Genomic DNA, 57,671 nt, shown 5'->3' with positions numbered 1-57,671 from the left:
ACTTCGAGAAGCTGGAGACGATCATGACTTCCCGATCGGTCTCCAACGCGGTACGCGCTGGGCGGCCGCCGGCGTCGGGGTCGGCCAGCGACAGGTAGATCTCATCGACGATCCGCCATGCCCCGCGCGCTCGGGCCTCCCGGCAGATGCGGACGAGCTCGTCGAAGGGGATCGTCGTGCCGGTCGGGTTCGACGGTGTGGCGAGCACGATCGCGTTCGTGCTCGAGGTCCATACCTGCGTCATCGTCCGGACGTCGAGCTGGTAGCGACTGGCCGCGTTCGTTGGTGCGAGCACGACTCGGCCGCCGAAGGCCTCGACGAGCTCGCGGTTGCACGGGTAGCAGGGATCGGCCATGACGACGTCGTCGCCGCTCTCGGTCGTCAGGGCGATGGCCAGCAGCAGGCCGGCAGAAGCGCCGGCCGTTATGAGGATGTTGCGCGGGTCCACGTCGACGCCGTGCCGTGAGGCGTACAGGTTCGCCACCGCCTGACGCAGGGCCGGCAGTCCTGCAGCGGGCGTGTAGGGCAGGGGCCGGCCGTCCATGGTGGCGCGCATGGCCTCGTGGACGCCGGGCGGGGCGCCGAAGTCGGGCTCGCCCAGGCTGAGCTTGGCTACGTCGCCACCCTCCGCCTCGATCTCGCGGGCGCGCGCGTTGAGGGACATCGCGTGGAAGGGCTGCGCGCTGCGAGCGCGCCGGGCGAGCTTCATGGGCACTCCTGCGGGACGGAACCGGGATGCGGAACGAACCAACCAACGCGCCAAGCGTAGGCCGACTGTGCGCGACGTGCCCGGTGGGTCCGTACCGCGACTGCGACCTGGGGTAAGGTGCCGACGTCGGGGCAGGGCGAGCAGCCCCGCGTCGGCAGGCCCCCATAGCTCAGTGGTTAGAGCAGCGAGCTTATACCTCGTCCGTGCCTGATAAGCACAAGGTCCTGGGTTCGAATCCCAGTGGGGGTACCGGTGCCCGGAGAGCGCTCGAAGAGCTCCGGCTCCGGATTCCTCCGGGAGTGCCCGGCCCCCGTGGTGGAACTGGTAGACACCGCGACCTTAAAAGTCGTTGCCTGCGGGCGTGCGGGTTCGAACCCCGCCGGGGGCACCACGACGCTCCTATACGAACACGCACTATGGGAGATCGTGTCGGGGGCCGTCTCAGACGACGAAGCGCGCTCACCCGTCAGGGTGGGCGTTCTTCGTTGGGATGGGGCGGTGTAGAGGCTGTGAGGACTCCCGGGGCCGCCTGCGGCGTCGTAGCTCGAGCCATCATCGCTAGTAACAGCCTGGGTGTATTGCTGGGCGGCGTGGTGCAGGCCGTGGCTGGTCAGTTGGTCGAAGGGCCAGGCCAGGTAGCTGGCGGCGCTGGTTCGGCTGCTGGAGTCGCGGATCAGGAGGGGTGGTCGGGCCGGTGGTTCGGTCTGGGGCTCATCATCCACAGCAGCGGCTGGAGCCTCAGAACGGTCCCCATCCCCACTGCTCACACGCCCAGCGGTCCCTGCGACTTCTCCCTTGGCCCGATCCGTGGACTCTTGGGCTGTACTGCCCCTGGGGTCCTGCTCGGCGCTGTCCTCCGTAGGATTCTGTCCGCCTGGCAGGATGACTCGTCCGTCCTCATCTACTGCTGGGTTGATGAGGATGTGTTCGAAGAAGACGGTGTTGAGGAGTTTCTTGAGGTGGTTGGGGGCTGCTTGGTAGAGGCGGTGGCAGTCCTCGAGCAGGTCGAGGGCTTGGGTCAGGTGCTGGCGGACCTGGTGGGCGTCAGCGTGGTAGCCGTTCAGGTGGTGCTGGATGGCGGTGAGTTCGCGGGTGAGGCGGTCCTGTTCTTCTTTGAGTAGTTCCAGGGGGATGGCGCCTTCGTAGTGGGCTTGGAGGAGTCGGCGGCGCTGGTCCTCCAGGTTGGTGCGTCGGGTGGTCAGGGAGCGGATGTCGTGGGCGCTGTTCTTCTCGATGTGCTCCAGCTCGGCCAGCAGGTGGCGTTCGATGTCCTTGCGGTCCTCGTGAGAGAGGTGGATCTGCTGGTAGAGCTCGGCGACCTGTTCTTCCACCTTCTCGATGAGGACGGCCCGGAAGGTGCAGTCGTGGGTGCGGTGGCGGCGGGAACAGACGAAGTAGGGGTAGATGACTCCGCGGCCGTTCTTGGCGTTCTGGACCAGGAGGCGGGCGCCGCACAGGCCGCAGGCGATGGTGGTCTTGAGGTGGTGGTTGTGGAGGCGTTGTCTTTCGCCGTTGCGGTGGGAGTCCATGATGTCCTGCACCGTCTGCCAGGTGGCGGCGTCCACCAGCGCCTGGTGGCGTCCGGGGTACTCCACGTCCTGGAAGGTGACAATGCCCTTGTAGTAGGGGTGGCGCAGCAGGGTGTGCAGTCGTCCTTTGGTGATGGGCTTGGCCGGCTTGGTGGGGGTTGGTGGCAGGTCCAGTCCCAGGCCCGCCAGGTGTGTCGCCAGCTGCGATACCGTCCAGTTGCCGGTCGCGTACTCTGTGAAGGCCAGGCGGATCAGGGGTGCGCGCTCCTCGTCGAGGGCGACGGTGCGGATCTCGCGGCCGTTCTCATCCCTGGCGCGGACATTGACATACCCCAGCGGTGCCTTGCCCAGCGTGCCGCCGTTTCTGGCTTTCTCGCCCATCCCCTTGAGGACCTCATTGGCCAGGTTGCGGCTGTAGAACTCGGCGATAGAGCTCATGATGCCGTGCAGCAGCATGCCGCCGGGGGTCTGGTCGATGTTCTCGGAAGTGGAGACCAGCCGGACGCCGGCTTGCTCGAAGGCCCGGTTGATCTCCACGTCATCGGCGCGGTTTCTGGCGAGTCGGTCGAGCTTGTGGACGATGACGTAGTCGATGCCGCCGTCCTGTTTGAGGTAGGTCAGCATCTTCTGCAGCTCAGGGCGGTTGGCGGATCGGGCGGACTCACCGCGGTCGGCGAACTCCTTGACCACCAGCGCACCCATGGACTGGGCCTTGCGCTTGTTGGCCTCCCGTTGAGCAGGCAAGGAGAAGCCCTCCTCGCTGCCGCCGCGCTGGGCCTGCTCACGAGTGGAGACACGGATGTATGACACCGCCCGCTTGGGAGTGAGCTGGGCGGCCATGGCGGCCAGAGGATCTGGAGATGGCGGTATGGCAGGGCTGGCGTCATACGACGCCCCTGAGTGCGTGGCGGGTGCGGTGCGGTAGCTCATGACTGCCTCCGGCCGTCGTCTGTGCTGCCGTCCGGCTGCTCTTGTGGCGGTTGGCTGTCAACGGTGACGAGCCTGGTGTGGTAGTGATCCAGGATCTCGCTGACGGACAGGGCGTCCTCGGCGTCGAGGGCGGTTGGCGGCCAGGTGGTGGTGAGCAGGTAGCGGACGCAGGAGTCCTCGGCGGCGCGTAGCGCCATGTCCAGACCGTTGGTGCGTTGGCCCAGGTCGTGGAACTCGGTGACGACCTCCAGGCCGGCAGCCTGGCAGTAGCGCCGCAGCGCGGCGTTCTGCTGGGTGATCTCGGCCGGGTGCTGGCCGTGGGTGTAGATGATGACGCCATCTTCGATGGCGGGCTTGGTTGGTGTGGTTCTGGGCATGGGTTGCTCCTCCCCTCGGTGTTTCTTAGTTAATGGCACAAGGACTGGGTGTTGTCCTGCCTCTGTTTCTATTGACGCTCAGTTGGTGCGAAGAGTCAAGTCAAAATATTGATCGGTATAGATGAGTCTTTCCTTTCGTTTCCTTTCTGGCGGTCTGGCCTCACGGCCCTTGCTGGATCAATCTGGCCAGCTCTTCAGCGCTGGTAATGATCTTGAACAGTCCCGGGGTCAAGTACTGGTCGGCGGCGATCTGCTCCGTCAGACGGGCAGCGCGTCGCAAGCTGTTCATGATCCAAATGACTTGGGGGTAGTAGCCGGTGCTGGCTTGTTCGGTATCGGCGTTCAGGTGGTCTTGGTAGTCGTGGCACTTGGTTAGCAATCTGGCGGGGTTCTCGGTGTTCAGGTCGATTTCGCAAAACCAGTGGTCTTCTTCGTTGGTGGCGGTGGTGGTGATAGCTTCGAGGTCGGGTTTGAGCCAGCGTTTCCCGCCGCCGGGCAGTAGCCAGTGGCGCCAGCAGTCCGGTTCGGTGCGTAGCAGGCTGAGGTATCCGCCGGTGTCGTGGGCGGCTCTCTCGATGACCAAGCGCGCTTCGGTGATGGCCAGGGTGTGGGCCAGGAAGGCATGTGAGGGCTCAGTGGTGCGGTGCCGGGTGGTGCGCTCTGGGGCTACCAGGCGGTGGCCGGGCTCACGTAGGTGCCAGATGTAGCCGGTGGAGCCGGCCCTGACCCCGCCGATACGACGTTCAAGGTGGTCCACCAGTCCCAGGTGGCGGTGGCGGTTCAGGCGGCGGGTGGTCTGCCGCAGGGCTGAGCGTGCGCTGGCGTAGGCAGTAGCAAGCCGACTGAGGTAGCTGAGTTGGCGGGTGGTAGCGTAACGGTGCATTCTCAGCAGACTCAGCAGCCGGTGGTCGATGCGGTCGAGTTGGTCGGCGATCATCTCCAGCTGGCGGCGTCCGAGGCGATGCGGACTACCAGTCGTGCTGATCTGGTTGGTGATCATGGGCGTTTCTCCTTCCTTTGGTTGCGATGGGCTTGTGTCAGCCGGATACGGCTGGTAGTCATCTCCGGTAATCGCTGGCGAGCGGTGTGGTAGCGCCGGAAGGTTGGGGTTGCTGGCTGCGGCGGTGCGTCGGGCGGTTCGTCTAGCGATACGATGTCAGCAGCTGCCCTATTCCGGCTTCGGTCTGGTGGTTCATCTGCTCTCGGTTCCCCGCTTTGTCTTGGGTCGGCGACCGATCGTCACGCTGCCAGTAGTGTTTGACGAGGCTGTCGTTCTAATTGCTGGAGCACTGTCGTTAGTACCGGTCGGTACTGTGGTGTCTGTAGTGGTCGCGGGAGTCGAGGCCAGTCCGAGGCGCTTGAGTAGTTGCTCTTCGACTTGGCGGGCGTCTTGGCCGTAGCGAGCGGCGCTAGCAGCGCGCAGGGACGCTGGGTCGCCGGTGGCTGGCGACATGGGCAGAGTTCGAGCCTGGCACCAGGGGTTGGTGTGTCCGTGGTGGATGGTGCGGGCGTAGATGCTGTAGCGCGGCAGCAATTGGAAGTCGATGGCCTCCAGTTCAGGCGCTAGGCGGGCGATCTCGAAGGCATCGGCGGCCGATGATCCGAAGATGATCTTGTTATGGGCGTTGGTGTCGATGGCGGCCTTGAGCCGGGATGGCAGTTGGGCACGGTACTGGTGGGCCAGGTGGAAGGCCACTCCCAGGGAGCGGGATTGCGTCAGGGCGTCAGCCAAGTCGGTGGGTAGCGCTAGGTAGTCCTGGACTTCGTTGATGAACACGCTGATGATGTGGCGTCGCTCCGGTGGTAGAGCGGCCCGGGACAGGATCAGCGGCCACAGCTGCCCAACGATCAGGCTGCCCAGTAGTCTGGCGGACTCTGATCCAAGGATACCCTTGTTCAAGGAGACCAGAACGATACGGCGCTTGGTCAAAAGATCGGCCAGATCGAAGGATGGGTTTGTCTGGCCGAGAGTGGCGCGTAAGTGAGGCCGGATGAGGAACGGCTGGAGCTTGTTGAGTACTGGTGCGATCCATTGCAGCCGTTGGGCCTCGGAGAGCGACTGATATTTGCTCCAGAACTGTCCGGTCCCCAGCGGATCTGGCGCGTTGGCGATGATGCGGCAGCGGAAGGCCGGATTGGTCAGTAATAGCGGCAAGTCCACCAGGGTGGCGCCGGGCGTGCGGGCCAGTGTCAGCAGGCTGGCGGTGAGGATCTCCTCAGTGCGCACGCCCCAGGCGTCAGCGAACAGGTTCTTGAAGGTCGCCAGTACAGTGTCGGCGATCATTTCCGGCACTTGCTCTCTGCTACGCGGGCTGGTGGCTAGCGGATTGAGTCCGATGGGTGTTGGACTGGTTGGGTCGATGACCACTACGTCGCCGGTCCGCTGCTCGGGTATGCGCGCTAGCAGATCATTGACCAGGTCGGTCTTGGGATCGATGAGCAGCACTCCGCGGCCAGCGTCGATATCGTTCAAGGCCAAGCGGCCCAGAACAGTGGACTTGCCCGCCCCAGTGGGACCGAGTAGCACTGTGTGCAGTAGCGCATCGCGTATCGAGATGCCAAGCCGCTGGTCTGCTTGGTCGCCCAGGCCACGGGCGAAGACACGCTGTCGGTCTCGCTGTTCAGGCAGCGGAAGACATCTGGGGTGAGCGTTCGGCATAGCCGGAAGTCTTGCCTGCCCGATTGGCCAGCCGCTCAAACAGAGGACTTCAGTGGCATCCAGGGTCAGCGGGTAGTGCCAGGGACGGCGCGCCTGGTTGAGCTTGCTGGGATTGTCGGGACGGGCATGCAACCGTACCCCAGCGCTCTCGGCTACTCGCAGCCCACCGAGCAAGCCCTGAAGCAACAGCCGGCATCGCGCAGGTGTGACGGCCTTGACTCCCAAGCGCAGGCAGACCCCAGACCGATGTTTACCAGCGTGAGATCGGGCTCGCCGTTGGTGCTCGCGACTAGCTGCAGAGGTCGAGGTGATACCGAGGAGCTCCAGCCAACCTTCGGGCTGCGGTTTGCTATTCAGCGTGGGTTGGTAGCGGGAGCCGATGTGAAGCTGAACGACCAGTTCCTCCTCATCCTCGGTGGCGGCCATCGCGGCCAGTACTGCCCTGGCGACAGACTCTAATCGCTCCACCGATAACGGCAGGCCAGCTCGGCGTACACTCAGGCGCAAGGATTGAGTTACCGACTTTCGCTCAATGGCGGTTGCTACGACACGAGTGCCAGGAAGTAGTTCACGGACGATGCCAAGGTGCCTCAGGTTGGTCGCGCCCAGCAGGTAGCGCACTCGCCCTGAAGTGGCACGAGCTTCCAGTATCAGGCGTCCCAGAGAGGCATCCACGACGATCCGTTCCAATAGGCCAGTAGCGGCCGCCACGTCTAGCGGCAGAGCAAACCGCAGCCGCTGCCACATCAGTGGGTACTTGCTGCTATAGTTCATGGCTCCTCACTTTCTACCTGGATCTGTGGGTTTGTTCTCTTGGCCGGAATCTCGGTCGGCGTGAATGTCGCGGAGTCGTTCGCCGCGACGTCCGTGGCGATGTCTTGAGATAGGATGGCCAGCAGCACTCTGGCCAACGCCTGGTGATCCAGCATGCTGCGGTGTATCGGCATCACTCGCACCCGCCGTGAGGCTGATGGGCGTCCGCCCGGATGGCGACGCCGCCGGCGGCTCATGGCCGACCTCGCTTGCGTCTCACCAGGAGTTGCGACTGCGCCACCAGACAAACGCGCCGGCGATGATTGCGACCACGACGAGCCCGCCGCCGAGCCACATCCACGCATTTTGCAGCACGCAAGCGATCCACTTCAGTCCGATCCCGGCCAAGGCGAGCCCGCCGCCGGCGCGAAGCAGGCTCGTAGACGGGGAGCGTCTCGAATTGGTCATAGTCGTCGACTCCTCTCGTAAGATGCCCATTCATGATTGTTCTCCTTGAAAATCATGCGATCGCGCCGGATCGATGATTGTGGCGGAGGCCTTACCATCGGCGGGCGCCTCGGTGATTGGTATTACCCACTGGCTATAGCGCGGCACCGAGTACCCGGGAATGCGAATGTCCGACTCGACCTCATCACCCCATACCGCCCACCGACGATTGGATTCCGGACGACGACGAGCGAATAGTTCCAAGTACGGCCCACTGCTCACCCGCTCAATAATGGCGAACTGCTCGGCTGGCTTGCGGGAATGCTCCGCTACCGGCGCATTGAACCACGTCGGTTGTGAACGCGAATTCAACGGTGCGTTACCCCGTGTACAGAACAGCAACTGCTCGGTGGCGTTGCGTAGCTGGTAGCGACCGGAGACACCCAGACGGAACTTCACCCACGTCAAGGGGCTGCGTACCGTAAAGCCCCAGGCTGCCGCCGTCTCATACGCCCGCGGCAGCAGGGCGTTGGTCGTCCACAGCCACAGATGGGAGTCTGACGCCGCCAACGACCCCACAGGCAAGGCCTGAATCCGATCCAGGTTCATGGTGCGGTAGTGGTGCTCGCCACCCTGAGCCGGCCAGGGCGGATCCGCCAGGATGGTGCGGAAGCCGCCAGCGGGTACACCGGCCAATCGGTTCGTGTTGCGCGTTTCTGAGATGCTCATTTCTCTACTCCTTTCGCGTTAGGTGCTTTGCCCTATATGTTGCACACCACTACGTCTTCAGCAAGGTCTCGAAGGACGCAATCCTGAGCGACGCGTCAGGTAAAACTAAGACGCCAACAGTTTCACCATCGGAAAGCCAAGGATAGTCGTCTATAAGTCCTGTTTAGTGGTCACGAGAATGCCTGCTGTCTTTTTAACAACGACCAAAGCCATGGCGAGAGCCGTCTGGGCCGTTATCACTCTCCATACCATCGTGCTGCCTGCTGTATGGCGCGGGCGGCCTGCAGAGCGGCGTGGTCCTGCTGCCATTTGAGGTAGGCGGCCCGGCGAGCGATGCGCTGGCACTCCTGCATTCGATCGGCGTGGATAGTGGGCAGATGGAGCGGCTGCGCCGGCCGGGTCGGTGGTCTGCCGTTTCTTTTCTGCCGGATTGATCTTCGCTGGGCCCGCAGCAGCAGAGTCAAGGCGGCCAGACTCAGTACCGTAATGGTGACCAGGGCGATGAGGACGATGATGTTGGCGCTGGCATTCATAATGGTGCTAGCCCTTCAGAACTCAGCGATGTCTTCGGCAGTGCTCAGGGCGTAAGCCCTGATAACGGCCTGGTAGTAGGGGTCCCCGGCCGGGGCGATCTGGTGAGCCTGCTCGGCCAGGCCGACCAGAGCAGCGGTGTTGTTCAGGACGCTGGCAGCCAGGACGGCGCGGGCCTGGTCTTTGATGTGAGTCACCTCGGCCCGGCCGAGGACAGCGTCGGCGTGGCGGCGGGCGGCGCGGGCCACCGCCCGGGAGGAAGGGCCGAAGGACGCCAGGCCGGTGGCGTAGGAGTCGGGCTCGGGATCCGGGGTTTGGGGGATGAGGTTGATGGGCATGAGGGCGGGTTCCTTTCAGTTGGCGCTGCCCGTTTGTTAGGTGCGGCGGTTGGTCCTGGCGACCAGGTACCCTTCTCTGTCTGCCTGTGGCGGTGGGAGGAGGGCCTGGCCGGGGCGGCCGGGGTTGTCGGTCTCGTAGTGATAGGAGACCAGGAGACGGCGGAGCGTGTCGTGACACAGGAATGACACCGTGCACCCAGGCGTCCGTGTATCGCGATGCGCTTCTCGTGACCGCAGCTAACGTCCTGGGCTACAGTGAACCCGTGGCCAGAGCGACAGCGTCGACGGATCGCTACCGCGCCGCCTCGCAGCAGGCGGCGACATCGGAGGCAGCGGTGCGAAGTGAGCTTCTGGCAGTCCGGAAGCGGCCGGAGGGCCTGTCGCCGCACTCAATGGCGACTTGTCCGGCCATAGTGGCTCTTCTGGGCGATGGCGATCCATTACTGGCCTTTACTCGACTCGAGACGAGGATCCTGGCCCGACTGGAGCTCGACGATGACGTCACTCCCTTGAACGCAGTGGCTTACTCGCTGGGTCTGGCTTCCAAAGGCAGGACGCACCTGGAACGACTCAACGAGTTCGGAGCCGACTACGGCTACGAGGCGCGTCAGGCGCGACGTCATTCGGACCTCGGCATACAGCAGCTGGTGTCGTTGATCTGCTCTAACTGGATCGTCGATGCTGTGCCGGTCTGCGATGTCGTGCTGGTCGGCAACCCGGGCGGCGGCAGTACCGAGGTGATGGTTACTACCAAGCGGCCGCGCTTTGTAGACATGCGCTCTGTGCAGATCCAGTGGTACTGCCCAGACGACGAGATTGACATGAAGGTGCAGGATCTTGTGCCACCACCCCGCTTCGAGCCTGTCGCTCCACCATCATCCGTTGGGCGCTGCGAAGATTTGCCAGGCGAACTTCACGTACATCAACGTCTGGCGGAACCTCTGATGCTGTCTCCACCAGACAGCGGTAGAACTCGAGGCCTACGTATCGCCTGGCCGGGGGAGGTGTGGCCGTGCTTCCAGTGGCAGATGATCGGGCCGCTGTTGCCAAACGCCACTATTTCCAGCCAGATTATAGGGAACAGCATCATAGTGATGTATTTACCTAACTGAAGATCTCAGAAAAGATGCTTGTCAGACATTGAAGTTGAAGTGGTATAGATGGACGCGTGAATCTCGTTTCTCAACCCCTACGGTCAATCTCATCGACCCTGAACAGTAGAAGCCTCAACCTCGTCTCGGCGGTAGATCTCACCCACTGGGTCAACCGGACATTGCTTTTCCGGAGTTGACGCGACGTTTGCTTGCTCAAACACCCGGTATCACTAATATTGAGGCGCGCCCACGAGGGAACGTCTGCAGGGTCCAGATCCTGCGAGGTCCTACGTATGATCGACTCCGACGAAAGAGCCTGCCCAACAGGTAAGCTCAAGACCTTCAGGTCGGCGGCGGTCAGGTCGGTGGTGTGCTCTCTCCCATATCGCCGTCAGGCTCCGGCAACCGGCCAGCACCCCGGTCACTGGCAGGGACAGGACCGCGGGCAGGTCATGGCGCACGGTCCGCCGGTCGCGCGGATCGGTGGTGTTCTTTAAAGAACCTGAGCCAGGGGTCAGCGCGACAGGACGGTCGTGTGGAAGATGACATCAGCGCGGGTTCCTGGGGACAAGGGATTGATTAAGCACCACACTCATCGTCCCCACGGGACCCGCACCCCCATCTCAGCGACACACCATCTCTGTCAAACCAGCTCAGACACTCTTCGCCGGACGTAACCGATTTGTTACAGCTGGGGATGTCCATAACACTTGCGCGCTTCAGTACCGGGCTGGTGGTCATTTCTTCCGTCTTGAGGCGCTGGCCTGCCCGCTTCCTACAACAGCATCCCAACGTCGCAGCCTTGGCGGTACGCTCCCTATAGGCATCCACGGCACAGAGTGCTACCCTCCCAAGTGTCCAGAACGATCTGCGGGCATCACCAGCCCAGCGCGACGATGGAGACGGGCATGCGCTACCAGGCAGACATAGACGCTCTCAGGCGGCAACAACACCGGCAGTTGTCGCCGCCTGGCAGTCCACCTGGGCTCACCTGCCGACGATGGCGCCTGTCTGCTGCACACCAGATGCGTCCACCTTGCAACGGACAGCTAGGGCGACGTTGCCGAATGTCTGCGAGTTAAGGAACTCGACGTTCGCAATCACAATAGACGCAACCAATAAACCAGTCAGCAGAAACAGCAAGACCCCAATCTATCAATTGAAATATTGCACTAATAGGTCGACTGTGATTAAATGGTAGCAGCCATGAGTGAAACGCTGCCCCATCACCAGAACTCACCGAACCAGCCCGAAAATGATCTGCTGGTTTGGAATACTTCTGCGGAAAGCGGCGTTGAAACTCAATCGAACAGCCAGTCGACACGCAAAGGTATTGGACGTCTTGCGATAAGTGAAACGGAACTCAGCGAGATGTCATCTAGGCAGGATAAGTGGGATAGTAGATAAGTTAAAGTCCTTTTACAGAGACTTTAGGGAACTTAGCCGACCTAAAAAAAGGGTCGTGAGTGCTTACTGTGTTTTTGTTGACCCCACTGTGCCTTCGCCAGGATGTCTATATCCCCCATCAGCGGATCGCAAGCAATCATAAGCAATTCTCGTTAGGCCTCCACTTCTAAAGCCACCCCAGTCTCCGACCTCACGGAATTATGGCGAATACTTGTCTATTTCAAGGCTACATACCTCCTACTCTAGAAGAAGTTAAAAAGTACGCTGATTTATACTATGCGCATTGGGAAGACCGGTCAACATGGTTAATCAGAAGGGTAAAGCAGTTCGAGCCAATAAGTCCCGTCGCAAATAAAATTAAGATGTCGTACGATGTCATGTTTTCAGAACTTAGCGAACTTGAACATCGTGATGGCGTTTTAACACTACCGCTCGACTGGATGTATAAGCAGCCTTTTGTCTCCATTGATATTTCCGGCCCCTGGGAGTCAGCAGTTTGCTTAGCAAGTCGTTCAGAATCCGCTCGCATCGCTACGTACTATGTATTTGGCTGGCTCAATCGCTTTGCAGGATTTTCACTACATGAATTAACAGAGGAGCAGATTTCGACAGTATATAGGCTTCTCCGGGGGCGGGACACTTCAGCTCACACCAGGTTAAGTGGTTGGCTTTATATCGTTGAGAAGTACGATTTGAACTGGCCTATAGGAAGTAGTAATAACTGGCATGCATGGATCGCCAATCGAGAGTTTAGGTGTTTTTTTATACGCTTGTGCGAGACATTTGCCATGTCCGTAACCCTACCGTATAGACAACTCGAAACATGCGCTCGAGGGCTAATTAAAGTGTCCTGGAACGATTCCTTCATGTATCAGCATGAGGACTATTTCGGAGAGTACAAAAGACAGTTCAGGCAAAGGGTAAGTAATCGAATAAAAGCGTCGCTCACACCAGTTCAATTTTTGCTTGTTCGCGCGATCGTCACATTGTCTCGTGGAATTGTTCTTTTGACTAACTGGTTCAGAAGTCAGATGCGTCGCTACGGAGTTGTTCCTCCTAATTTTGTAATCTCATTAGTGAGCGAGTCAAAGTTAGGCTTCTATGGTCAACTCATACTTCCAGAAGCCATGCGCATCGACAATGTCAGGTGCGAAGCGCTAAAAATTGATGGAGAAGCGCAAAGAATCACCGTCAGACCTAATGGTTATATGCACAAAGATGACGGAATGAAGGCCGGCGATTTACATTATGTAGGAAATAAGGCTCGACTGTATATTACTCGAGGAGAAGGGGCAAGCCTTTCTGCTGATTTTCGTATTCAGGCCCACATAAAGAGAGGCCAGTTCGTTTTGCCTGCACTCTTTGCCTCACTTGCTGGCCTAGCAGTGTCCGTAGCTCTTCTCCTGATGTTCATTAAATTCGAGAGCTTTGCATTTCCTGAAGATATATCTAGCATGGTGGCAGTCGTAGCTATCTTGCCGTCTGCCATGGCTGGTTATATTCTGTTCGATCGCGAGCACGAGTATGTAAGCGTGGTGCTCGGTTCCCGTCGAGTCCTGCTAGTTGTCTCGATGATCGTTACACTTACCGCAGTGTTCACGGTTAATCTTGCGTTGGTGATCCGCAGTGGAATCCCGGATAAAAATAAACCAACAGCGCAGACATTAGCTTACATTGATCGACTCAGCGACACCGCCGAAGTCGCAGCATTTGTGACATTTGCAACACACTTAATCGCGTTCCTGGTATTCGCTTTAGATTTCCTGGTGACGGAGAACTGGCGCCACACCATCTCCCGCAAGTTTCATTTTGGTCTCTCCTGGCTGTATGCAGTATTCCTTGTACTTTGTTTTCTGTGTGCCTACTGCTGGATGGGTGTAAGCTTGTTCCATTGGAGTGGGGAGAAGACGAAGTTTTTCGCTGAAGTTCCAATTTGGCTATATCACCACGCACATACTATTTGGCAGTCGATTTAGATTTTCCGCAGTCTCTGGTCTAGAGGATCAGCCCTACATCGCCAATCACTCACACGCCATCCTGGTCCTGCTCTACCGCTCCCCATCGATGGAAAAGCGTTCTTAAAACGGCGAAGTCGGTGGGTGAGAGTGTCTGAGCTGGTTTGACAGAGATGGTGTGTCGCTGGGATGGGGGTGCTAGCCCCGTAGGGACGATGAGTGGTGTTTAGATGATTGGTTCCAGGGGGGTGTGGTGGCGTGGGAGCGCGGTGATGCAGGCCCTGCTGGGCTTTACCAGCGAGCACCTAGACGCCATGTTCCCCGCCCTGCCCGGCCAGCCCGGCTACAACAAAGCGCCTGCACGCTCACCGGCACGATGCAGGCCGTCCTGACCCACCTGTGCGCCACCACCGGCCCATGGGACGACGATGCGCGGGTGGCCAACTCCGCCCCCATCGAGTGCGCCCGCTCCCGCCAGACCGTCAAACGCTCCGACCTGGTCGGCTGGGCCGAGTACGGGTGACTAGCGCCTCCCACTCGCGCTTTTTCTGGGGTCTGCGCCTACACCTGGTGTGCACCGTGCACGGACTGCCCGTGGGATGGGCTCTGACCGGAGCCAAGGCCGACGAGCGCGAGACCCTGTGCGCCGTCCTGGAGCGCATGGACCAGCCCGCCTCCTCGGGTCGGGTGATCATCGCTGACAGGAACTACTTCGGAGCCGCCTTTGAGGACCAGCTCACGCAAGCCGGTATCGAGCCGATTCGACCGGCACGCAAAGGCGAGAGCCCGCGCCCGGGCAAACGATTCCTGCGACTGCTGCGTCAGATCATTGAGTCCGTCAACCAGACGCTCAAGGGCCGGCTCGACCTCGAAAGCCACGGCGGATGCACCATCGCCGGAGCCTGCTCACGCATCACCCAACGCGTCCTCGCCCTGACAGCCGCCATCTGGCACAACTACCTCGTAGGCGCCCCCACACTACGGAACCTAACCCCCTACGACCACTAACCGCCCGTTATCTTGTTGGTGGTCCCGGGTGGTCCGGGGCTGGGCCAGCTGCTGTGGGCGCGGGTGTCTTGCCCCTGTCCGTGGATGATCCGGGGGGGGCGAAGGTCACCCATGGTGGCCGGGCGCTGGTGACCGCTGATAAGGGGAACGGCCCACTGCGTGTGAGGTCTTTCGCAGGTGTGGGTGCGGGGCCGGTCGTCCACCGGCTGGCCCTTGCATCCAGGAGCGAGAGGCGGCAGGAGAGATGGATATCGAGGATGCCGGGCGTCTTCGTCGGTATCGGGCGTCAGCAAGGAGCGAGCACTGGGCCACGGCCCTGAGCCGGGACGGGCGGAAGGTCTGTGACAAGGCCCTGCCCAACGACGAGGCGCGTCTGCGCGCCCTCTACGACAAGCTGGCGACCCATGGGAGCCTGCTGGTGGTGGTCGACCAGCCCGCCACCATCGGGGCCCTGGCCGTGGCGGTGGCCCAGGAGGCGGGCATCACCGTGGGCTACCTGCCCGGGCTGTCGATGCGCCGCATCGCCGACCTGACGCCGGCCTGGCACCGGTGACCAGGAGATCGGGCTCATCGATCCGCGGCGAGCACGTCTCCCACGGCGGCAACAAGAGGCTCAAGCGCGCCATGTTCGCCTCCGCCTTCGCCTCACTGCGCTCCGCCCCCGTCTCCCGGGCCTACTACCAGCGCAAACGCGACCAAGGCATACGCCATAACCAGGCCGTCCTCGCCCTGGCCCACCGCCGCATCCTGACCCTGCACGCCATGATCCGCAACAACACCCTCTACAACCCCCAACCAGCCACGAAACTACCCACCGCCGCTTGACACACCCCCCTGGGCTTACTCATCTAGGCAAGATGCCGGAGCGACGCAATGTGGCTCTTCGTGTTTGAGGGTGTGGTAGGCGGGGCTTATCGCTGGGTTTAGGTGGTTGCTGTCAGGTGGTCCTTGAGGCGTCCGGCGTGGATGAGGCTGCGGGTGGTGTAGTGCGTGAGGTTCCTGAAACCCAGGGCGATGCCGCGCAGGTGCTCCAGGCGTCCGTTGATGGCTTCGGTGGGGCCGTTGGAGGTGCGGGGCTGGTCGAAGTAGGCCAGGACGTCCTGGCTGCGGCTGATCAGGGTCTTAGCCAGTGTCTGGATCTCCTCCAGGCCGTCGGGGACGGCCTGTTTCAGGGAGTCGATGAGCCGTCGCATCAGGAACCGCCCCAGGCCCGCCTCTTCGGTGCGGTAGGCCTGGATGAGGCGCTGGTAGACGCCCCAGGTGGCCTGGACCGGAGCGTGGCGCTGGTTGGCGAACAGGGCCTCGAGGCGCTCGGCCTGGGTGTCGGTGAGCAGGTCGGCCCCCGTGCGCAGGGTGCGTCTGGCCTAGTAGAGCGGGTCTCCCTTGCGGCCCCGCCGGCCGGTGGTCTCGTGCTGGATGCGGCGGCGGCACTCATCGAGCTTGGCTCCTGCCAGGGAGACGACGCGCGTAGGGGTCCATCACCGCCTGGGCCTTGGGGATCTCCTCGCCGGCGGCGTTCTTGAACCCGGTGAAACCGCCCCGTGGCCACCACCTCGACCCGCCCGCGCCAGGCCTGGTCGCGCTGGGCGAGCCAGGTCTTGAACGCCTTCTTGGAACGACCCGGGACCACGCCTGGCAGACGAGCCGGACCGCTGTGGTCGCGCACGGGGGTCAGGTCAATGATCACGGTGACATAGCGGTCGCCCTGCCTGGTGTGGCGCCACACGTGCTCATCAACCCCGAGCACCTCGACCCCCTCGAAGCGGTGAGGGTTGCTGGTGATGGCCTGCTCGGCTCGAGTCAGGATTGCGGTGTTGGCGGTGTGCCAGGAGATCCCCAGGGCCTGCGCGACGCGTGAGACGGACATGGACTCAAGACCCAAGGCCCGCAGCCCCCATTCGACGGCTGCGCGGGTCAGTCGCGCCCGCGGCTGGGCCACCCGGCTCGTGTCCTGTCTCCACACTCGGCAGCAGTGCGCGCAGGCCAAGCGCCGCACGCGCACCACCAGCTGCGTGGGTCTCCACCCCACCGGTAGGTGGGCCAGCCGCCTGGCCACCGTCCCACGAGCGACGCCTTGGGCCCCGCAGGCCTTGCAGAACGGGTCCTCGAAGCCAGCGGGCATACGGCACTCGATCACCGCCCGCCCCGGGGTCAGGTGCTGTCCCATCGCGGTCAGTCCCAGGGCGTCCAGGCCCAGGAACGTCGTCAGGTCAGGGCCGGTGAAGGTAGTCTCAGGCACGTCGAGGTCTCTCGTGACGGGGTGTGTAGGAACTCCCATCATCGGGGGACCTCGACCCCCACCCACCGCAACGACGCACCCACCACCCCCACCAAACAGATCAATAGGCCCTACCTACTACACCCTCAAACACGAAGAGCCCGCAATGTGGCCATATCTGGTGTATAATGAAGGGCGGCATGTAGTAGATAGAATGCTACGCCATAAACAAGTCACCAGGAGAAGAAAATGAAACTCGTTCATGTCAATATTCAGCGATACCGCAGCATTAGTGAGCCAACGGAGTTTGACGTTGAGTCTGACGTGACAGCGCTTGTCGGTAAGAATGAGTCTGGCAAAACCGCGGTGCTGCAATCTCTCTATAAAAGCAATCCAGTGGATCGCGTTAAGTTCGATCCAGACCTCGATTACCCGAGCCACAAAACACCTGAACTGAGAAAAGAGAAGTGCGTCAGAGTTACTGAGTTAACCTACGAACTTGATGATGGCGATATTGCTGCTGTAGAAGCAATCCTTTACCCTGAAGCTTTTGACGATAAATGCGTCACTATCACAACTGGCTTCGGTTTTACTCAAGAAGAATGGTCGCTCCAGGTTAATGAAGAAAAGATACTTAACCACCTCCGAAATGAACTTGATTTGCCGACGGCAGATAAAACGAAGGTCGACGCTGTATCTACTATCGACGGTTTGGCCGAAACCCTTCGAAGTCTTGAATCGGAAACACCGACTGCTGCTGCCACGTTAGAGAAGATCGAATCGTGGCGCGACAACGATCCTGTTCTCGCCGCGATTGATGTATTGCACAAGCGTTGCCCAAAGTTTGTCTACTTTGGTGACTATGATGTCATGCCTGGTAAGGTTTCTATCCCGACATTGATCTATCACCGCGATAACGATAAGCTTGAGCGTGGTGAAGAGGCTCTTTTGGCACTCCTATCGATGGCGGGAGTGGATCCCCAGGAGTTTATTTCTTCAGACAATCACGAGCGTCTAATTAGGCAGATGGAGAACGCGTCGAATGCTATCAGCGACGAAGTCTTCGAATATTGGAGCCAAAACAAGGAGCTCCAGGTAGAACTGCATACTATTGCAGCAGCCGAGCCAAATGCGGAGCCGCCACTTAATGAGGCTCCACTTCTGCAAATCCGTGTGAAAAACCAACGTCACCGCGTCACCGTCCCGTTTGACGAGCGCTCCCGCGGGTTTGTCTGGTTTTTCTCGTTCCTGGCGTACTTTTCGAAGTTAGAGAAGGAGTCGACGCAGCCACTTATTCTTCTGCTTGACGAGCCTGGTCTCAGTCTTCACGCGACAGCACAGCACGATCTCCTGCGATTCATCAATGAACGTCTTGCGCCACACCATCAGGTGATTTTTACCACGCACTCTCCGTTCATGATTGATCCACATAATTTCGGTTGTGTGAGAACAGTGATTGATGCTCCTGAAACAGGCACCACTGTGTCATCTGATATCCTGAAGACAGATGCTGAGTCGGCGTTCCCATTGCATGCGGCCCTTGGGGTTGAGCTGACGCAAACGCTTTTTGTTGGGCCAAACGTACTATTGGTTGAAGGCCCGTCAGATGTCATCTATCTACAGTACCTTTCTGAGCAGCTTATCGAGGCTGGGAAGCCTGGGCTGGATGATCGATGGGTTCTCGTGCCTGGCGGTGGTATCTCGAAGCTTGCCGCGTTCCTGACGCTTTTTGGAGCAAACCGGATGAAGGTAGCCGTGCTTGCGGACTCGTCGGCGCAGAACAATAAGACCATCAGTAACTTGAAGGCGAGCGGCAAGATGTACGATGCCGGAATCGTCCAGGTTGGTGACGCCTCCGGAGTTGAGGAGACTGATATCGAAGATCTTCTGCCAGCACAGCTATATGTTGATTTGGTTAATGAGGCCTATCAAGGTGTGCTTGCTGACAATCCTCTCACGCTTGACGACCTGCCTGATGGGCCAAGGATTGTCAAGCGAGTGGAGGATGCTTTCGTTGCCTGCAATGTTAACAAAGGTCGTCTCAACCATTACTCGCCTGCCGGTGCGCTACTGAGGATGAAAGGCGCTGCTCGAATGTCGGAGGAGGAGTTGTTGATAGCCGAAAGCTTGATTAGTCGAATTAACCCACTTTTGGATAGGAACGACTAATACGTGGGCAAAGTCGATGGTTGGTCGTTTGGTCTCTGAGGGGCCTGGTGTGTTGGTATGAGTGCGGCGTGACCCGCACGGTGACGATAAGAGCGTCCACTCAGTCCCGTCATTAGTGGGGTCACGCCGCCGATGCCATCCTTCATCACAACGGCCCTGTCGCGCCGGCCCCTAGCCCGTGTCTTCAAGGATGTGACTGATCCCAGGAGTCGGCGGAGTGCTCGTATGGCCTTTCCACGATCCTATCCGTACCCTGCCCGAGTCGCTCGAGCCCGTTAGATCTAGATGGAGCAATGGTAACAGCCAACGCCACACACAGCCGGGTAGGTACAACCCAGTGGACCCGCGGGTGTGATGGCTACTATATGCTTACCGCTCTGGAGAGTCTGAGCAGGCTCGCTCGGCTTCGATTTGCCCGATCGTCAGATGGGACTGGACTCAGCACGACGGGGCGATTCTGTTCAGAGCGTTAACTGATCCTCACGCTGGCCTTCGTTTCATGGCTAACTTCGTTCACGTCAGTCCAGGCGACTATACAGTCGGCTTCGTTCGGCGATCCGAGAACTTGCATAATGGGATACCGCTGGATAGCGTCGGGTGCCATTGTGTTGATGACATTATTTGGGTTGAAGTTAAGATCGAACAGCCCACTCGACTCATCGTCACTATCTTCGTATCGGTAAGAAACATCGGTCACTGGCTGCCTAGTTCGGTTCGTAAGCGTCAGATACAGCCGCCGTTTGTTCTTAAGTCGTCCCTTGCTGTCAGTTTCGGTGTAGCGCTCGATCTCGACTGAAGGCCAAACGCCGGAAGAGGGATCGGCTTCTGAACTATGCGCGGAAGAAGCACTTGGTACGTTGGGCGGTTCATAATCACGGGCAACATTGTTTAATGTGTTGTTGATAATCTGCATCAACTGCTCGCTCGATGAATATATACTGTAGAGCGCCTCGTCTTTGATTGAGTTGAGATAGTCATTTAATGCAGTCAACTGCTGGATCGCGTCCGTTGTCGACGCTGGAGCGCTTGGCGTCGTATTTCTCAGGATTGCGACTCGCTTGCCCTGACTGTGCAGTAGACTGATTTCTTCAACTGTTCCAGACAGGTGAGTTTTCGTCGGCGTGCCGAGCCGATTGGTGAACACGACCAATCCCATATCAGACGAAGCAACCAACTGCTCGTTGATAAAGGCTTGTGGCTCTTGCCCATAACTCGGGCTCGTTCCTTCCTGCCAATCGGTAGGTGAAAATATCACTCCAAAGCGTCGGCTATAGTTCGTGTTCCAGGAGCGTATAGTACTATGGATAAGATGCCTGTGCTCTGGAGGGAGATCGCTCGGGGAGGAGAGGAGCACCTGAACGACCGTGGCTACGTATGTCATGAACAAATGATACCACTAAGCACGTCTATTGCTTGGATACCAGTCGGTAACAATTTCCATGGAACGTAACACCAGGCTCAACGAAAGTCATAGTCCTCATCCATCCCGCTTGATAACCATATATCTTCGGTCTCATCGGGCGAAAGCTTATCACTATCGTCGTGATCTTCGCCGATCATACAACGGCACACCTCTTCGATGTGTTCCTCAATTCCGTCATGCGAATAGTCGTAGGAATGGATGTGCTTTGGTCCCGTCGGCATGACGCAAGTCTACATGGAGATTCCTTCTTGCGCTAGGTTGCGGTTCAATAAAACCTCCTCATCGAGATTCAAGGTAGCGCAAGAGGTGGGTGAGTCGCAAGCGGGTGTGTACGAGACTGCCCGCACGATCAGCGGCTAGCTGCCGCATATCGCAGGACTCATGATACACGGTCATGACAACGAGCCACTGCACTCCGGCTACAATATGCGATAATATAACGTTATTAATGGGCGTGGACGTGACTTGCCTGGCCCGCGATGGCAGAGTATTTGAGATTTTATGCGCGACTGCCTTCTGAGGTGATATGGATGAATTCGGCGTACGTCACACAGATCAGGCACCTCCTATTTGTTGGCTATCAGAGTCCGCGTACCAGATCGCCGGGGTCGATGTCGAGGGCGCGGGCGACGCGCAGGATGTTGTGGAGGCTGAGGTTGCGCTGGCCGCGCTCGACCTGGCCGATGAATGTCCAGTGCAGTTCGGACTGGTCAGCCAGGGCCTCCTGGGACAGTCCCAACTGCTGGCGTCGAGTGCGTACCCGTGCTCCGAACTCGCCAGCTGCTGGTGAGATGGGCGGTTTGGGCGAGGTGGTGGGCACCTGACCATCACAACGAGACCAACTTCTCGCGTCCAGAGAGTATGCGTCTCAAGCAAATACGTCCTATGCTGTGGTCGTAGCCGGACGAGAGGGGTGATCATCATGGGAGGCTGCTGACCTGAGCCCACGTATGCACTACGACGGCACCCGTTCAGGCGGCCTTGCTCGAGCGGGTGCCGTTGTGTGTTGGCTGGTGCTGCTGGCCGGCTTCCGTGGCCAGCGTCCAGGCGAAGACCAAGCCAGCTCGTGGGAAGAGCCAGCCGTCGTAGCGATAGCGCACCACCGAGGTTTCAGGCTCTTCCGAGATGCGGCCGCCATCACCGCGAGAGGCGAAGTCCATCAGACGAAGGCGCTTGATGGAGGAAGAGTCATAGGTCAGCTCAACGTCCAGCCCTTTGGTCGGCCGGTCGATGTTAATGTGGACGACGTGACCGTCACGGGGTACGAGTGTCCGAAAGCTGAAGGCCACCACTACGCTCTGGCCTTGCTCTATCGTGTCTTGTCCTAGATCGACGGTGTAGACCTGGGAGACATCATCGGCTTGACGGCTGAAGTCGATGGATCGGCCGTTGATGGTGAACTGCTCCAAAGCGAAGACTTCTGGGTCGTTGACCTCCAGGCCAGGTACCGGTCGGCGGTACCACACGCTGGTCTCGCCGCGTTCGGCGACCAGCTGGTCGTAGCGTTGGCGGTCGGAGACGACGGCGAACTTGCGGAAACGGTGCCTGGGCACCACCGTGTACTCCCAACGGACATGTAGGTCGAAGAAGGGGTTAGAGGCTTTGCCTCTAACCCTGGGTATACCCAGGGTTGCGTCGACTCGGGCGTCGTACCAGCGCTCCTCGGCGGCGATGGCTTGATGGCGGATGTCGCTGTAAACCTCACGACCGAAGGCCTTGTCACCGAAGCGCAGCCCCAAGCTGGTTTCCGCCAGGTCGTCCAGCAACTGGGGCGTGGCGATGCGCTCCAGATCCTGGCGTTGGAAGCGAAAGGCCTCGATTACTGCGTCGCGTAGGGCTGGCGCTTCGTCGTGGAGGGTCTGGCGGAACTGCTCGACGGTAGCCTCCTCCTGTTCCTTGCGGAAACTGTACTCGAAGAGCGTGGATAGTAGGCCGGCGCCGAACAAGGTGCCGCCAAGTTCTCCCAGTGGGATGGAGTGCAGCCACTCCCAGTCGCCGAGCTTGAGATGTTCAATCCAACCGTTCAGCATCATCAGCAGGATGCCGGCAAGCGTCAGGGAGACTGCGAGCAGCGCGGCTTTGAGTTTGCGGAGGCGATGGTTCAGATCTGTGGTTTTTCTTCGCGTCATTGCTATCTAATATTGTAGCAAACGTAAGCGCGATTGAATAGTTGAATGTTGTTTGTGGCCGGCGGTTGAGATTACTTTGTCAGCTACTTATTGACAATATGCGCCATGACGTGCACATCCATGTATTGTCCGTTGCAGAGATATCGTTTCCTGAGCGTGCCCTCGCGGACGAAACCAAGTTTGCCGAAGAGTTCAAGCGATGCGATGTTGTCTTCAAGTATCCATGCTTCCAGGCGCCGCAGCCCTAGGTGGTCAGTCGCCCAGGTGATGATCCATTCAGCTCCGGCTCTGCCGTATCCGTGACGGCGATCTTCAGAACGCCAGATACAGATGCCGACCTGCGCGTGGAGGTTGCGCCAGTCGATGGAATGAATAGAGACTTCTCCCACTAGGCGATTCTCAGTAGTCAGGATGAAGGTGTAGGCGGTAGCAGGTTGCGGGCCAGCGGTATCGGCGATCTTGCGATGAAGTTCGGCGCTGCTACGAGGGCGCCAGTACGGCGGGCCATACTGGGCTAGTTCCTGCCAGTCCGAACAGGCGTCAAGGATAGCCGGGATGTGATGCTCGGCGAGAGCCCGAAGGGCGATAGTCACTCAGCATCCCTCCCTACCGTACTCTTTCGACCGTACCCCATGCTACTCATAAGTCTGTAGACTTGAAAGTAGCGCTAGATCACTCTTGGAGGCGTGGCTGTAGGTGACCTCCAGAAGGCAGTGGGCAGGAACCTTCGTGCCTACCGCATGGAGAGGGGACTCAGCCAGGAGGCCTTCGCCGAGGTACTGGGAGTCCACCGCACCTACATGGGCGGCGTGGAGCGAGGAGAGGATGGGACATTCTTCCAGGGCAAGGCCTTGAGTGTCCTACGCAGGGTCTTCTGGTTGTCCTTGACCGTCAGCGCGTAGTGACCACCACGCTGAGTGATCCACTGGGCGGTCTCCACCTGGGTGCGCCGTGGCGTCAGTTGTCACCACTGCTCCGCCTGGGTCGAGGGGCTCAAGCAGCCGCCTGAGCGCGGGGACCTCTGGTTGGATTTGTCCGCCACCCGCCTCTGGGACAGCACAGCGCCCGTGGCGTGGTCCAGGGCCGACAGCGAGATGAGGCGCAGGCGCATCGCTGGCGGGCGCGGGCGCCGCGCATGGTCTTACCGTCCACGGCGATCACCCTGCGTCCCCAGGTGGTGCCGGTACGTGTGCACAACCATGACGCCAAGTGGGCGTCGAGGCCTGCGGGGTCCATATCCTGGAGCACCCTGCGGATCGTTGACTCCGACGCAAGAGCCCGCCCCTCTGGTAGGCCCAGAGCCTCCAGCTCAGCAGCGGCCAGGTCGGTGGCGCGCTCCCATATCGCCGTCAGACTCCGGCAGCTGGCAAGCCCTCGATAGGTACCGTGCGGCACATGCCAAGCTGACCGGAGCCGTAGATACGCTGTTCAGGTAACATTCAGCCATGGTGACAGTGAACCTTGAGCAGCATGCGTGGGAAGTCGGCGACGAGCTCGGTACTGGTGGGTATGGAACAGTGCGAGAGGCGCGGCGGGACGGCGTCGAGCATGCGGTGGCGAAGTTCGTCCCGAGTGAGCCTGGCGCACAGCGCGAACTCCTGATCGGAGCCTCTACAAACCTACCTCACGTCGTGCCCGTGCTGGACAGTGGTGAGCATGACGGCGAGTACGTCCTGATCATGCCGCGTGCCGAGTATTCTCTCTGCCAGTACGTTACAGATAATGTCTTGAGTTTCGAGGAGAAGATTGCCATCCTCGCCGATGTCGCGCACGGGCTGAATGAGATTGAACAAGCAGATCTGGTTCATCGTGACCTGAAGCCAGATAACGTGCTCTATACGGACGGCGTCTGGCAACTATGCGACTTTGGCATCGCCCGCTATCGAAACGCCTCAACGGATCCTGCGACGCGCAAGTCTAGCTTCACCGCGCTGTATGCGGCTCCAGAGCAGTGGCGGAGTGAACGGGCAACTTCAGCCACCGACATGTACGCCTTCGGAGTCATGGCCTATGAACTGCTGGAAGGCCACCTGCCGTTCCAGGGACAGACCCCCGAAACACTACGAGAGCAGCACCTTCACACCGCTCCGCCGAATTTGAGCATCGAGGCACCTCGACTACAGGTCATGATCAGGGAGTGTCTCAACAAAGCGGCCGGAGCGCGCCCCACTGCCAGTTGGGTTCTGCGGCAACTTGCCTACGCCGGCGACGCTCCTGCAAGTCCTGGCATACAGCAACTGCAGCAAGTCTCGCAGCAGTATTCGGCTCAGCGCTCGCAGGAACTAGCCGAAGATGAACAGCGCAGGACGTTGCTGGAACGACGCAAGGAACTATTCCAAGACGCATGCCGATCGTTCGAGTATTTCCGATCCACGCTACAGAACACAATCGTCGATAACACGCGTTTCGCAAAGACCGAAGAACGGAGTGAGCAGACAAATCTCGGTGACAAGATCACGATCTCGATCGTGACATTGGTTGCGGCTCGTCTCAAGTTTGTGGGGCCGCGAATAATTCAGCCAGAGCGATGGAACGGGCCATTCGAGGTGATTGCTTGCGCCAGTATCGAGTTGCTGCAAACGTCGACTCACAACGAATATCCTGGTCGTTCACATTCCCTATGGTACTGCGACGCACTGCAGGAGGGACGGTTTGAATGGTTTGAACTTGCGTTTATGGATTCTCCACTATTCGGTGGCCGGCGACGTATGGAGCCATACGCTGCGCAGCCAGAAGGGATCTCGATCGCGTTCGACAGAGTAATTGGTGCTACTCAACTCGCCTGGCCCCTCGAACAACTTGACCGCGCAGACCCGCAAGAATTTGTTGGCCGTTGGATTGGCTGGCTTGCAGAAGCGAGCAATTCCAAGCTGTTCAGACCATCGACCATGCCGGAGAAGCCTGTTGAGCGCAACTGGCGGGAATAAAAGTATCACAAACACCCCTACTGCGAATTTCGGCGAATGTTAATATCATGCCAACTTCGACTACTTCATTTTTCCCGTAGGAACACGGAATGACAGTAGATTCTATGCTTGGGCTCACTGGTACCATCCTGTCCGTCGTTTCGTTGACTTGGCAAGTGCGTTCATGGCGTGCTTCTGGAGCGCGACTGAAGGTGTCCTGCAACTCCAGTTTTCTGCTGGGAGACGTAGTACCTGAGAAGGAGCTACTCGGTATTAAAATTACTAACTCTGGTCGTTCTAGCACCATCGTCAACGATGTTGCGTTCAAACTTCCCGACGGTAAAGCCCTTCAAATACTAAATGATGAGGTCGGCGCAGTTACATTACCATACGAGATCCGTCCGGGCGAAGTGATTACGATCTATTGTGTTCCATTTCAACTTAAGGAGTCGATGCAGAAGCAAGGGTATCCACGCAATACGCGCATCATTCCAAGGGTATCGTCAGGTCATGGTGATGCTGCGGGGAAGGCTATTCGACTTGATTAAATTATTACTGCATACACTGAGGTTTTCTCGCCGGGGGTGGTGGGTGGTACTGGTGGCCTGAGCGCTGGGATGGCTGAGAAGGGAGATAGGGCTTGGGGGCGTCGGAGCGGGGTGCGCGCGGAGCCGCATCAATAAGGATCGGCGATGGTCTATGACCTTGACACCGACCCGTATCTTGACCTCGCCACTGGCGTGACGTACAACCGGCTAGGCATAACCGATCCTGGCGCACTATTTTAGTGAGAAGAGAAAGAGATAGAATCATGAACAATCAAGAGTATCATGATGTTGAGCAACGACTTCTTCAAGAAGAGGTCATCTTGTAGTTGATTATAGTCAAGAGGTATACTTATTTATATGAAACCCGTATCTGATCCAGAACCTTCTCGTAAGCTTATCCGCAACTCCACAGCTGAGTTCCTGATCTTCACCGCACAGGACGCCGGTGCAAGCATCGAGGCCCGCTACGAGGACGAGACAGTCTGGCTGACTCAGAAGCTTATGGCCGAGCTGTTCGACGTCGACGTGCGCACCATCAGCGAGCATCTCGGGAACGTCTTCTCCTCTGGCGAGCTGGAGCGTAAGGCAACTATCCGGAAATTCCGGATAGTTCGATCTGAGGGCTCACGCCAAGTGACACGCAGCATCGACCACTACAACCTCGACGCCATCATCTCGGTGGGCTACCGCGTCAACTCGGTGCGCGCCACCCAGTTCCGCCAGTGGGCCACCAGCGTGCTACGAGACTTTGCCATCCGCGGCTATGTCATCGACCGCCAACGTATGGAGAACGGCACCTTCCTGGGCGAAGACTACTTCGAGCGCCTGCTCGACGAGATCCGCGAGATCCGCCTGTCCGAGCGTCGCTTCTACCAGAAGGTCACCGACATCTACGCCACCAGCGTCGACTACAACAAGGACGCCCCTACCACCAAGCGCTTCTTCGCCACCGTTCAGAACAAGCTCCACTACGCCGTCCACGGCCACACCGCCGCCGAGCTCATCACCTCCCGCGCCAGGGCCGACCAGCCCCACATGGGCCTGACCAGCTGGGCGAACAGCCCCGACGGCAAGATCCTGCGCGGTGACGTGACCATCGGCAAGAACTACCTCACCCGCGACGAGCTCAAAGACCTCGGCCACCTGGTCAACGCCTTTCTTGATCTGGCCGAGTCCCGTGCCCGCCGTCAGATCCCCATGACGATGGAGGACTGGTCCACACGCCTCGACGCCTTCCTCGACCTCGACGACCGTCAGATCCTCGATAATGCCGGCCACATCTCCAAGTCCCAGGCCGACGAGCACGCCCTGAGCGAGTTCGAGAAGTTCAGGGTGGTACAGGACCGCAAATATGTGAGTGATTTTGATAGGTTAGAAGATGCTCACATCGAAAGGAACATAGAAAATGACGAAAGAGACGATTAAAGATGAGAAGTCTAGTCTAATCAAAGTTGTCTACTTCGATGAGGAGTCGGCTTCGGACTACCTAGATATATCCGCCGGCGGTAAAACCGAGTCCACGAGCGAAGACGTAAGAGAGCGGACCAATGAAATGCATAGTAAGGTCGAGGCTGGCCTCATCGCAAAGTTCAGCTGGCTGCCGTTTTTCGGCACATCAGGCGAACTGAGCGCAGGCGCCGGAGTATCCGCGGCCGGCAAAAGTATCCTGAGCAAGACACTGTCGAACACGATCCTTACCGACTACCTCGTCAAGGCGGATAGCGACCCTCGAGTGGTCCAATTGCGAGATCTTCGCGTGACCGCACCTGCGGGATCCATGGCGTACACGAAAATGTTCACGCCTTACATGGTGCTACTCAAGCTGGACGACGCACCTTTCGACTTGGCGCGCATGGATGAAGTACTTGCCGACGCGAAGGGATATTATGAGCTCCTCGGTGAAACTAAAGACGGCTCCAAGCGCGTGCTACGCTTCAATCTCAAGGCGTTCCGGAACAACTACGGACTCACAGATCTCGGACGTATGCGCCTCGTCTTCCACGGCGTACTCGTCGGACAGACGTCTGAACAAGCACTCAGCATGGAGGCTGAGATGTCCGGCAGCGCAGGCGACGCGACCGTCACGGCGGTCGAACTCGTAGACGGCGTGGACATGCAAAGCGACGACCTCCTGGATGTCTACGACGTGATCCTTGCGGGAGTTGAATTCAAATATGCCGCGTGATACGAAGGTCACCATCTACTACGGCCCACAGTCATGGTTCAAAGAACAGCTGAGGAAGAAGGAGCGTACGGGCCTTCTCGACATCGTCTATGAGCGCGACGAAGCCAACCGGCGACATACCCATGTCGTTGAAGGCCAAGAGAGACCACCGTCCGAGGAACCTGCGCTGAGACCGAAACGAGTGGCAGCCGAGTCGAGCGACTACGCCAGCTTGAACGAACACGTCATCACCAACTTTGCTGGCCTCATACGGTCGATCAACCCCAAGCACCTTCACCTGCACAACCCACCTGCCCACGTTCACTCACAACTTGAGCGAGCCTTCACAACGGAGGTGAAACGCTATGAATACCCGGCGGTGACGCGGGACACGCTCGTCAGCTTCCGTGACGGCTTCGCCGGACATCTCGTGGGTCAGGCCGAAGTGAAGGAGGCGCTGCTCGCAGCGTTGTATCCACTGACCACGGCACGGCTGACGAAGCCAGTCGTTTTAATGTTCTACGGCCCGTCCGGTGTCGGTAAGACTGAGACCGCGCAGTTCATCAACGGGCTACTCGGAGGGACGCTGCTGCGCAAACAATTCTCCATGTTCCATAACGACAAGTTCGCGTCATACTTGTTCGGCGGGACACACTCCGAGGCATCCTTCGCACGCGACCTGCTAGACCGCGAATCCGGCGTCATCCTTATCGACGAGTTCGACAAAGCAAACTCGGTCTTCCACAGCGCCTTCTACCAGTTGTTCGACAGTGGCGTGTTTGAGGACAAGAACTACAGCGTCAAACTTGGCCCGTCCTTGATAATTTGCACCTCGAATTACGCCGCCGAGGACGAGATCCGCAAGGCTCTCGGCGACGCCCTCTACTCGCGGTTCGATTCCCTAGTTCACTTCAAGCCACTCTCCAAAAATGAGATCCGTCAGGTCATCGACAGGCTTGTTGATGACAACTTCTCCAAGCTCACACCCGACGAGCGAACACAACTGGAACCCGAGAAAATCAAGGCTATGTTGTATCCGCTGGCTGACAAGGGCGGCAACGTGCGCAAGCTCGGCAAGCTGGTTGACGAGGTCATCTCATTGCTATTGGTGCGCGCCTTGCTGAACGACACTAGTCAGACCAACAGCGGCCCCAATATTAAGGATCCGACATAAACTGTCTGATGCATCAGCCATACAACGCTCCTGTCACAACATTGTTGTCTCGTTCGGTCCTTGTTGATTTGCCCTATAACCCAGATGCTTCCGCACCGTACTGCGGTCGAAGCCTAGTTCCAACCCGATCTCGATGAGGGTTCTCCCCTGGGCAAGCAATGCTTCGGCACGTTGGCAATCCTCCTCAGTGAAGCGGTGAGGTCCTCGCTGCTTGGGACGAGGGTGCTCACGCCAGATAGCCCGGACCGTGTTCTCATGAACACCATAGCGATGAGCAACCTTCCGAGCGCCGAGCCCACTGTTCGCTTGTTGGCGGATGGCAGCACGTGTCTCAGGCGGCAGGGGACGATTTTTGACGTGGATGATCTGGTGGGCCACTGTCCTGGAAGAAATTTCGTGTGCGGCGCCCGGATTACCGGTCGCTGGCTCACTACCGTCTGTGACTGTGTCGCTCCCTGTGCCGTTGGTTGACTCACCACTGCTCGCCGTGCTAGTACCTTCGCTATTTGTAGTTACGTCCAGATCTGCTTCCCGAAACTGCTGACGGAACCGCAGCAAGGACGCCCAATTGTTCGTATTGAGTGTGCCGAGGCGCACAACATTGCGCTCTCGCCGCGCTAACGCCCGCCTTTCTGATTCGGCCGACGACAGGCGGGACCGAGTTGATGTCCCGAAACCACCAGCCTACCCTACGGCCTCGTGGGATGCTCTGGATGCGCTTATACGTTGGACCGGCCACCAGCAGGGGAGCGGACGTCAGGACGTGCAGTGCTTCGCGTCATCGGTGTGGTGTGCGCGGCCGGATGGTTCGCCTGCGCCCTGCTCCATCTGCTGCTTCTCGTCGGCCTGCCCCTGGGAGCTCTGACGCTGGGAGGCCGATACACGGTCCTGCCCTTGACCATCAGGCCCGTCAGCCTCGTAATGGTGGTCCTGTGGAGTTTATGCGGGTGGATCTCCCTGGCCTACACCGGCGTCGTCCCATCGCGAGTCCCGCACCGCCGCCTGCATCTATACGTCGCCCTCATGGCGGTGTGGCTCCTGGCGGCCTCAGTCTTCAATCTGTTCATCACGGCGAGTTCGGCCGAACGGTACGGGACAGGCGCATTGACGGTCGTCATACTTCTGCTCACTGTGATCCTCCTGGTCATCGGCCGGAGTTCAGCCGGTGGCCGCCCAGGCCCGCAACCGCTGCATCGCCGTGTACGCCGGTGAACCGGATACTGGCGTGAATACGACGACCTGGGCGCCATCCTCCTCGGCCAGCATTCGAAACGGGATGGTGACGGCGCCAATGAGAGAGTGGAAGATCTTCTCATGACCCTGGGAGGAGCGCGGCGGCAGATCCTGATCGATCCACATTCGGCAGAACAGACGGCTGCGGGCGCTGAGCGTGCCGACGACGCCGATGAGCTCCGGATCGTTCGGATAGGTCTCAAGAGCCCCCCGCAGATCGGCGACAGCCCGTGTGATCACGTCGCCCCAGTCGGGCCAGAAGCTCTGCGCCGCCTCCTGGTCCAGAAAGGCGAACTCCAGCAGGTTCACTTTCTCCTCGTCCGCTCCCGCCCACTCCAGCACAGGGGCGTACAGGAGGCGGCCCGGCCGATTGACGGCCACGAGGTCGAGTGAGCGCGAACGCAGGTAAGCGGGCATGTCGAAGGAGTCCAGCAACTGCTTCATCGCTTCCGACGCCCCGTAGTGGTCCGCCTCCTGCTGGGGCGCGGAAGGCATCTGTTGCTGCGGTTCCTCGTCGATTCGCTCCCGTGTGACGGCACCGGCGCCCGGGTAGGCCGCATCGAGCAGAAGGTTGAGGCGGTGGCGGTCCTCCGGGCTCAGCGCGAGCACGTCGCTAAGAAGATCCTGCAATGACGCGTCGGGAGCGTCGGAGAGTAGACCCCGCTCGAGGTCGGCGTAGTACTCGGTGGCGACGCCGAGTAGTCCGGCGATCTCATCACGTCGTAGACCGACGACACGGCGCGGTCGGCCTTGAGCGGGCAGCCCCGCCATGGCGGGGGTGACCGCGGCGCGGTGCTCGGAGAGGAACACGCGCAGGTCCGTTTGAGCCTTGAATCCTCGACGCATACCCCTAGACTAAGAGGTAAGGAGGGGATGTTGTCACTTTTTCACGACACCGTGATCGCTCCGGGCACAAAGACGGCGCAGCTGCCCTAACGTTTACCCATGGTTGAACGCGTATTCGTCTAGCCTGCACCCATGAGCCAGATAGGAACGGATCCCGCCGATCCTCAGACAATCTTCGTCCACCCCTTGACCGTCGCCGACGTCGTCGCAGCACTGCGCACCGCGGCTCCGCCCCACCTGGCCGAGTCCTGGGACTCCAATCGGCTCATCTGCGGCGACCCCGCGGAATCCGTCGACTCCGTCCTGCTCGCCGTGGACCCGGTCACCGCCGTCGTCGACGAGGCCATCCGCCGCGATGTCGATCTGGTCATCACCCACCACCCCCTCTACCTGAGGGGCACCGACCACGTCTCCGCCACCGATCCCAAGGGCCGGTGCGTTCACCGCCTCATTCGCGCCGGCATCGCCCTGGCGAACGCCCACACCACTCTCGACGCCGCTCACGGAGGCGTGGCCGCGGCCCTCGCCGCCGCCGTCGGATTGCTCGGCGCTGCGCCGCTGCAGCCCAGCCCGAATGATCCCACCCAGGGAATTGGACGCGTCGGCAGGCTCGAGCACCCCACACGGCTGCGCGACTTCGCCGCTGCCGTCGCCGTTGCACTTCCTGATTCCGCACCCGGCCTCCTCGTCGGAGGAGACCTCGACGCCACCATCGAGACCGTCGCCGTCTCCGGCGGCGCCGGCGACGGCCTGCTTGGCACCGCGCGCGATGCCGGAGCCGACGTCTTCCTCACCGCGGACCTGCGTCACCATCCGGCCTCAGAGCACCTGGAGGCCGGCCGCCCCTACCTGTTGTGCGGCACCCACTGGGCCACCGAATGGGTCGGCCTGCCGCCGCTCGCTGCACGTTTGGAGCGGGCCGCCGCGGCGAAGGGACGTAGACTCGCCACATACGTCTCCGAGGTCGTCACCGATCCGTGGACCTTACGTCTGAGCACCGGCTCGTGAGCGAGTGCCCGACCGCCCAGAATTCGATACCCAGCCAGCGAAGGACTCCGCCGTGACGCACGCCCCTCTCAGTCAGCAGCGTCTCCTCATCGACCTGCAGAACCTCGATTCCCGACTCGCCCGTCTGAGTCATGAACGGACCCACCTGCCGATCCTGGAGCGTATCGAGACTGTTGTCAGGCGCCTGCACACCAACCGGCGCGACACCGCCGTCGCCACAGGGGCTCTGACCGCCGCCAGGGCGGAAGCCGATCGCGCCGAGGACGAAGTCAGTCAGGTCGCGCGTCGCGCCGAGGTCCTGCGAGAGCGTCTCGCCGCGGGCACCGCGAGCGCCCGCGATCTGGCCGCCATTCAGGGGGAGATCGATCAGCTCGGGCGGCGTCAAGCGGATCTGGAGGACAAGCAGATCGCCGCAATGGAGACTCTGGAGTCCGCTCAGAGCGAGGCTGATCGCCTGGCGGTCCAGGAGCAGGAGATCCGTGCCGCCGGCCGTGAGCTCACCACCGAGCGCGACGCCGAGTTCACCCGCCTCGACGAGGAGATCGAACAGGCACGGGACCGACGTCGGCGTCTCGCGGCCACGATCGATGCGACTCTGCTCGCCGAGTATGAAGCCGCCCGAGCCGTGACCGGGGGCATCGGGGCGCTGGCCCTGTACGGTCGCCGCGTCGAAGGCGGCACCGTGGAGATCAGCCCGGCTGAGCATGCGCGCATTGCCGCCGCGCCGGCCGATGCCGTCATCCACGCCGAGGAGAATGATGTCATCCTCGTGCGCATGGAGCAGTGAGATAGCAGTGAGATGAGGAAAACGGGTGCGGGGTCGCTCGCCGGCGCTACGGCTCGCCGCGTCCGTGTGTCCACATGTCCGCAACCGGATGCGTGGGCGCGTCAGGGACCGGTAGGATGCTGCCGCGGACGAGTCGACTGGGCGGCCGCGGTGCTCCTGGGCAACCGGGGGATCGAGGAACGTCCGGGCTCCACAGAGCAGGACGGTGGCTAACGGCCACCCGGGGTGACCCGCGGGACAGCGCCACAGAGAACAGACCGCCGGCCGGACAGCCAGCCGGTAAGGGTGAAACGGTGGGGTAAGAGCCCACCAGCACCGCAGGCGACTGCGGCGGCTCGGCAAACCCCGTTCGGAGCAAGACCGTACAGCAGGCGTTCGAGGGCTGCTCGCCCGAGCCTGCGGGTAGGTCGCGCGAGCCCACCGGCAACGGCGGGCCGAGATGGATGGCCGCCACCGCCGCGCCGGTAACGGCGGGCGGCAACAGAACCCGGCGTACAGGTCGGCTCGTCCGCTCCTCGACAGGGCTTCTCACCGGCCTCGGCCGACGGGTGCGGTGTCCGCCCTCCGACGTGCCTGCGCGGATGCGGCCCCGCGCCGATTGCGACAGCAGCAACATGGCGGGGTGTCCACCCCAGACTGAGCCCGGATGGACGCCCCGCCATACGGTGACCGCATGCCGGCCCGGATGCAGGATCAGGCCAGCTTGGGCTTGACGTAAGTGCCGTTGTTGTCCATGAAGGCGGTGATGACCCACACGCCGGCCTTGTCGTTAGCCTGCTGCGTCGTCAGCTGGAAGGTGAAGTAACCCTTGGCCGTGCCCCCGTCCCGGGGCATGTCCTGAGCCGAGAACTCGTCCTTGGCCGAGTAGGTCAGGGTATTCTCAGCCGACGTCGTGTTGCCGTCCTGGTCATACTCGATTTTCAGGTTGCTCGAGTTGAATTTGCTCGTGCCGTGGTAGGTGATCTCCACCGGGACGCGCACGTAGACCTTGCCACTGTCCGGCTCATGCCAGCTGTACCTGTTCATCTGCGACTTGAGCGAATCATTGGCGTTCCACTCGACGACGCCCAGGGAGACGTCGACCGACGCTCCCTCGTCGGTACTGTACTTTCCCGCGCTCATGGTGATGGTCTGATCCGCGGGCAGCGGGTTCTTCTCCGTTGTTCCCGGGCTGCCCGGACTGGGCGTGGATGAGGCTCCGGGGTTCGCGCCGCCGCCGGGGCCGCTGCCGCTGCCGGACTGCGACGTGGGGTACGATCCCTGGGAGGAGACCGCAGTAGGCCCGGTGGCATTGTTGTGGCTGTTGTGACTACGACTGTTGACGACCACGAGTACGCCCGCGAGCAGCGCCACCACGACCAAGACGATGATGAGCCAGAACCACCACTGCCTGGTGACGGGCCTGGGGCCCATGGGGGCGCTCATGCCGGGCTGCCAGCTCGGTCCTCCCTGCGGGGGGAGTCCTCCTCCGGAGCCGGGAGCGCCGCTCTGGTTGTGGTACGGAGTCGGGGACTGCGCGTAGTTCATACCGGGTGCGTACGGGGCGGCACCCGAGGAGGAGTCGCTCCCCGGTACGGAGCCGCCGAAGGGCGTCGAGCCGGTGTAATCCCCCGAAGGCGCCGATGCGGACTGGCCCGTCGGGTCGGCCACGGAGGAGCCCGTCGGGACCGCCTGGGTGGGCGCCCAGGCTGCATCGGCGGCCGAGCCCGTCTGCGGAGCGGATCCCGCACTGGTACCGGGCGTTGAGTCCTCGACCCACAGCTGCCAGCCCTCCGGCGCCGGCCCCCAGGCGGGATCGGGCTGCCATCCCGCGGGAGGATTGAATCCTTCCGGGGGCGCCGGCCAGTTCGGCGGCGGGTTGAAGCGAAGAGCCATGGAGAACCTCCGGGAGGGTCGGGTATGGGTCTATGGGTCATCGGACGACGTCCATCGTCTCAGATGAGAATGTACACGTGGTGGTCACGTTACCGTGACGTCGGAGCACGTCCCAGACCGGAGTGACCGGAGAGTACCGGGGAGTACTGCCCCACGCGGGTTGCTTCGGCGGCATCGGCAGTCACCATACGCCTTGAGCGGGGCCGGACGCAGCCGGCGATGTCAGATGTCAGGGCAGGGTGAGTACGTCCGCACCGTTCTCGGTGACCGCCAGAGTGTGTTCGAACTGGGCGGTGCGCGACCTGTCCCTGGTCACTACGGTCCAGCCGTCGTCCCACTGCTCCCACGTCTCGGTGCCCAATGTGAGCATCGGCTCGATGGTGAACACCATGCCGACTTCCATGACGTCGGCGTACATGGGGGCGGCGTCGTAGTGAGGAATGATGAGGCCCGAATGGAAGGCCTCGCCCACGCCGTGGCCCGTGTAGTCGCGCACCACCCCGTAGTCGAAGCGCTTGGCGTATTTCTCGATCACTCTGCCGATGACATTGACTTCGCGACCGGGCCGCACCGCTCTGATCCCGCGCTCCATCGCAGTGCGCGTGCGCTCGATGAGCGCAGCCGTCCCAGCGTCGATCTCGCCGACCGGGTAGGTCGCGTTCGTGTCGCCGTGGACGCCGTCGAGATAGGCGGTGACGTCCAAGTTGATGAGGTCGCCCTCCTTGAGGACGGTCGAGTCGGGGATGCCGTGGCAGATGACCTCGTTGATCGAGGTGCAGATCGATTTGGGGAAGCCCATGTAGCCCAGGCAGGACGGGTAGGCGCCGTGGTCGCACATGTACTCGTGGGCTATACGGTCGAGCTCGTCGGTGGTGACACCGGGGGCGATGACGGCGGCGGCCTCGGCCATAGCGCGGGCGGCCACCCGGCCGGCGGCGCGGATGCGTTCGATGGTCTCAGGATCCTTGACGTCGGAGGCCGTCACCCGTTCGGGACCGTCGTGGAACATGTACTCGGGACGGTCGATGGAATCGGGCACGTGGCGGCGGGGGCCCAGGGTCCCCGGCACGAGCGTGCCGCGAGGAGCACGGTCGGCAAGATTCATAGAGTCAGCATAGGTGCGCACTCGCCCCACCGGTCGTGATTCCGAGTCGACGGGACCCGATCGCGGGGTCTGCGTCGCCGGTCGGAGGATGAGAGCCGCCCTGCGTTCTCGGGCCGATCGGGGCCGCGGCTTCATCACCAAAGACGTGCCAGACGTGCCATACGATGGCCACATGGCCGAGATCCATTTCGTGCGGCATGGTCGCACCGTCCTGAACGAGCTGCACCGCACGCAGGGTGCGGTCGACTCGCCTCTGACGGAGTCGGGTCGTCGCGGAGCCGAGATCTGTCGTGATTTCCTGGCGCACGTTCCGTTGACGCGTACCTATCTCAGCCCGCAGGGGCGGGTTCAGGAAACCGCCCGAATCCTCCTGGAGCCCCATCCTGATGTCGTCCCGGTCGACCTCGTTGGGCTGCGCGAGTACAACTACGGCGTCTACGACGGCGGACCCGACGGCCAGATGCATGCCGCTCTGCCCGCAGCCGAGTTCCTCCCCTCCGTCATCGCCGGCACTCATCCCGGCGCCCCCGAGGGGATCACCGCGATGGACTACCTGGCTGATCTCGACGGCGCGCTCGCGCGCATCATGACCGATCTGCGTACAGGGCCGACGGCCGACGGCGCATATGATGAGAAGGTCCTCGTCGTCTCCCATGGCATGACGCTCATGACGATCATGAGTCGGTGGATCGGTTCCGAGATCTACGGCATGACGCCCATGGCCAACTGCTCGGTCACCACCGTCCGGGTCGACCCCGCCGCTGCCGACGGCGCGCCCCGCCTCCTGGAATGGGCGCGGGACCCGGCCGGCCAGGGCATCACCTTCCAGGTTGAGGACCTGACGGGCGTTTTCGCCGGCGTTGTCCCGGCGCCCATCGACTGGGGCCGTCCCGAAGGGCTGTGAGGGGTTTGCCCGACTCGTTCCGCTGGGACCGCTGAGACGGACTCGTGCAGTTCGGATGAAGAGGACGCTCTGCGCCGTGCGGGGCCGTGCACGGCCCCGCCGTTCGATCCGAGCACGGCGAGAATCCGACCGTACCGCTATCGGCGAGCGACATCGCGCGCCATCGACACCCCGCACCTACGGCCTTGGCCACCGTCGTCGGTATCGTCACTGGGATCCTCCTCTGGGGCGCGGCCGCCGGCATTGGCGCGACCGCGGTGCTCTCCGCCTCCCGAACCGCGTACCGACTGCTGTCGCTGCCGGGGCTGCGTACCTGGTATGAACGACGGGCGCTGGTATGCTCCTACGCTCGTTCCGGGGCTCCACGACCGGGAGGCGGGATGGGCGCAACGTCTGGAAGGATGGGGCCTTGCACGGCGGGGGCCGGAATCCGCGACGTCCGCGAAGCTGTCGTCCGCGGCCGGCCCGGGACGCTCCGCCGTCCCGCTGTGGCGAGGGCGGGTGACGGGGCTGACCACCGACTTGCTCAACCCGAAGGCCGGCGTTTTCTGCCTCGCGACCATCCCGCAGTTCATGACGGCCTGCGTCTCCGCTCGCCAGCCATGGGCGTCATGCTCGCCGCTATCCGCGGTCTGTGCTGCCTGATCTGGCTGGGTGCGCTCGTGCCGGGGCCCCTTGGCCGGCGCCGAGGACGGGCTCGGGTCCCGAAGGCCCGCTGGGACGCTGGACGGACCGCATCACCGGTACGATGCTCGTCGGCATCGGGGCCGGGCTCGCTCTCAATGCCCGTGTTTGAGCCACCGGCGCGCAGACGGCTGCCTCAGTGTGAGAAGGTGTGCTCCTCAGCGGGGAAGGCTCCCTCGCGCACGGCCTCGCCGTATGCCTGCGCCGCCTGTCGCAGGGCCTCGCCGACCTGCCCGAACTGCCGAGCGAAGCGCGGTGCCCAATCCGTCATGCCCGCCATGTCGGTCCACACCAGCACCTGGCCGTCGCACTGCGCCCCCGCGCCGATGCCGATGATCGGGGCCGGGCACGTCTCGGTGATCCGCGCCGCCACGGGCGCGGGGACCATCTCCAGCACGATCGCGGCGGCGCCGGCCTCGGCCAGTGCCATCGCGTCGGCCAGGAGGGTCTCGGCGGCCTCCTCGCCCCGGCCCTGGACGCGGAAACCGCCCAGGGCGTTGACCGACTGCGGTGTGAAGCCGAGGTGCCCGATGACGGGGATGCCGGCCTGGCCGAGCAGACGCACGGTGTCCGCGCGCGGACGCCCGCCCTCGAATTTGACGGCGTTGGCCCCCGCCCGCACCAGTCGGACAGCACTGGCCAGGGCCTGCTGCGGGCTCGCTTCGTAGGTTCCGAAGGGCAGGTCGGCCACCACCAGGGCCCGGCGCGCCGCCCGAGCCACCGACCGCGTGGCCACGATCATCTCGTCGAGCGAAACCGGCAGGGTCGAGTCGTAACCCAGAGCCACGTTCCCGATCGAGTCGCCGACGAGCAGCATGTCCGTACCCGCCCCATCCAGGATACGGGCCGTCACGGCGTCGTAGGCTGTGAGCATGGTCAGGCGTTCGCCACGCGCCTTGGCCTGGGCCAGGTGGTGCACGCGCACTTTCCTGACCCCTGCTGTACCGGGGTCGGCGAGGGAGGGGACAGCCGTCCCGTCGGGCGAGTCAGTGGTCGACATGAGAGCAAGCCTAGGCGCTTCGCAACGCGGCGGACACGCGAACGCAGCATGATGCGGCATGATGGGATCGACTCCGTACCGGCCGACGGCCGCGCCGGTCATTGGGTCGCGTCCAGGGACCCCGCTCAGGAAGGCGATGCACATGGACAAGCAGCAGGAGTACGTTCTGCGGGCGATCGAGGAGCGCGACATCCGCTTCATCCGCCTGTGGTTCACCGACGTCCTGGGGCAGCTGAAGTCCGTGGCCATCGCCCCTGCGGAGGTGGAGGGCGCATTCGAGGAGGGCATCGGCTTCGACGGCTCTGCCATCGAGGGGCTCACCCGCGTCTACGAGTCGGACATGCTGCTGTCCCCGGACCCGTCGACCTTCCAGATGCTGCCCTGGCGCGACGGCGCCAACGGCGTCGCCCGCATGTTCTGCGATGTCCTGACACCCGACGGCGAGCCCGTGCGCACCGACCCGCGGGCTGTCCTGGAACGTCAGCTGGCACAGGTCGCCGACGCCGGCTTCACCTGCTACATCCATCCCGAGATCGAGTTCTACCTCGTCAACCGGGACGCCGGGGGCCGAATTACCCCCGCCGACCACGCCGGGTACTTCGACCATGTTCCGGGCGGCACTGCTCACGAGTTCCGACGCCGGGCGATCCTCATGCTCGAGCAGATGGGCATCTCCGTGGAGTTCTCCCACCACGAGGGCGGCCCCGGCCAGAACGAGATCGACCTGCGGTTCGCCGACGCCCTGTCCATGGCCGACAACATCATGACCTTCCGCGCCGTCGTCGAAGAGGTGGCTCTCCAGGAGGGCAGCCTGGCCACCTTCATGCCTAAACCCTTCGTCGGCCATCCGGGTAGCGGCATGCACACGCATTTCTCCCTGTTCGAAGGCGACCGCAACGCCTTCTACGACCCATCCGGCGAGTACCAGCTGTCGACGACCGGGCGCTCCTTCATCGCCGGGCTTTTGCACCACGCCTCGGAGATCTGCGCCGTGACCAATCAGCACGTCAACTCCTACAAGCGCATGTGGGGCGGTGATGAGGCGCCCAGCTACGTGTGCTGGGGCCACAACAACCGCTCGGCCCTCGTACGCGTGCCCATGCACAAGCCGGGCAAAGGACAGTCCGTGCGCGTGGAGTACCGCGGTATCGACTCCTCGGCCAACCCCTATCTGGCCTATGCCGCCATTCTGGCCGCGGGCCTGAAGGGGATCGAGGAGGGATACGAGTTGCCCACTGAGACCGAGGATGACGTGTGGGCGCTGACCGGGGGAGAGCGGCAGGCGATGGGCATCGCCGCCCTACCGACCTCGCTCAAACGGGCGGTGGGGGCCATGAGCGGTTCCGACCTGGTCGCCGACACCCTGGGTGAGGACGCTTTCGAGTACTTCATGCGCAATAAGCGTCGCGAATACCAGGCCTACGACGCGCAGGTCACCGCCTTCGAGCTCAGCCAGTTCTTCCCGCGGGCCTGATGCGGAGGCGCGCCGTGACCGACAGATGGACGGAGACGCCCTCCGGACCCTTCGGGCGGCGGCGCACCAGTCCGCGCACACGGTTGGCGCGAGCGGGCTTCGCCAACGCCGAACGAGCCATCTCGTGCCTGCACGACGAGGCCCTGAGCCGACTGCTACCCTTCTCCCCGCCATCTCCGCTCGACGACGAGCTCGACTCGGTGCGGATCCGGCTCGTCGAAGAGCTCGGCGCCGCCGCGGACCCCGACCTCGCACTGCTCTCATTGACGCGCCTGGCGTCCGCCGTCGGCCCCGGCGGCCAGGATCTGCGTGCTCTTCTCGCGTCTTTGGACATCGACGACGGGCACGAGGATGCCGAAGAGCAGGACTCCTCGTCGCGGATGCGGATCGAGCACCGGCATCGGCTCCTGGCCGTCCTGGGGTCCTCTCAGGCGCTGGGGGACTTCCTGGTCAGTCACCCCGAGCACCTGTGCGCTTTGGATCCCGCGCACGCCGTCGATGCCCCCGCCCAGCCGCCGGTCGATGTCGTTGTGGGCGAGGCGGTTCGCTCCGCCCTCGGCGACGCTGAGGGCGACGAGCGGCGGGCGCGCGTCGACTCGGCCACCACCGCCATGCGGGTGGCTTACCGGGACCGTTTGCTGGCCATCGCCGCCGATGATCTGACCAGCCCCGACCCACTGGCTCATCTGACTGTGGTGGTCGAACGCATGACCCGACTCGCGGACGCCGCCCTGGATGCCGCTCTGACTATCGCCCGCGCCAGTGTAGGGCCGCGATCCGACCCCGTGTCCCTGGCTGTCATCGCTATGGGCAAGACCGGAGCACGCGAGCTCAACTACGTCTCCGACGTCGACGTCGTCTACGTCGTCGGGCTCGCCGAGTCGTTCGATGCCCCCGCCGCGGCCCCGTCCGATCGGAGCGTCGACGAGGACGAGCTCGTGCGTCTGGGAACCGAGCTCGCCGTCGAACTGGCGCACGCGACGTCGGCCACCGGGGATGAGCAGCCCCTATGGCCGTTGGATACGGCACTGCGTCCCGAGGGTAAGGACGGGGCGCTCGTGCGGACCCTGGCTTCGCACGTGACCTACTACGAGCGCTGGGCCGCCTCATGGGAGTTCCAGGCGCTGCTCAAGGCGCGGCCCTGCGCCGGCGACGCCGAACTCGGCGCCGCCTACGCACGGGCCGTGGACCCCTTCGTCTGGCAGGCCAGTAGCCGGGAGAATTTCGTGGACGACGCTCGAGCCATGCGCAGGCGCGTCGAGAACGAGTCGGGGCGCGTCGGCGAGGAGGATCGTCGTATCAAGCTCGGTCCGGGCGGACTGCGGGACGTCGAGTTCACCGTCCAGCTCCTCCAACTCGTCCACGGGCGCGGTGACGAGCGCCTGCATGTGCGTTCGACTCTCGGCGCCTTGGCCGAACTGTCCGCCGACGGGTACGTGGGACGCGCCGACGCGGCCGAACTCGATTCCTGCTACCGGCTGTTGCGGCTGTTGGAGCACCGCAGTCAGCTCTACCGCCTCCAGCGAACTCATGACCTGCCTCACGGTGAGGGGGCTCTTCGTCGGCTGGGCCGAGGCATCGACCGGCGTGTCATGGGAGAGCCCGAGGCCCTGTGGTCGATCTTCGTCTCCACGCGTCGACGCGTGCGTGCTCTCCATGAGGAGATCTACTACAGGCCGCTGCTCGCGGCCGCCGCCGCATTGACGGCCGACGAGATGACGCTGAGTCCGCAAGCGGCGCGTGAGCGCCTCAAGGCGGTGGGCTACCTCGACCCCGACGGCGCTCTGCGCCACATCCACGCCCTGACCGAGGGGGTCAGCAGACGCGCAGCGATCCAGCGCCAGCTCCTGCCCGTCATCATCGGCTGGCTGGGTCAGGGGCCGGACCCCGATAACGGCCTGCTGTCCTTCAGGCTCCTGTCGGAGACGATCGGCGGCTCTCACTGGTACTTGGCGATGCTGCGCGACTCCAGGGCCGCCGCTCGCTGCCTGTGCCACGTGCTGTCCGGGGCGCGGTGGACCACCGAACGTCTGGCTGAGCGGCCCGAGTCGATCGCCTGGCTTGACGGCGCGGATGAGCTGACCGCCCGCGATCCGAGGACTCTGCGCACGGAGGTCCGCAGTCTCCTGCGGCGCCGCGCCCTCAGCGGAGACGACGGGGCCGGGCTGCAGGACTGGGCGGCGGAGGCGGTGCACGCGCTCATGAGCGTGCGCACCCGCGAACTCATCCGCGCCGCCCTGGCGGACTCCTTGGACGGCGTCGATCCCGAACGCACCGCTCGCATTCTGACCGACGCCACCGACGCGGTCCTTGACGGGGTGCTGACCGTGGCGACCGGTGTGGTCATCGCCCTGCGCGAGGGCCCCGAGGCGGTGGCGACCGGACCAGACGAGGCCGGCACCTGGCCCGGGGCCCTGGCCCGGCACTCGGTGGTCGCCATGGGACGCCTCGGCGGGGCCGAGACCACTTACGCCTCCGATGCCGATGTCCTGTTCGTGCATGAGCCGAAATCCGGCGTTGACCCGCGAGCCGCCGCCGAGGAGGCCGACGCCCTGGCCCGATGGACCGTGCGTCTGCTCTCCGGGGCTCGGCCCCACTCCCTGGAGGTCGACGCCGATCTACGCCCCGAGGGCCACCACGGACCCATGAGTCGGACACTGGACTCCTATGCCAAGTACTACGAGCGGTGGTCGGCGGTGTGGGAGCGTCAGGCGCTGCTGCGGGCTCGGGCCTGCGCCGGTGACGCCGGACTCGCACGCGCCTTCGAAGAGCTGGTGGCGCCCCTGCGCTGGAGTCCCGAGGGGCTCACCCGGGAGGGGCTGCGGGAGATCCGCCGGCTCAAGGCGCGTATGGAGGCCGAGCGGTTGCCGCGTGGTACGGCACCCGCACGCCATCTCAAGCTCGGTCCCGGCGGTCTGTCTGATGTCGAGTGGGCGGCGCAGGTTCTCCAGCTTCAGCACGCCGCGTGGGTGCCGGGACTGCGCACGACCTCGACTCTCGCAGCGCTCGACGCGGCCCAGGAGGCGGGACTGCTGAGCGAGGACGAGGCGGGCGACCTGAGGCAGGCCTGGCTGCTCGCCTCGCGCGTGAGGGCCGCGACCGTGCTGGGTACCGGACGGGACCATGGGGCGCGTGTCGAAGTCCTGCCCGACAGTCCTCGGGAGATCCGGCTGGTCGGCCGTCTGCTGGGAATGGTTCCGGGGCGGGAGCGCGACCTCGAGGATCTCTATCGACGTCGTGCCCGGCATGCTCGCCGCGTCGTCGAACGGGTCGTCTTCGGGGATGGTGGGCCCGGGCCCGAGGAGGCCGGTGCGATGGGAACATCCGGTGGATCGGCCCCTCCGAGGAAGGAGCCGGGGACGACTCGCGGCATCGGCAGGGCGCCGACGTCGGATTCTTCGCGATCTTCATGGCCGCCCGCGCAGCCGCCCATGCGACCGCCGCAACCCTCGGTCAGGCCTTCCCGACGGTCGGCGACGCGTCGCAACAACGGTCCCTACCCGTGGTCCTGACCACCCGGGCAGCCGGGGAGCCGGCGATGAAATCCCTGGCAGGATGTGCCCGTGAAGCTTTTCCTCGTCCGCCACGGACGGACCATCGCCAACATCATGGGTGCTCTCGACACCGCTTTCCCCGGTAACTCCTTGGATGCCACTGGCCTGACTCAGGCCGCCTCGTTACCGGGCCGCCTAGAGGCCGGCGGGCACCTGGATGCCGTATCCTCCTTGTGGACATCGCCCATTGCGCGGGCGCGCGAGACGATCGCTCCGGTGGAGCGCGCCACAGGTCTGAGCGCCCATGTGGAGTCGGGCCTGCGCGAGGTGCTCGCCGGAGACCTGGAGATGCGCACGGACGCTCGTTCTGTGGCCTGCTACACGGACACGACGCGAGCATGGATGATCGGGCGCACTGCGGCGCGTTTGCCCGGCAGCCCTGAGGACGGGGCCGATACCTTCGGTCGATTCAACGACGTTGTGGCTCGCATCGCCTGCGCGACCCATCGGATCATCGGCCCGGACGGCGAGGGCACCGCACTGCTGGTCGCCCATGGCACCGTCCTGCGCCTGTGGACGGCTCTAGCCGCCGCGCCGGGCGGGGGAATCGACCCCGACTGGGTTGCCGAGCACCCCATGGGCAACGCGAGCACTTCACTGGTCGAGGGCGACCCGGATTCCGGCTGGCGTCTGATCAGCTGGAACGAGGGGGAGTGGAGGGCGTCGCCCTGAGTCGCTTCGCTCACCGCCGGATCGTGGGTCCAGGACCTCGCAATGCAATGCCTGCGGCCGCCTACAGCACCGAGGACAGGAACTCCCGGGTGCGGGCCTCGGTGGGGTGATCGAGGATCTCAACGGGGTCGCCCGATTCGCAGATGGTGCCGCCGTCCATGAAGACCAGCTGGTCACCGACCTCGCGGGCGAATCCCATTTCATGGGTGACGACGACCATTGTCATGCCGTCCGCCGCGAGGTCCTTCATCACCTGGAGCACCTCGCCGACGAGCTCGGGGTCCAGCGCGCTGGTCGGCTCGTCGAAGAGCATGAGTTCGGGGTCCATGGCCAGTGCCCGGGCAATCGCCACACGCTGCTGCTGACCGCCGGAGAGCTGGGAGGGGTAGTGGTCCAGACGCTCACCCAGCCCCACGCGCTCCAGCAGTTCGACGCCGCGGTGACGTGCTCCGTCCTTGCTTAGCCCTCTCACCTGGACCGGCGCTTCCATGACGTTGCCCAGGGCCGTCATATGGGGGAAGAGATTGAAGCGCTGGAAAACCATACCGATTTTGGAGCGCTGTCGAGCGCGCTCCCTGTCCGTCAGAGCATGCAACTGGATGCTGCCGTCGGAGCGCTCGACCTCCCGCATGCCGATGAGTTCGCCGTCGACCCACACCCGGCCGGCATCGATGGACTCCAGCTCGTTGATGCAGCGCAGCAGGGTCGACTTACCCGAGCCGGAGGGACCCACGAGCACCGTGACCGAGCCCGGCTCGACCCGCAGATCGATGCCCTTGAGAACGTGCAGCTCGCCGAAGAACTTGTGCAGGCCGCGCACGAGAACCTTGGCGACGGGGGGCGTCACGGACCCCGCGTCGGCGGCTCCGGCCGTCTCGCCGACCGCCGAGTCGGATCCACCGGTCCTGTCCTCGGTGCCGCCGCCGGCCGCTTCAGCCGTGTCGGACGTACTCATGGGGTGACCTCCAGGAAGGGATTGTCCTCAGCTGTGCGAGAGTTCAGGACCGCCTGCTGACGGGCCGACAGAGCGCGGCCGCGCCTGACCCCTTTGGTCGCCGCGCCCTCGAAGCCTTTGCCGTAGTAGCGCTCAATGTAATGCTGACCGACCATGAGGATCGAGGTGATGATGATGTACCACAGTGCGGCGACGATGAGAAGTGGAATCGTTTGGTAGGTGAACGAGGCGTAGGAGTTCGTCACGAAGGTCAAGTCCAGCGAGAAGGGAACCGCCAGGACCAGTGAGGTCGTCTTGAGCATGGAGATCGTCTCGTTACCGGTGGGGGGCACGATGACGCGCATGGCTTGCGGAAGGACGATGCGCCGCAGGATCTGGCCCTTGCTCATGCCCAGGGCGCCGGCGGCCTCAGCCTGCCCGGGGTCGACACTGGCCAGTCCCGAACGGACGATCTCGGACAGGTAGGCGCCCTCGTTGATGCCCAGTCCCAGCGTTGCCGCGATGAAGGGGGTGAACACCGAGGTCGTCTTGAAGGTCAGGAGTTCGGGCCCGAAGGGCACGCCCAGGCTCAGGTGCTGGTACAAGGCGGACAGCGCGCCCCAGAACACCAGCTGCGTATAGATCGGCGTTCCGCGGAAGAACCACAAGTATCCCAGCGACACCCAGCGCAGGACGGGATTAGTCGACTGTCGCATGATCGCAGTCGTCACCGCCAGGACGATGCCGATCGCCATTGCCAGGAAGGTCAGCAGTAGGGTCCAGCCGACGGCGTGGACCACGTGGACCTCTCGGAAGAAGAACCAGACCGTTGACCAGTGGAATTTGGGGTTCGTCACCAGAGCATGGACGAACATGGCGCCCAGGAGGAGGACGACCACGGCACTGACCCAGGTGCCGGGGCGCGGAACCGGCTTGAGATGGTTGAGCTGAATGCGCTGCTCGCCGGTCGCGGGTGCTGTAGGCATGACTCAATCCTCCACTTTCGGGTTCATCTCGGCGGTGGTCAGCGCCGCGTCGGTAATGCCCCAAGAGGCGAGGATGTCGGTCCAGATACCGGAATCCATGAGGTACTGGACCGCCGCCTGGATCGCCGCGTTGAACCGAGGGTCGCTCTTCGACAGGACGATGGCCTGGGGCAGGGCGTCCTCGGTCTCGCCGATCGTTTCGACCTCGCCACCGGTGTTCTCGGCGGCGTAGCCGGCCACGGTCGAATCGGAGTAGACGGCGTCGATAGTACCTCCGGTCAGTGCTGTGGTTGCCTCGGACTGGGTGTTGTAAGCGCGAAGGTCGATGGCGGATCTGCCGGCATCGACGCAGGTCCGGGAGTCGGCCCTGACTGCGTCGTCCTGGCTGGTACCCGTCTGGAATCCGATCGTCAGCCCGCACAGATCGAGGTGGTCGGAGGAGTTGACGCCCTCAGGGTTGCCGGCGACCACGGTGAAGCGTGAGCCGACGTTGATATAGGAGACCATGTCCAGAGCGGCCTCGCGCTCGTTGGTGACCGTGAAGGATGAGATGCCGGCGTCGTACTTGGTTCCCACAGCCGCGATGATCGAGTCGAACTCGGCGGTGTGGGTGGTGGAGGAGACGCCGAGGACCGCGGCGATGGCCTTGGTCAGATCGACGTCGTAGCCGATCGCGGTACCGTCGGTGTCGAGAAACTCGGCTGGGGCGTAGTCAGTGGAGGCGGCGACGTCGAGCACGCCGTCGGCCAGTGCCCCTTCAGGCAGCATAGCAATGATGCCGTCCTGGGGCTCGATGCCGGAGGTGTCGTAGCCCTCTGCGGAGTTGGAACCCCGGTTGTCCTGCATGGCCTTCCAGTCCGCGGCGTTGGTGCAGCCTGCGAGAGCGCCGGACAGGGTGAGGCACAGGCCGGCGGCCAGTACGTGGATGGTCCTCATCGGTGCTCCTCGGGGTGGGCGGACGAGTCGGAACAGCCCGGCTCATGCTGTTAATAGATTATGCACAATAGAAATAATTATGCATTCCATCGAAGTGACATTTCACACGTTGGCTGATCGTGCGCGCCGACCCGTCGGACGGCGGCGGCCCCGCCGGTCGAGGGCGGGCGGGGCCGCAGTGCCGGGGCCGATGCGGTCCCGCCTCCGCCCGTCACAGCCCGTAGTAGAGTTCGAATTCGTAGGGGTGCGGACGCAGCCGCATGGGCACGATCTCGTTGTCCTGCTTGTACTCGATCCACGTCTCGATGAGATCGGGGGTGAATACGTCGCCTTCGATGAGGTAATCGTGGTCGGCCGCCAAAGCGTCGAGCGCCTGATCCAGGCAGTACGGCAGTTTGTCGATGTCGTGGTACTCCTCGGGAGCCAGCTCGTAGAGGTCCTTGTCAATGGGCTCGCGTGGCTCGATACGGTTGCGAATGCCGTCGATGCCCGCCATGAGGACGGCCGAGAAGCACAGGTACGGGTTGGCCGATGGGTCGGGCACGCGATACTCGATGCGCTTGGCCTTCGGTGACGAGCCCGTGACCGGGATACGGATGCACGCTGAGCGGTTACGGGCGGAGTAGACCAGATTGACCGGGGCCTCGAAACCCGGCACCAGACGGCGGAAGGAACTCACCGACGGGTTGGTGAAGGCGAGCAGGCTGGGGGCGTGTCTCAGGATGCCGCCGATGTACCACCGCGCGTAATCGGAGAGCTGGCCGTAGCCGCGCTCGTCGAAGAACAGCGGCTTGCTGTCCTTCCACAGCGAGTGGTGACAGTGCATGCCCGAACCGTTGTCGCCGAAGATCGGCTTGGGCATGAAAGTGGCCGTCTTGCCCCTGCGCCAGGCCTCATTCTTCACGATGTACTTGAATTTCATCATGTCATCGCCGGCGGCCAGGAGGGAGGCGAAACGGTAGTTGATCTCCTGCTGACCAGCGGTGCCGACCTCGTGGTGGGCGCGTTCGATCTCCAGCCCCGCCTCCAGACAGGTGCGCACCATGGCGTCACGGATGTCGGCCATCTGGTCGGAGGGGGAGACCGGGAAGTAGCCGCCCTTGAATTGCGTCTTGTAGCCCTTATTGCCGCCCTCCTCGCTGCGGCCGGTGTTCCACGCCGCCTCGTTCGAGTCGATGGCGTAACGGGTGGAGGCAGGGGTGGTCTCGTACTCCACGGAGTCGAAGAGGTAGAATTCCGCCTCAGCCCCGATGTAACAGGTGTCGGCGATACCGGTGGATCGCAGGTAGTCCTCAGCCTTGGCGGCGATCGATCGGGGGTCGCGGGAGAACCGCTCGTCCGTGAACGGGTCCACGATCGAGAAGTTGATGACCAGGGTCTTCTCCTCGCGGAACGGGTCGAGGAAAGCTGTGGTGACGTCGGGGACGAGCTTCATGTCGGATTCGTGGATCGCTGTGAACCCGCGGATCGAGGAGCCGTCGAACATCAGACCGTTGGTCAGGGCGTCCTCCTTGAAAGCGACCACCGGGATCGTGAAGTGCTGCATGACGCCCGGCAGGTCGCAGAAGCGGACGTCGACGAGTGCGACCCCCTCCTTCTCAATGTAGGCGAGGGCCTCGGACGCGTCCTTGAACATGGTGCTCCTCCGTAGGGGTGTCCGCCTCGGCCGCCGGCTCGGTCTACTGCGGCGACGCGGTGTGCGGCTGAGAAAACAATAGCGGGAGAGCCGTAACGCGGGTGTGCCGCACGTGTGTCCCCGTTGTTTCGCTTCAGGTGCCCGACCGACCGCAGCGGGAGCCCTCGGCTTCGTCGGTTCCACCGGCTCGTCGGGCTCAGCGGCCCCTCATGGCCCGTCGGTCCGGCCGAGCCCTGGCCGGATCGATGCCCTTAGGAATGGGCAGGCCCTTGGAGGACAGGGAGGACAAGCGCTTGGAGACCTGGCCGATCTCGGCGTCGGTGAGTCTGGTGGGCTTGGTCGGCAGTTTACGCAACGTGGATTGCAGATCGATCAGCCGAGTCTGTCCTTCGTCGGTGCCGACGTTGATGACGTGCACGGGCACCGTGGACAGGATGCGGTGCAGTACCTTCTGCTCATCGGCGATCGCTTCGCGGAGACGGCCGGTGGGACCCTCGGCCACGAGCACCACGCCGGGACGGCCCACCATGCGCCAGATGACATCCTGAGTCTTGGGATTGGTGTGGACCGGGTTCGACTCGACGTACCAGCCGCGGCTGCTCTGATCGAGCACGAACTTGGCCGCCCCCGGCCTGCCCTCGATCTGGGCGTAGGAGGCCCGCCGTACCGTCCACGACAGAATGGCCATGTCGACGACCGCTGCGAGCAGCACCGCCATGAAGATCCAGTACCAGGTCGCCTGGTGGGTCGTCAGAGCGAGGACCACGGCCAGGACGAGCAGGACGACCAGTGTCCCGAGCAGGGCCCACCCGATCCACGGGTAGGTCCTGCGGGAGATGGTGTAGGAGTCTTTGATGTTCTGGACGTACTGGCCGAGACGGCGCTTCTTCCCGGACCGGGCGCTGGGGGCTGTGCTCACGGTCCTCCACCATAGCCGACCGCGTCATGCCGTTGCGCACACGGCTGCGGCGCGGGTGGGAATGCTCGTTCAGGCGCTCGTCGCCGAGCGCCGTCAGGAGGAACCCGCCTCCCGCTGACGAGCGAGGATGGAACCGGCCTCCTGCCGGGCGGTCGTGGGAGCTGCGAGCGCGGCCATATCCTCGGGGATGGGGCGTCCCTTGGCGCGCATGGCCCTACCCCAGAGCATGCCGGAGCGGTAGGAGGAGCGCACCATGGGGCCGCTCATGACGGCGGCGATCCCCATCCCCTCGGCCATCGTCGCCAGGGCCACGAACTCCTGGGGCTTGACCCACCGGTCGATAGGATGGTGCAGTTTGGACGGTCTCATGTACTGGGTGATGGTGAGGATATCGACTCCGGCGTCGACCAGATCGCGGATCGCCTCTTCGATCTCCGCAGAGGTTTCTCCCATCCCCAGGATGAGGTTCGACTTGGTCAGCAGCCCGGCGTCGGAGGCCCGGGTCAGGACCTCCAGGCTGCCTTCGTAGGAGAATGCTGGACGAATGCGTCGGAAAATGCGCGGGACGGTCTCGAGGTTGTGCGCGAAGACCTCCGGTGCGGAGGAGAACACCTCCGCCAGAGGCTCGTCGCGACCCCCGAAGTCGGGCACGAGCAGTTCGATGCCGCAGCCGGGCACCATCGCGTGGACCTGCCGGGCCGTCTCGGCGTACAGCCAGGCGCCGCCGTCGGGCAAGTCGTCGCGTGAGACGCCGGTGACCGTGGCGTAGCGCAATCCCATCTCGGCCACGGACGTCGCGACGCGCACGGGCTCGTTCTGGTCGTACTCGGTCGGGCGGCCGGTGGCGATGTCGCAGAAGTCGCAGCGCCGGGTGCACAACTCGCCGCCGACGAGGAAGGACGCCTCCCGGTCGTTCCAGCATTCGTAGATATTGGGGCAGTTGGCCTGTGCGCACACCGTGTGGAGCTCTTTTTGACGCACTAGGCCACGGACCTCCTGATAGGTCTGCGATACGACGGCGCGGGTTCTCAGCCATGCGGGCTTGTGCTCGATCGGCGTCCGAGCGTTGCGCGCCTCGACGCGTAGAAGGCGACGGCCCTCGGGGGCGATGGTGTCAGTCACGAGCACTCCTCAGACGATGGGGCGGCGCCAGTCTATGCCCGACCCTGGCGAACGTGGGACTGAGGGCCCAATCATGTGGTGCGCGTTGGCGTGTCCTGTACCACCAGCGGTGTCAGACTGCGGTCCAGTGAGGCGAGGACCGCGCCGGCCACGTCGACCGGGCGCAGACGCCGCCCGGTTTCCGCGGTCAGCGAGGTGACGCCGGCGTCGTCGATGCCGCACGGCACGATTCTGTCCAGGCCGAAGGCGGCTAGGTCCGTATCCACGTTGAGGCCGATGCCGTGCATCGTCACGTCCCGCGCCACCCGCACTCCCAAGGCGCACACTTTGCGCTCGTCACACCCCGCTCGGGAGAACGGGCCGCAGGATGCGGGCTCGCCCGAGACCCATACGCCCGAGCGTCCTACCACCCGCACGGTCGCCAGGCCGTAGGCGGCGCACACGTCCATGACCGCCGCCTCCAACGCTCTCACGTACCGGATCACGTCGACGGGCGGTGCCAGGTGCACGATCGGGTAGACCGTGAGCTGGCCGGGCCCGTGCCATGTGGTCTTCCCACCCCGGTCGACGTCGACGACCGGCACGTGGCCCGGTTCGACGAACGCTCCCTCGGGGCGCTCCCACGTATGGGCCCGCCGGCCCACCGTGTAGACGCTCTCGTGCTCCAGGGCGATGAGCGTCGAGGCGCGCCGTCCGCTCGCGACCTCATCGTGAACCCGCCGTTGGATCCGCCACCCTTCGTGGTAGGGAACCAGGCGGAGGCCGAGGTCGATGTCGAGGCGCTGCACCCTCCCACCGTATAACCACCGCGCAGACGTGATGCATGGACGTGGTGGATCGCAGCGCGCTCAGGGGCGTGCAGACGCGTGGGCTCGCGCATGGCAGTTCGGCTTCGGAGCGCAGGCGCGACTCCCCGTCGGACGGAAGTTATCCACAAGGCGTCTCGCATCTGGTGCTGCGCCGGGTCGGGCGCGGACCATGAGCGCTATGAGAGCCCCGATCCCGCCCCGCCCGCATCCCGATCCCTCACGCGCAGACGAGCCCGGTCCCGCCGGGGACACCGAGGATGTTGGGCTCCCCGCTCAGGTCAGTGATGAACTGGTGTCCGCCGGCCTGGCCGTCGGGGAGCCGATGGGGCGCGACCGTTCGGGCCGCCTGGCTCCCCGACGCGCGCTGGACCCCGACGGGCGCGACGTCGTGGTTCAGATTGTGGACCTGTCCGAGAAGGCTGCGGGGGCGAGGACCTTGCGCCGTTTGGCCGACCTGCGTTCGTTGCGCAACGATGCCATAGCCCCGGTACGGCAGGTCCTCGCGCTGCCCGGGGACCGCGTGGGCGTGGTCAGCGACCTTATTGCGGGCGCGGACCTGGCCGTCGTGCTCGGCGCGCGTGGAGGTCTGACCCGCAGCGAGGCGGCGCGCTTGCTCGACGACCTCGGGGGAGCTCTGGCCCACATGCACGAACGCGGCATGGCTCACGGCGACGTGGCTGCGGCCAACGTGATCGTGAGCACCGACGGGCGACCGGTTCTCATCGACCTGCTGGGCGGCGTCCTGGAAACCGGGACGCCGGCGAGTGCGGCTCCCGAGCGGAAGGCTGGCGCTCCGGCGACGGCCGCCGCCGATGTCTATTCCCTGGCCGCTCTCCTGCGTCAGTGCGCGGCGGGCTCTCCGGCCCTGGCCGAGCGGCTGGAACGAGTACTTCCCGACGCCCTGGATCCCGATCCCGCCGGCCGGCCCAGCGCGCGCGATCTGGCGGCCCGTGCTCCCGAGATCGGCCTGCCGGGGGTTATCGAGCTGCCCGACGGGGCCCGGCTGGCGGCGGGGGCCCTGCGGGCCGCGAGCTCTCAGCCGACGCGCGCTGTGGCCTCCAGGCGCGGCGGGGCCTGCGATCGCCGGCCAGTTCGGCGCTGGGGCCGGCGGAGCCCGTCACTTCCCCGTCGTCGCGGAGCCCGCCTGACGTTGGCGGTGCTGGTGCTCGCAGTCGCGGCGGGCGTCGGCATGGGGGCTCAGGGGTGGATTCCCGGTACGGCTTCCGGGCGGCGGGCCGCACCGGTCGCCGAGGCGACGCCCTCCGCGGACCAGGTCGAGACTCCCGGCTCGCTCGATGCGGACGCCGCCGGAGCGCAGAGCACCGACGGTGGTGATGCCGATGCGGATGGCGACATGCTGCCGGTCGTTGTTCAACTCTCCCAGGCGCGCGATACTGCCCTCAATGAGGGGGATGCGCAGGCCCTGATGGCCACGACGGTTCCGGATTCGCCCGCGGCCCTGGCCGATGAATCCCTGATGACGGCGCTCACCGAGGCGCAGGAGCACGTTGAGGGTTTGGACACCATGGTCTCATCCGTCACCGCCGTGCAGACCGACCAGCGGATCGAAGAGAGCTGGCCCGGCGCCACCGCGGTTCGCGTCTCGCAGTTCCAGGGGCCCTCGACGCGGGTCGGGGCTGATGGATCGAAGAGGACGGTGCCCGCTCAGGAGCGCCGGGACGTCATTCTGGTTCTGGTCCCCGACCCGTGGAGGGTGGCCGAGATCCTTCAGGCCGACTGAGCGCGGCGCCGGGCGGGTGGAGGTGGCCGCAGCGGTCGTCAGACGATCACCGGGCGGCCGTCAGTACGGCTCGGTGAGGATGTCAGCGACCCCTGCCCTATCGAGGAACGGACGGCAGTCCGCCACCATGGCCGCCGAGCCGCACAGGTAGACATCCGCTCCTGTCAAATCGATGTCGGCCCTCGCGAGCGCATCCGTCACCCGCCCGCGGAAGGAACCGGTGACCGTCTCACGACTCAGACAGCGCACGACGCGGCCGGGCAGAACGGCGTCATCGATCAGGGTCGTCAGGTCCTCCCCGCGGTCGCGGCAGCCGAACAGCAGGGTATCGTCCTCAAGTCCCTGCGCGTGATGGAACATGGCCAGGAAGGGGGCGAGCCCGGTGCCTGTAGCGATGAACACTCGGCGGTGACCGGTCGTCGTGAGTCCATAGCGGCCCAGGGGCAGTTCGACGACGGTGCGCGTTCCCTCTTCGACTTCTTCGATGAAGCGCGATCCCCGTCCGCCCGTGCGGGTCGAGATGAGCAGACGGAGCATCCCGTCCTCGAGTCCGGCGATGGAGTAGTCGCGCCATGCGTCCCCGCCCACGTGGAGGCGGGCGAACTGGCCCGGCGTCCAGGCGCCGACCGATCCCTCGAGGCTGAGCCTCGCCTCCCAGACACTGGGTGTCAGACGCCGTTTGACGACCAGGGCGGCGCGGTGCTTGCCGTCGGGCAGGGTGTACGGGCGCCCGACCCGTTTCTCGGGCCCCGAGCGCACGGCTCTGCTGATCATGGAGTAGCCGTGCGGGCCCAGCGCCTGGCAGGCGGCCGCCACACCGCCCATCATCGCCCCGACGACGCCCTCGCTTCCGGTGTCCTGGCCGGACAGGAGCAGACCGGGCACGGCGGTGCGCGGGCCCAATGATGGCGACGTGTACCGCAGGGGGGTGGCGGGCAATCCGTAGAAGGCCCCCGCGGGGTGGGCGGTGTAGTCCTCGTAAGTCAGGGGCGTGGAGATCTCCATGTAGTCCACCAGATCGGTCAGTCCGGGTACGGCCGATTCCGCAAGGGCGAGCATCCCCGAGGCGATTCGCTCCTTGAGTGCGGAGTAGTCGGGGCCGCGGTTCCCCCGGGGCCGGTGCGCCCACGGATGGAATGGCTCGGCGCTGCAGAAGGAAACGATTTCGGCGGTATGCGGCTCCTGTCCGGATTTCAGCGAGGGGAAGGAGATGAAAACCTCCTGCGGTTCGCCCTCCAGCAGAGCCCTCTCACTGGTGCCGGCGGCGTCGTGGTCGAGGCCGCGGCCGACCCAGACGTTCCCGCCGTCCACGCCGATGGTACGGGGATCGGCTTTCAGCCTCAGGTACACAGTGGTGGCCGAGCTCCCCGCGCCCAGCCGTCTGATGGTGTCTCGCGCCCGGGCCGTGGCGCGTCCGACGGCGCCGTCAGTGGGCAGTAGATGTTGAAAGGTCGTCGGCGCGCCGATGGCGGAGACGACGACGGGGGCGCGGTGGATCCGTTCGTGCGTCTCCGGTCCTCGCCGGTCCAGCGCCCGCACCCCGACGGCGGCTCCGCCCTCGGTGAGGATCTCAGTGACCTCGTGTGCGACTCGGACGGCTCCTCCCGTCTGCTCGATCCCCTTCTCGAATGTGCGTGCGATGCGGGCGCTTCCGCCGCGGGGGAACCAGGCGCCGTCGAGGTAATGGGCGACGATCATGGCGTGTACGGCGAAGGCCGACCGTGAGGGCGGCAGCCCGTAATCGCCCCACTGGCCGGTCAGAATCGCTTTGAGCTCGGGGGAGCGGAAACGGGCGTCCAGGTAGTCCTTCGTCGTGCTGGTCGCGGTGCGGCCGGTCAGTCGCTGGAGGAGGTTGAGAGCCGGAGCGAAGCGAGGAGGCACCATCGCCCCGACGAAGCCGAGAGTCGTCCATGCCGCAGTGCGGCGCACATCCTTGAAGTAGCGGCTGACCGCTGCGGCCTCGTCGGGGAAGGCTCTGATGAGGGTGCGTTCGTACTGCTCGGGGTCGGAGACGGCCGACAGGTCGATGCCCGGGTAGACGAAGCGGTCGTAGGCCTCCGGCATGCGGTTCCACTCCAGTTGCCCGCCGGAGAGGTAGTCGAAGTACGCGCGCGTCCGGTCGCCCGGGCCGACCTGCCCTATGTAGTGCACGCCCACGTCCCAGGAGGCTCCGTCGCGCCGGAAGGTGTGCGTCAGTCCCCCGGGCTCGGTGTGACGTTCCAGGACGAGGACCCGTTTGCCCGCGACGCGGGCCAGAAGTCCCGCGGTCGTCAGTCCGCCGATGCCCGAACCGATCACGATGGCGTCGTACATAATGTCTCACTTCACATACTAGACAATGTCTAGTAGGAGACTAGCCTTTTTCTGGACACTGTCAAGTTCGGTGATTCCGCACGGCTCCCCGCAGCCTTAGACTGCTGCGCGTGACATTCGATTCTGCGAGCCGTTCCAAGACGCGGGAGGAGCGCGACCTGCGCGCTGAGCTCCTGCGGACCAGTCGGGAGCTCCTCGACGACGATGGCCCGAGCGCGTTGAGCATGCGAGAGGCCGCACGTCGCACGGGGTGCACGCATCAGGCGCCCTACCACTACTTCCCCAACCGCGAGGCGATTCTCGCAGCGCTGGTGACCGAAGGCTTCGAGGAGCTCGCGAACCGGCTGTCGGCCGCGCACGACGGGCTGGAGGCCAGGGGGCTGACCGCGACCCTGGAGACCTCCGCGAACGCGTACATCGAGTTCGCACTGCGCAACCCGGGGGTATTCCGCATCATGTTCCGCCCCGACATGTGCGATCCGGAGAATTTCCCCGAAGTGAGGCGTGCAGGTGAGCGGGCTCGCGGCGAGCTCACACGCCTGGCGCAAATGGTGCAGGGAGGCGGGTCGACGCCCGAGGTCGAGGCCCTGTTCTGGGCCGGGGTTCACGGGCTGGCGTCGTTGCTGCTCGACGGCCCGCTGGCGGCCGAGCTCAAGACGCTCGGAGAGCGCCTCGATTTCGCCCGCCGAGTCACTGCGGCGGGCATTGCATGCTCTGGCTCGGTGGAGTCGGTCCACCGGATCGTGAGCTGAGGTCCGCACCCGTACGGGTGCGGACCTCAGCTCACGATCGACCCGGCTCGCAATGAGTCGCGGGATCCGGGGTCACAGACCGAGCTCGCCGGCGAAGTCGCCCTCCTCGAGGCGCTTCTTGACCGTCATGAGGTAGCGGGCGGCGTCGGCGCCGTCGACCAGACGGTGGTCGTAGGACAGCGCCAGATAGCACACCGAGCGGATCGCGATCGCCTCGCCGCCGTCGGTGTCCTTGACCACGCGCGGCTGCTTCTGAATCGCGCCCAGGCCGAGGATGGCCACCTCGGGCTGGTTGATGATCGGTGTGTCGAAAAGAGCTCCGCCGCTGCCGGTGTTCGTGATCGTGAAGGTCGAGCCGCTCAGCTCGTCGGGGTTGACTTTGTTCTCCCGAGTGCGCGCAGCCAGATCGTTGATACGCCTGGCCAGTCCCGGGATACTCAAATCGCCGGCATTCTTGACGACCGGCACGAGCAGGCCGCGCGGGGTGTCGACCGCGATGCCGATGTGCTCGACATCGTGGTAGGTCACCTGCGTGCCATCGATCGTGGCGTTGATCTTCGGATGGGCCTTGAGGGCCTCGGTCGCGGCCGCCACGAAGAAGGGCAGGAAGGTCAGCCTCGTGCCGTTCTTGGCGTAGAAGTCGTTCTTCGCCAGACCGCGTAGAGCGGCGACACGGGTGACGTCGACTTCGACGACAGTGGTCAGCTGGGCGGAGGTCTGCAACGAGGCGATCATGCGCTCGGCGATCACCTGACGCAGACGGCTCATCTTCTCGGTCTTGCCGCGCAGCGTCGTATCGACCGCGGGTCTGGACGAGGGCGCTGGTGCGGACGCCGGCGCGGCGGTCGGCGGCGCGGGACGGGTCATCTCGGCGGCTTTCGCCGCCCTCGTGGCCTTCGCCGCCTCGACCGCCTTGACGGCGGCCTCCTCGACATCCTGCTTGCGAATACGCCCGCCCACGCCCGTACCAGTCACCGTGGTGAGGTCAATTCCCTTCTCACGGGCGAATTTGCGCACGATCGGGGTGACATAGGCGGCGGAGGCGACGGCCGCAGCCGACGGCGCCGACGTCTTCGCCGCAGACTTCTTGGGCTCCCCGGACCCCGCCGCCGCGGGAGTCTCGGGGGCGGGGGCCGCAGGGGCCGCGTGCCTCGCCCGGGACGCCGCCGGTGCCGGTGGGGCGG

Annotated in this window: 47 protein-coding genes, 2 tRNA genes, 1 other RNA gene and 5 pseudogenes (1 of these 55 cut by a window edge); 25 read left to right on the top strand and 30 right to left on the bottom strand. The window is 63.5% G+C overall.

Annotated features, from left to right (window positions below; all coding sequences use genetic code 11):
• On the bottom strand, positions 1-709 hold the 5' portion of the coding sequence (locus HMPREF9062_RS08535) for an aminotransferase class I/II-fold pyridoxal phosphate-dependent enzyme (RefSeq protein ID WP_009749707.1). 467 nt of this gene lie to the left of the window's left edge; the window shows 709 of its 1,176 coding nt (coding positions 1-709); its start codon is at positions 707-709; its stop codon lies off the left edge, out of view.
• Positions 710-867: 158 nt separating this feature from the next.
• On the opposite strand from HMPREF9062_RS08535, the gene HMPREF9062_RS08530 reads away from it, so the two are divergent.
• The 3 genes from HMPREF9062_RS08530 to HMPREF9062_RS13845 all read left to right on the top strand — a co-directional run bounded on the left by HMPREF9062_RS08530 (position 868) and on the right by HMPREF9062_RS13845 (position 1,830).
• Positions 868-958: transfer RNA gene (locus HMPREF9062_RS08530), tRNA-Ile, on the top strand.
• Between the two features lie 57 nt (positions 959-1,015).
• Positions 1,016-1,100, top strand: a tRNA-Leu gene (locus tag HMPREF9062_RS08525).
• A gap of 532 nt (positions 1,101-1,632) precedes the next feature.
• Positions 1,633-1,830, top strand: a complete 198-nt coding sequence (locus HMPREF9062_RS13845; RefSeq protein ID WP_367379028.1) for a hypothetical protein — start codon at positions 1,633-1,635, stop codon at positions 1,828-1,830.
• A gap of 246 nt (positions 1,831-2,076) precedes the next feature.
• On the opposite strand, the pseudogene HMPREF9062_RS13840 reads toward HMPREF9062_RS13845, so the two are convergent.
• From HMPREF9062_RS13840 to HMPREF9062_RS08485, 9 genes and pseudogenes are all read right to left on the bottom strand, one after another.
• Positions 2,077-3,078: pseudogene (locus tag HMPREF9062_RS13840) on the bottom strand (recombinase family protein); the annotation flags it as partial.
• 86 nt (positions 3,079-3,164) lie between these two features.
• Positions 3,165-3,545 (bottom strand): recombinase family protein, encoded by a 381-nt coding sequence (locus HMPREF9062_RS08510; protein WP_009749706.1) that lies wholly within the window; start codon positions 3,543-3,545, stop codon positions 3,165-3,167.
• A gap of 160 nt (positions 3,546-3,705) precedes the next feature.
• Complete coding sequence (locus HMPREF9062_RS08505; protein ID WP_009749705.1) at positions 3,706-4,545, bottom strand: replication-relaxation family protein; 840 nt, start codon at positions 4,543-4,545, stop codon at positions 3,706-3,708.
• A gap of 192 nt (positions 4,546-4,737) precedes the next feature.
• Positions 4,738-6,978 carry a type IV secretory system conjugative DNA transfer family protein gene (locus tag HMPREF9062_RS08500; protein WP_156790006.1) on the bottom strand — a complete coding sequence of 747 codons (2,241 nt, stop codon included), beginning with the start codon at positions 6,976-6,978 and terminating at the stop codon, positions 4,738-4,740.
• Positions 6,975-7,133 carry a hypothetical protein gene (locus HMPREF9062_RS12960; RefSeq protein ID WP_156790005.1) on the bottom strand — a complete coding sequence of 53 codons (159 nt, stop codon included), beginning with the start codon at positions 7,131-7,133 and terminating at the stop codon, positions 6,975-6,977. The genes HMPREF9062_RS08500 and HMPREF9062_RS12960 overlap by 4 nt, the downstream gene beginning before the upstream one ends.
• A 100-nt stretch (positions 7,134-7,233) precedes the next feature.
• Complete coding sequence (locus HMPREF9062_RS08495) at positions 7,234-7,425, bottom strand: hypothetical protein (protein WP_050795338.1); 192 nt, start codon at positions 7,423-7,425, stop codon at positions 7,234-7,236.
• 30 nt (positions 7,426-7,455) lie between these two features.
• Positions 7,456-8,133, bottom strand: a complete 678-nt coding sequence (locus HMPREF9062_RS12590; RefSeq protein WP_009749700.1) for an MT-A70 family methyltransferase — start codon at positions 8,131-8,133, stop codon at positions 7,456-7,458.
• Positions 8,134-8,369: 236 nt separating this feature from the next.
• Positions 8,370-8,666 carry a hypothetical protein gene (locus HMPREF9062_RS08490; protein WP_009749699.1) on the bottom strand — a complete coding sequence of 99 codons (297 nt, stop codon included), beginning with the start codon at positions 8,664-8,666 and terminating at the stop codon, positions 8,370-8,372.
• A 15-nt stretch (positions 8,667-8,681) separates the two neighbouring features.
• Complete coding sequence (locus HMPREF9062_RS08485; protein ID WP_009749698.1) at positions 8,682-9,002, bottom strand: hypothetical protein; 321 nt, start codon at positions 9,000-9,002, stop codon at positions 8,682-8,684.
• A gap of 263 nt (positions 9,003-9,265) precedes the next feature.
• Between HMPREF9062_RS08485 and HMPREF9062_RS12955 the strand changes: the two genes are divergently transcribed.
• A complete protein-coding gene (locus tag HMPREF9062_RS12955) occupies positions 9,266-10,114 on the top strand; it encodes a hypothetical protein (protein WP_156790004.1) in 849 nt (282 codons plus the stop codon).
• Positions 10,115-10,383: 269 nt separating this feature from the next.
• Here HMPREF9062_RS12955 and HMPREF9062_RS13670 read toward each other — a convergent pair whose 3' ends face one another.
• Positions 10,384-10,557 carry a transposase family protein gene (locus tag HMPREF9062_RS13670; RefSeq protein ID WP_253270688.1) on the bottom strand — a complete coding sequence of 58 codons (174 nt, stop codon included), beginning with the start codon at positions 10,555-10,557 and terminating at the stop codon, positions 10,384-10,386.
• A gap of 1,323 nt (positions 10,558-11,880) precedes the next feature.
• On the opposite strand from HMPREF9062_RS13670, the gene HMPREF9062_RS12950 reads away from it, so the two are divergent.
• The 4 genes and pseudogenes from HMPREF9062_RS12950 to HMPREF9062_RS13885 all read left to right on the top strand — a co-directional run.
• Positions 11,881-13,479, top strand: coding sequence for a hypothetical protein (locus HMPREF9062_RS12950; RefSeq protein WP_216584414.1), 1,599 nt, complete (start codon positions 11,881-11,883; stop codon positions 13,477-13,479).
• 248 nt (positions 13,480-13,727) lie between these two features.
• Positions 13,728-14,466: pseudogene (locus HMPREF9062_RS13250) on the top strand (transposase); the annotation flags it as partial.
• Between the two features lie 244 nt (positions 14,467-14,710).
• A pseudogene (locus tag HMPREF9062_RS13890) lies at positions 14,711-15,004 on the top strand (IS110 family transposase); the annotation flags it as partial.
• A pseudogene (locus tag HMPREF9062_RS13885) lies at positions 15,001-15,291 on the top strand (transposase); the annotation flags it as partial. The pseudogenes HMPREF9062_RS13890 and HMPREF9062_RS13885, both read left to right, overlap by 4 nt.
• A gap of 98 nt (positions 15,292-15,389) precedes the next feature.
• On the opposite strand, the pseudogene HMPREF9062_RS12575 reads toward HMPREF9062_RS13885, so the two are convergent.
• Positions 15,390-16,705, bottom strand: a pseudogene (locus tag HMPREF9062_RS12575) (ISL3 family transposase).
• A gap of 228 nt (positions 16,706-16,933) precedes the next feature.
• Here HMPREF9062_RS12575 and HMPREF9062_RS08455 point away from each other — a divergent pair.
• A complete protein-coding gene (locus tag HMPREF9062_RS08455) occupies positions 16,934-18,853 on the top strand; it encodes an AAA family ATPase (RefSeq protein WP_009749688.1) in 1,920 nt (639 codons plus the stop codon).
• 469 nt (positions 18,854-19,322) lie between these two features.
• On the opposite strand, the gene HMPREF9062_RS12175 is transcribed toward HMPREF9062_RS08455, so the two are convergent.
• The 5 genes from HMPREF9062_RS12175 to HMPREF9062_RS12570 all read right to left on the bottom strand — a co-directional run bounded on the left by HMPREF9062_RS12175 (position 19,323) and on the right by HMPREF9062_RS12570 (position 22,998).
• Positions 19,323-20,234, bottom strand: coding sequence for a hypothetical protein (locus tag HMPREF9062_RS12175; protein WP_083820043.1), 912 nt, complete (start codon positions 20,232-20,234; stop codon positions 19,323-19,325).
• A 77-nt stretch (positions 20,235-20,311) separates the two neighbouring features.
• Positions 20,312-20,497, bottom strand: a complete 186-nt coding sequence (locus tag HMPREF9062_RS12945; RefSeq protein ID WP_156790002.1) for a hypothetical protein — start codon at positions 20,495-20,497, stop codon at positions 20,312-20,314.
• Positions 20,498-20,856: 359 nt separating this feature from the next.
• Entirely contained in the window at positions 20,857-21,096 is a 240-nt protein-coding gene (locus tag HMPREF9062_RS08450; protein ID WP_050795273.1) for a helix-turn-helix domain-containing protein, read from the bottom strand.
• 151 nt (positions 21,097-21,247) lie between these two features.
• Positions 21,248-22,405 carry a hypothetical protein gene (locus HMPREF9062_RS08445; RefSeq protein WP_009749685.1) on the bottom strand — a complete coding sequence of 386 codons (1,158 nt, stop codon included), beginning with the start codon at positions 22,403-22,405 and terminating at the stop codon, positions 21,248-21,250.
• A gap of 83 nt (positions 22,406-22,488) precedes the next feature.
• Positions 22,489-22,998, bottom strand: a complete 510-nt coding sequence (locus tag HMPREF9062_RS12570) for a GNAT family N-acetyltransferase (protein WP_083820042.1) — start codon at positions 22,996-22,998, stop codon at positions 22,489-22,491.
• A gap of 93 nt (positions 22,999-23,091) precedes the next feature.
• On the opposite strand from HMPREF9062_RS12570, the gene HMPREF9062_RS13665 reads away from it, so the two are divergent.
• The 7 genes from HMPREF9062_RS13665 (at position 23,092) to HMPREF9062_RS08410 (ending at position 30,409) form a co-directional block, all read left to right on the top strand.
• Positions 23,092-23,307 carry a helix-turn-helix domain-containing protein gene (locus HMPREF9062_RS13665; RefSeq protein ID WP_253270686.1) on the top strand — a complete coding sequence of 72 codons (216 nt, stop codon included), beginning with the start codon at positions 23,092-23,094 and terminating at the stop codon, positions 23,305-23,307.
• Positions 23,308-23,850: 543 nt separating this feature from the next.
• Complete coding sequence (locus HMPREF9062_RS12565) at positions 23,851-25,332, top strand: serine/threonine-protein kinase (RefSeq protein ID WP_009749681.1); 1,482 nt, start codon at positions 23,851-23,853, stop codon at positions 25,330-25,332.
• 89 nt (positions 25,333-25,421) lie between these two features.
• Entirely contained in the window at positions 25,422-25,859 is a 438-nt protein-coding gene (locus HMPREF9062_RS12940) for a hypothetical protein (protein ID WP_156790001.1), read from the top strand.
• A 357-nt stretch (positions 25,860-26,216) separates the two neighbouring features.
• A complete protein-coding gene (locus tag HMPREF9062_RS08425) occupies positions 26,217-27,284 on the top strand; it encodes a virulence RhuM family protein (protein ID WP_009749680.1) in 1,068 nt (355 codons plus the stop codon).
• Positions 27,265-28,044 carry a DUF6414 family protein gene (locus HMPREF9062_RS12935; protein WP_156790000.1) on the top strand — a complete coding sequence of 260 codons (780 nt, stop codon included), beginning with the start codon at positions 27,265-27,267 and terminating at the stop codon, positions 28,042-28,044. The genes HMPREF9062_RS08425 and HMPREF9062_RS12935 overlap by 20 nt, the downstream gene beginning before the upstream one ends.
• Positions 28,034-29,197 (top strand): AAA family ATPase, encoded by a 1,164-nt coding sequence (locus tag HMPREF9062_RS08415; RefSeq protein WP_009749678.1) that lies wholly within the window; start codon positions 28,034-28,036, stop codon positions 29,195-29,197. The genes HMPREF9062_RS12935 and HMPREF9062_RS08415 overlap by 11 nt, the downstream gene beginning before the upstream one ends.
• Before the next feature lie 768 nt (positions 29,198-29,965).
• On the top strand, positions 29,966-30,409 hold the full coding sequence (locus HMPREF9062_RS08410; RefSeq protein WP_009749677.1) for a hypothetical protein: 444 nt from the start codon (positions 29,966-29,968) through the stop codon (positions 30,407-30,409).
• Here the strand turns inward: HMPREF9062_RS08410 and HMPREF9062_RS08405 are convergent.
• The gene (locus tag HMPREF9062_RS08405; RefSeq protein ID WP_009749676.1) at positions 30,356-31,276 is read right to left on the bottom strand and encodes an MmyB family transcriptional regulator; all 921 of its coding nucleotides are present in this window, start codon (positions 31,274-31,276) and stop codon (positions 30,356-30,358) included. The two genes, HMPREF9062_RS08410 and HMPREF9062_RS08405, sit on opposite strands and share 54 nt — an antisense overlap.
• A gap of 132 nt (positions 31,277-31,408) precedes the next feature.
• Between HMPREF9062_RS08405 and HMPREF9062_RS08400 the strand changes: the two genes are divergently transcribed.
• From HMPREF9062_RS08400 to rnpB, 3 genes are all read left to right on the top strand, one after another.
• Positions 31,409-32,284, top strand: coding sequence for a Nif3-like dinuclear metal center hexameric protein (locus HMPREF9062_RS08400; RefSeq protein ID WP_009749675.1), 876 nt, complete (start codon positions 31,409-31,411; stop codon positions 32,282-32,284).
• Between the two features lie 52 nt (positions 32,285-32,336).
• A complete protein-coding gene (locus HMPREF9062_RS08395) occupies positions 32,337-33,071 on the top strand; it encodes a zinc ribbon domain-containing protein (RefSeq protein WP_034254024.1) in 735 nt (244 codons plus the stop codon).
• Between the two features lie 129 nt (positions 33,072-33,200).
• Positions 33,201-33,582, top strand: an RNA gene (gene rnpB / locus HMPREF9062_RS12265) — RNase P RNA component class A.
• A 182-nt stretch (positions 33,583-33,764) separates the two neighbouring features.
• Here the strand turns inward: rnpB and HMPREF9062_RS08390 are convergent.
• Both HMPREF9062_RS08390 and map read right to left on the bottom strand, forming a co-directional pair.
• The gene (locus HMPREF9062_RS08390; protein ID WP_034254021.1) at positions 33,765-34,946 is read right to left on the bottom strand and encodes a hypothetical protein; all 1,182 of its coding nucleotides are present in this window, start codon (positions 34,944-34,946) and stop codon (positions 33,765-33,767) included.
• A gap of 229 nt (positions 34,947-35,175) precedes the next feature.
• Positions 35,176-36,051, bottom strand: a complete 876-nt coding sequence (gene map / locus HMPREF9062_RS08385; RefSeq protein WP_034254019.1) for a type I methionyl aminopeptidase — start codon at positions 36,049-36,051, stop codon at positions 35,176-35,178.
• Positions 36,052-36,223: 172 nt separating this feature from the next.
• On the opposite strand from map, the gene HMPREF9062_RS08380 reads away from it, so the two are divergent.
• A complete protein-coding gene (locus HMPREF9062_RS08380; protein WP_009749671.1) occupies positions 36,224-36,955 on the top strand; it encodes a histidine phosphatase family protein in 732 nt (243 codons plus the stop codon).
• Positions 36,956-37,775: 820 nt separating this feature from the next.
• Here the strand turns inward: HMPREF9062_RS08380 and panB are convergent.
• On the bottom strand, positions 37,776-38,639 hold the full coding sequence (gene panB / locus HMPREF9062_RS08375; RefSeq protein ID WP_009749669.1) for a 3-methyl-2-oxobutanoate hydroxymethyltransferase: 864 nt from the start codon (positions 38,637-38,639) through the stop codon (positions 37,776-37,778).
• A gap of 142 nt (positions 38,640-38,781) precedes the next feature.
• On the opposite strand from panB, the gene HMPREF9062_RS08370 reads away from it, so the two are divergent.
• Genes HMPREF9062_RS08370 through HMPREF9062_RS08360 form a run of 3 tightly spaced genes read left to right on the top strand, consistent with a single transcriptional unit; the run spans position 38,782 to position 44,339 of the window.
• Positions 38,782-40,113, top strand: coding sequence for a glutamine synthetase family protein (locus HMPREF9062_RS08370; RefSeq protein WP_034254888.1), 1,332 nt, complete (start codon positions 38,782-38,784; stop codon positions 40,111-40,113).
• Entirely contained in the window at positions 40,113-43,625 is a 3,513-nt protein-coding gene (locus HMPREF9062_RS08365; protein ID WP_009749667.1) for a bifunctional [glutamine synthetase] adenylyltransferase/[glutamine synthetase]-adenylyl-L-tyrosine phosphorylase, read from the top strand. The genes HMPREF9062_RS08370 and HMPREF9062_RS08365 overlap by 1 nt, the downstream gene beginning before the upstream one ends.
• Positions 43,626-43,676: 51 nt before the next feature.
• Positions 43,677-44,339, top strand: coding sequence for a histidine phosphatase family protein (locus HMPREF9062_RS08360; RefSeq protein WP_034254016.1), 663 nt, complete (start codon positions 43,677-43,679; stop codon positions 44,337-44,339).
• A gap of 61 nt (positions 44,340-44,400) precedes the next feature.
• Here the strand turns inward: HMPREF9062_RS08360 and HMPREF9062_RS08355 are convergent, their stop codons facing one another.
• The 7 genes from HMPREF9062_RS08355 to lipB form a co-directional block, all read right to left on the bottom strand.
• Positions 44,401-45,186 (bottom strand): amino acid ABC transporter ATP-binding protein, encoded by a 786-nt coding sequence (locus HMPREF9062_RS08355; RefSeq protein WP_034254886.1) that lies wholly within the window; start codon positions 45,184-45,186, stop codon positions 44,401-44,403.
• A 104-nt stretch (positions 45,187-45,290) separates the two neighbouring features.
• A complete protein-coding gene (locus HMPREF9062_RS08350) occupies positions 45,291-46,259 on the bottom strand; it encodes an amino acid ABC transporter permease (RefSeq protein WP_009749664.1) in 969 nt (322 codons plus the stop codon).
• A 3-nt stretch (positions 46,260-46,262) separates the two neighbouring features.
• A complete protein-coding gene (locus tag HMPREF9062_RS08345; RefSeq protein WP_009749663.1) occupies positions 46,263-47,195 on the bottom strand; it encodes an ABC transporter substrate-binding protein in 933 nt (310 codons plus the stop codon).
• Positions 47,196-47,406: 211 nt separating this feature from the next.
• Positions 47,407-48,831 carry a type I glutamate--ammonia ligase gene (glnA, locus tag HMPREF9062_RS08340; protein ID WP_009749662.1) on the bottom strand — a complete coding sequence of 475 codons (1,425 nt, stop codon included), beginning with the start codon at positions 48,829-48,831 and terminating at the stop codon, positions 47,407-47,409.
• A gap of 196 nt (positions 48,832-49,027) precedes the next feature.
• Complete coding sequence (locus HMPREF9062_RS08335; RefSeq protein ID WP_009749661.1) at positions 49,028-49,750, bottom strand: DUF4191 family protein; 723 nt, start codon at positions 49,748-49,750, stop codon at positions 49,028-49,030.
• Positions 49,751-49,843: 93 nt separating this feature from the next.
• Positions 49,844-50,872: a lipoyl synthase gene (locus HMPREF9062_RS08330; RefSeq protein WP_034254012.1), complete on the bottom strand. Its 1,029-nt coding sequence runs from the start codon at positions 50,870-50,872 to the stop codon at positions 49,844-49,846.
• 71 nt (positions 50,873-50,943) lie between these two features.
• Positions 50,944-51,660: a lipoyl(octanoyl) transferase LipB gene (gene lipB / locus HMPREF9062_RS08325; protein WP_009749659.1), complete on the bottom strand. Its 717-nt coding sequence runs from the start codon at positions 51,658-51,660 to the stop codon at positions 50,944-50,946.
• A 199-nt stretch (positions 51,661-51,859) separates the two neighbouring features.
• Between lipB and HMPREF9062_RS08320 the strand changes: the two genes are divergently transcribed.
• Positions 51,860-53,422, top strand: coding sequence for a protein kinase domain-containing protein (locus tag HMPREF9062_RS08320; protein ID WP_156789999.1), 1,563 nt, complete (start codon positions 51,860-51,862; stop codon positions 53,420-53,422).
• Positions 53,423-53,482: 60 nt separating this feature from the next.
• On the opposite strand, the gene HMPREF9062_RS08315 is transcribed toward HMPREF9062_RS08320, so the two are convergent.
• Positions 53,483-55,738, bottom strand: a complete 2,256-nt coding sequence (locus HMPREF9062_RS08315) for an NAD(P)-binding protein (protein ID WP_034254008.1) — start codon at positions 55,736-55,738, stop codon at positions 53,483-53,485.
• A 107-nt stretch (positions 55,739-55,845) separates the two neighbouring features.
• Between HMPREF9062_RS08315 and HMPREF9062_RS08310 the strand changes: the two genes are divergently transcribed.
• The gene (locus HMPREF9062_RS08310) at positions 55,846-56,487 is read left to right on the top strand and encodes a TetR/AcrR family transcriptional regulator (protein WP_009749656.1); all 642 of its coding nucleotides are present in this window, start codon (positions 55,846-55,848) and stop codon (positions 56,485-56,487) included.
• 72 nt (positions 56,488-56,559) lie between these two features.
• Here HMPREF9062_RS08310 and sucB read toward each other — a convergent pair.
• Positions 56,560-57,671: 2-oxoglutarate dehydrogenase, E2 component, dihydrolipoamide succinyltransferase (gene sucB / locus HMPREF9062_RS08305; RefSeq protein ID WP_009749655.1), on the bottom strand; the 1,112-nt coding region annotated here is incomplete at its 5' end.

Source organism: Actinomyces sp. oral taxon 448 str. F0400, assembly GCF_000220835.1.
Taxonomy (GTDB): Bacteria; Actinomycetota; Actinomycetes; order Actinomycetales; family Actinomycetaceae; genus Actinomyces.
Note: the sequence above shows the minus strand (reverse complement) of the source record. Positions and strands in the feature narration are given on the sequence as shown.

Coding starts and splice junctions, on each gene's coding strand:
- HMPREF9062_RS08510 (WP_009749706.1), bottom strand. CDS start 3,545: ATGCCCAGAACCACACCAACCAAGCCCGCCATCGAAGATGGCGTCATC.
- HMPREF9062_RS08505 (WP_009749705.1), bottom strand. CDS start 4,545: ATGATCACCAACCAGATCAGCACGACTGGTAGTCCGCATCGCCTCGGA.
- HMPREF9062_RS08500 (WP_156790006.1), bottom strand. CDS start 6,978: ATGAACTATAGCAGCAAGTACCCACTGATGTGGCAGCGGCTGCGGTTT.
- HMPREF9062_RS12960 (WP_156790005.1), bottom strand. CDS start 7,133: ATGCTGGATCACCAGGCGTTGGCCAGAGTGCTGCTGGCCATCCTATCT.
- HMPREF9062_RS08495 (WP_050795338.1), bottom strand. CDS start 7,425: ATGACCAATTCGAGACGCTCCCCGTCTACGAGCCTGCTTCGCGCCGGC.
- HMPREF9062_RS12590 (WP_009749700.1), bottom strand. CDS start 8,133: ATGAGCATCTCAGAAACGCGCAACACGAACCGATTGGCCGGTGTACCC.
- HMPREF9062_RS08490 (WP_009749699.1), bottom strand. CDS start 8,666: ATGAATGCCAGCGCCAACATCATCGTCCTCATCGCCCTGGTCACCATT.
- HMPREF9062_RS08485 (WP_009749698.1), bottom strand. CDS start 9,002: ATGCCCATCAACCTCATCCCCCAAACCCCGGATCCCGAGCCCGACTCC.
- HMPREF9062_RS12950 (WP_216584414.1), top strand. CDS start 11,881: ATGTTTTCAGAACTTAGCGAACTTGAACATCGTGATGGCGTTTTAACA.
- HMPREF9062_RS08455 (WP_009749688.1), top strand. CDS start 16,934: ATGAAACTCGTTCATGTCAATATTCAGCGATACCGCAGCATTAGTGAG.
- HMPREF9062_RS12175 (WP_083820043.1), bottom strand. CDS start 20,234: ATGACATACGTAGCCACGGTCGTTCAGGTGCTCCTCTCCTCCCCGAGC.
- HMPREF9062_RS12945 (WP_156790002.1), bottom strand. CDS start 20,497: ATGCCGACGGGACCAAAGCACATCCATTCCTACGACTATTCGCATGAC.
- HMPREF9062_RS08445 (WP_009749685.1), bottom strand. CDS start 22,405: ATGACGCGAAGAAAAACCACAGATCTGAACCATCGCCTCCGCAAACTC.
- HMPREF9062_RS12565 (WP_009749681.1), top strand. CDS start 23,851: ATGGTGACAGTGAACCTTGAGCAGCATGCGTGGGAAGTCGGCGACGAG.
- HMPREF9062_RS12940 (WP_156790001.1), top strand. CDS start 25,422: ATGACAGTAGATTCTATGCTTGGGCTCACTGGTACCATCCTGTCCGTC.
- HMPREF9062_RS08425 (WP_009749680.1), top strand. CDS start 26,217: ATGAAACCCGTATCTGATCCAGAACCTTCTCGTAAGCTTATCCGCAAC.
- HMPREF9062_RS12935 (WP_156790000.1), top strand. CDS start 27,265: ATGACGAAAGAGACGATTAAAGATGAGAAGTCTAGTCTAATCAAAGTT.
- HMPREF9062_RS08415 (WP_009749678.1), top strand. CDS start 28,034: ATGCCGCGTGATACGAAGGTCACCATCTACTACGGCCCACAGTCATGG.
- HMPREF9062_RS08405 (WP_009749676.1), bottom strand. CDS start 31,276: ATGCGTCGAGGATTCAAGGCTCAAACGGACCTGCGCGTGTTCCTCTCC.
- HMPREF9062_RS08400 (WP_009749675.1), top strand. CDS start 31,409: ATGAGCCAGATAGGAACGGATCCCGCCGATCCTCAGACAATCTTCGTC.
- HMPREF9062_RS08390 (WP_034254021.1), bottom strand. CDS start 34,946: ATGGCTCTTCGCTTCAACCCGCCGCCGAACTGGCCGGCGCCCCCGGAA.
- map (WP_034254019.1), bottom strand. CDS start 36,051: ATGAATCTTGCCGACCGTGCTCCTCGCGGCACGCTCGTGCCGGGGACC.
- HMPREF9062_RS08380 (WP_009749671.1), top strand. CDS start 36,224: ATGGCCGAGATCCATTTCGTGCGGCATGGTCGCACCGTCCTGAACGAG.
- panB (WP_009749669.1), bottom strand. CDS start 38,639: ATGTCGACCACTGACTCGCCCGACGGGACGGCTGTCCCCTCCCTCGCC.
- HMPREF9062_RS08370 (WP_034254888.1), top strand. CDS start 38,782: ATGGACAAGCAGCAGGAGTACGTTCTGCGGGCGATCGAGGAGCGCGAC.
- HMPREF9062_RS08365 (WP_009749667.1), top strand. CDS start 40,113: ATGCGGAGGCGCGCCGTGACCGACAGATGGACGGAGACGCCCTCCGGA.
- HMPREF9062_RS08350 (WP_009749664.1), bottom strand. CDS start 46,259: ATGCCTACAGCACCCGCGACCGGCGAGCAGCGCATTCAGCTCAACCAT.
- HMPREF9062_RS08345 (WP_009749663.1), bottom strand. CDS start 47,195: ATGAGGACCATCCACGTACTGGCCGCCGGCCTGTGCCTCACCCTGTCC.
- glnA (WP_009749662.1), bottom strand. CDS start 48,831: ATGTTCAAGGACGCGTCCGAGGCCCTCGCCTACATTGAGAAGGAGGGG.
- HMPREF9062_RS08320 (WP_156789999.1), top strand. CDS start 51,860: ATGAGAGCCCCGATCCCGCCCCGCCCGCATCCCGATCCCTCACGCGCA.